The sequence below is a fragment of the Phreatobacter oligotrophus genome (genome assembly GCF_003046185.1).
Lineage (GTDB): Bacteria > Pseudomonadota > Alphaproteobacteria > Rhizobiales > Phreatobacteraceae > Phreatobacter > Phreatobacter oligotrophus.
Genome location: NZ_PZZL01000002.1, coordinates 1 through 56,349 on the forward strand (window position 1 = coordinate 1; position 56,349 = coordinate 56,349).

Annotated in this window: 53 protein-coding genes and 1 pseudogene (1 of these 54 only partly in view); 14 read left to right on the forward strand and 40 right to left on the reverse strand. The window is 70.8% G+C overall.

Annotation, left to right across the window (positions count from 1 at the left end; all coding sequences use genetic code 11):
- The first annotated feature begins 163 nt into the window (after window positions 1-163).
- Window positions 164-592 (forward strand): MerR family transcriptional regulator, encoded by a 429-nt coding sequence (locus C8P69_RS03940; RefSeq protein WP_108174584.1) that lies wholly within the window; start codon window positions 164-166, stop codon window positions 590-592.
- A gap of 286 nt (window positions 593-878) precedes the next feature.
- Here the strand turns inward: C8P69_RS03940 and C8P69_RS03945 are convergent.
- The 3 genes and pseudogenes from C8P69_RS03945 to C8P69_RS03955 all read right to left on the reverse strand — a co-directional run.
- A pseudogene (locus tag C8P69_RS03945) lies at window positions 879-1,016 on the reverse strand (IS3 family transposase); the annotation flags it as partial.
- A 739-nt stretch (window positions 1,017-1,755) separates the two neighbouring features.
- Entirely contained in the window at window positions 1,756-2,529 is a 774-nt protein-coding gene (locus C8P69_RS03950) for an NAD(P)/FAD-dependent oxidoreductase (protein ID WP_170118113.1), read from the reverse strand.
- 126 nt (window positions 2,530-2,655) lie between these two features.
- Complete coding sequence (locus C8P69_RS03955; RefSeq protein WP_108174586.1) at window positions 2,656-3,441, reverse strand: maleate cis-trans isomerase family protein; 786 nt, start codon at window positions 3,439-3,441, stop codon at window positions 2,656-2,658.
- Between the two features lie 144 nt (window positions 3,442-3,585).
- Between C8P69_RS03955 and C8P69_RS03960 the strand changes: the two genes are divergently transcribed.
- The 8 genes from C8P69_RS03960 (at window position 3,586) to C8P69_RS03995 (ending at window position 13,348) form a co-directional block, all read left to right on the forward strand.
- Window positions 3,586-3,915 (forward strand): hypothetical protein, encoded by a 330-nt coding sequence (locus C8P69_RS03960; protein WP_245901860.1) that lies wholly within the window; start codon window positions 3,586-3,588, stop codon window positions 3,913-3,915.
- 91 nt (window positions 3,916-4,006) lie between these two features.
- Window positions 4,007-5,446: an amidase gene (locus C8P69_RS03965; RefSeq protein ID WP_108174587.1), complete on the forward strand. Its 1,440-nt coding sequence runs from the start codon at window positions 4,007-4,009 to the stop codon at window positions 5,444-5,446.
- A 148-nt stretch (window positions 5,447-5,594) separates the two neighbouring features.
- Window positions 5,595-7,199, forward strand: coding sequence for an ABC transporter substrate-binding protein (locus tag C8P69_RS03970; protein ID WP_108174588.1), 1,605 nt, complete (start codon window positions 5,595-5,597; stop codon window positions 7,197-7,199).
- A 66-nt stretch (window positions 7,200-7,265) separates the two neighbouring features.
- Window positions 7,266-8,207 (forward strand): ABC transporter permease, encoded by a 942-nt coding sequence (locus C8P69_RS03975; RefSeq protein WP_108174589.1) that lies wholly within the window; start codon window positions 7,266-7,268, stop codon window positions 8,205-8,207.
- Between the two features lie 44 nt (window positions 8,208-8,251).
- Window positions 8,252-9,136, forward strand: coding sequence for an ABC transporter permease (locus C8P69_RS03980; RefSeq protein ID WP_245901861.1), 885 nt, complete (start codon window positions 8,252-8,254; stop codon window positions 9,134-9,136).
- A complete protein-coding gene (locus tag C8P69_RS03985) occupies window positions 9,133-10,749 on the forward strand; it encodes an ABC transporter ATP-binding protein (RefSeq protein WP_108174591.1) in 1,617 nt (538 codons plus the stop codon). The genes C8P69_RS03980 and C8P69_RS03985 overlap by 4 nt, the downstream gene beginning before the upstream one ends.
- An 81-nt stretch (window positions 10,750-10,830) precedes the next feature.
- Window positions 10,831-12,060, forward strand: coding sequence for an MFS transporter (locus C8P69_RS03990; RefSeq protein WP_108174592.1), 1,230 nt, complete (start codon window positions 10,831-10,833; stop codon window positions 12,058-12,060).
- A 70-nt stretch (window positions 12,061-12,130) separates the two neighbouring features.
- A complete protein-coding gene (locus tag C8P69_RS03995) occupies window positions 12,131-13,348 on the forward strand; it encodes an acyl-CoA dehydrogenase (RefSeq protein ID WP_108174593.1) in 1,218 nt (405 codons plus the stop codon).
- A gap of 288 nt (window positions 13,349-13,636) precedes the next feature.
- Here the strand turns inward: C8P69_RS03995 and C8P69_RS04000 are convergent, their stop codons facing one another.
- Window positions 13,637-13,999, reverse strand: a complete 363-nt coding sequence (locus C8P69_RS04000) for a c-type cytochrome (RefSeq protein ID WP_108174594.1) — start codon at window positions 13,997-13,999, stop codon at window positions 13,637-13,639.
- A gap of 67 nt (window positions 14,000-14,066) precedes the next feature.
- On the reverse strand, window positions 14,067-14,888 hold the full coding sequence (locus C8P69_RS04005) for an alpha/beta hydrolase (RefSeq protein ID WP_108174595.1): 822 nt from the start codon (window positions 14,886-14,888) through the stop codon (window positions 14,067-14,069).
- A gap of 146 nt (window positions 14,889-15,034) precedes the next feature.
- On the opposite strand from C8P69_RS04005, the gene pepN reads away from it, so the two are divergent.
- Together pepN and C8P69_RS04015 are read left to right on the forward strand one after the other, a co-directional pair.
- A complete protein-coding gene (gene pepN / locus C8P69_RS04010) occupies window positions 15,035-17,677 on the forward strand; it encodes an aminopeptidase N (protein WP_108174596.1) in 2,643 nt (880 codons plus the stop codon).
- 149 nt (window positions 17,678-17,826) lie between these two features.
- Window positions 17,827-20,130, forward strand: a complete 2,304-nt coding sequence (locus C8P69_RS04015) for an ATP-binding protein (protein ID WP_108174597.1) — start codon at window positions 17,827-17,829, stop codon at window positions 20,128-20,130.
- Between the two features lie 486 nt (window positions 20,131-20,616).
- Here C8P69_RS04015 and C8P69_RS04025 read toward each other — a convergent pair whose 3' ends face one another.
- From C8P69_RS04025 to C8P69_RS04110, 18 genes are all read right to left on the reverse strand, one after another.
- A complete protein-coding gene (locus tag C8P69_RS04025) occupies window positions 20,617-23,589 on the reverse strand; it encodes a bifunctional [glutamine synthetase] adenylyltransferase/[glutamine synthetase]-adenylyl-L-tyrosine phosphorylase (protein ID WP_108174599.1) in 2,973 nt (990 codons plus the stop codon).
- Window positions 23,561-24,961 (reverse strand): sensor histidine kinase, encoded by a 1,401-nt coding sequence (locus tag C8P69_RS04030; RefSeq protein ID WP_108175484.1) that lies wholly within the window; start codon window positions 24,959-24,961, stop codon window positions 23,561-23,563. The genes C8P69_RS04025 and C8P69_RS04030 overlap by 29 nt, the downstream gene beginning before the upstream one ends.
- A gap of 53 nt (window positions 24,962-25,014) precedes the next feature.
- Entirely contained in the window at window positions 25,015-25,689 is a 675-nt protein-coding gene (locus C8P69_RS04035; protein ID WP_108175486.1) for a winged helix-turn-helix domain-containing protein, read from the reverse strand.
- A 203-nt stretch (window positions 25,690-25,892) separates the two neighbouring features.
- On the reverse strand, window positions 25,893-27,431 hold the full coding sequence (locus tag C8P69_RS04040) for a Do family serine endopeptidase (protein WP_108174600.1): 1,539 nt from the start codon (window positions 27,429-27,431) through the stop codon (window positions 25,893-25,895).
- Between the two features lie 430 nt (window positions 27,432-27,861).
- Window positions 27,862-28,335 (reverse strand): cytochrome c-type biogenesis protein, encoded by a 474-nt coding sequence (locus C8P69_RS04045; RefSeq protein ID WP_108174601.1) that lies wholly within the window; start codon window positions 28,333-28,335, stop codon window positions 27,862-27,864.
- 5 nt (window positions 28,336-28,340) lie between these two features.
- Window positions 28,341-30,326: a heme lyase CcmF/NrfE family subunit gene (locus C8P69_RS04050; RefSeq protein WP_108174602.1), complete on the reverse strand. Its 1,986-nt coding sequence runs from the start codon at window positions 30,324-30,326 to the stop codon at window positions 28,341-28,343.
- On the reverse strand, window positions 30,326-30,799 hold the full coding sequence (ccmE, locus tag C8P69_RS04055) for a cytochrome c maturation protein CcmE (RefSeq protein ID WP_108175488.1): 474 nt from the start codon (window positions 30,797-30,799) through the stop codon (window positions 30,326-30,328). Before ccmE ends, C8P69_RS04050 begins: the two co-directional genes overlap by 1 nt.
- Window positions 30,800-30,834: 35 nt before the next feature.
- The gene (gene ccmI, locus C8P69_RS04060) at window positions 30,835-31,929 is read right to left on the reverse strand and encodes a c-type cytochrome biogenesis protein CcmI (RefSeq protein WP_108175490.1); all 1,095 of its coding nucleotides are present in this window, start codon (window positions 31,927-31,929) and stop codon (window positions 30,835-30,837) included.
- Window positions 31,930-32,100: 171 nt separating this feature from the next.
- Window positions 32,101-33,486, reverse strand: a complete 1,386-nt coding sequence (locus C8P69_RS04065) for a hypothetical protein (protein ID WP_170118114.1) — start codon at window positions 33,484-33,486, stop codon at window positions 32,101-32,103.
- Window positions 33,487-33,648: 162 nt separating this feature from the next.
- Window positions 33,649-34,095 (reverse strand): glycine zipper 2TM domain-containing protein, encoded by a 447-nt coding sequence (locus C8P69_RS04070; protein ID WP_108174604.1) that lies wholly within the window; start codon window positions 34,093-34,095, stop codon window positions 33,649-33,651.
- An 88-nt stretch (window positions 34,096-34,183) separates the two neighbouring features.
- Window positions 34,184-35,572, reverse strand: a complete 1,389-nt coding sequence (locus C8P69_RS04075) for a sensor histidine kinase (protein ID WP_108174605.1) — start codon at window positions 35,570-35,572, stop codon at window positions 34,184-34,186.
- 1 nt (window position 35,573) lies between these two features.
- Complete coding sequence (locus C8P69_RS04080; protein ID WP_108174606.1) at window positions 35,574-36,251, reverse strand: response regulator transcription factor; 678 nt, start codon at window positions 36,249-36,251, stop codon at window positions 35,574-35,576.
- A gap of 33 nt (window positions 36,252-36,284) precedes the next feature.
- Entirely contained in the window at window positions 36,285-36,665 is a 381-nt protein-coding gene (locus tag C8P69_RS04085; protein WP_146167282.1) for a PepSY domain-containing protein, read from the reverse strand.
- Window positions 36,666-36,676: 11 nt separating this feature from the next.
- Window positions 36,677-36,913 (reverse strand): hypothetical protein, encoded by a 237-nt coding sequence (locus C8P69_RS04090; RefSeq protein ID WP_108174608.1) that lies wholly within the window; start codon window positions 36,911-36,913, stop codon window positions 36,677-36,679.
- Window positions 36,914-36,937: 24 nt separating this feature from the next.
- Window positions 36,938-40,768, reverse strand: a complete 3,831-nt coding sequence (locus C8P69_RS04095) for a baseplate multidomain protein megatron (RefSeq protein ID WP_108174609.1) — start codon at window positions 40,766-40,768, stop codon at window positions 36,938-36,940.
- Entirely contained in the window at window positions 40,768-41,211 is a 444-nt protein-coding gene (locus tag C8P69_RS04100) for an NlpC/P60 family protein (protein ID WP_108174610.1), read from the reverse strand. The genes C8P69_RS04095 and C8P69_RS04100 overlap by 1 nt, the downstream gene beginning before the upstream one ends.
- Window positions 41,212-41,661: 450 nt before the next feature.
- Window positions 41,662-42,546, reverse strand: coding sequence for a DUF2163 domain-containing protein (locus C8P69_RS04105; RefSeq protein WP_108174611.1), 885 nt, complete (start codon window positions 42,544-42,546; stop codon window positions 41,662-41,664).
- A 3-nt stretch (window positions 42,547-42,549) separates the two neighbouring features.
- Window positions 42,550-43,176, reverse strand: a complete 627-nt coding sequence (locus C8P69_RS04110) for a DUF2460 domain-containing protein (RefSeq protein WP_108174612.1) — start codon at window positions 43,174-43,176, stop codon at window positions 42,550-42,552.
- 81 nt (window positions 43,177-43,257) lie between these two features.
- Between C8P69_RS04110 and C8P69_RS04115 the strand changes: the two genes are divergently transcribed.
- Window positions 43,258-43,500: an HP1242/YdcH family protein gene (locus C8P69_RS04115; protein WP_108175492.1), complete on the forward strand. Its 243-nt coding sequence runs from the start codon at window positions 43,258-43,260 to the stop codon at window positions 43,498-43,500.
- 13 nt (window positions 43,501-43,513) lie between these two features.
- Here the strand turns inward: C8P69_RS04115 and C8P69_RS04120 are convergent, their stop codons facing one another.
- The 8 genes from C8P69_RS04120 to C8P69_RS04155 form a co-directional block, all read right to left on the reverse strand.
- The gene (locus C8P69_RS04120; RefSeq protein WP_108174613.1) at window positions 43,514-44,110 is read right to left on the reverse strand and encodes a phage tail tape measure protein; all 597 of its coding nucleotides are present in this window, start codon (window positions 44,108-44,110) and stop codon (window positions 43,514-43,516) included.
- Between the two features lie 200 nt (window positions 44,111-44,310).
- Window positions 44,311-44,472 carry a phage tail assembly chaperone gene (locus C8P69_RS04125; RefSeq protein ID WP_108174614.1) on the reverse strand — a complete coding sequence of 54 codons (162 nt, stop codon included), beginning with the start codon at window positions 44,470-44,472 and terminating at the stop codon, window positions 44,311-44,313.
- The gene (locus tag C8P69_RS04130; RefSeq protein ID WP_108174615.1) at window positions 44,472-44,843 is read right to left on the reverse strand and encodes a gene transfer agent family protein; all 372 of its coding nucleotides are present in this window, start codon (window positions 44,841-44,843) and stop codon (window positions 44,472-44,474) included. The genes C8P69_RS04125 and C8P69_RS04130 overlap by 1 nt, the downstream gene beginning before the upstream one ends.
- An 11-nt stretch (window positions 44,844-44,854) precedes the next feature.
- On the reverse strand, window positions 44,855-45,262 hold the full coding sequence (locus tag C8P69_RS04135; RefSeq protein ID WP_108174616.1) for a phage major tail protein, TP901-1 family: 408 nt from the start codon (window positions 45,260-45,262) through the stop codon (window positions 44,855-44,857).
- A gap of 220 nt (window positions 45,263-45,482) precedes the next feature.
- Complete coding sequence (locus C8P69_RS04140; protein ID WP_108174617.1) at window positions 45,483-45,893, reverse strand: DUF3168 domain-containing protein; 411 nt, start codon at window positions 45,891-45,893, stop codon at window positions 45,483-45,485.
- The gene (locus C8P69_RS04145) at window positions 45,890-46,165 is read right to left on the reverse strand and encodes a hypothetical protein (protein ID WP_108174618.1); all 276 of its coding nucleotides are present in this window, start codon (window positions 46,163-46,165) and stop codon (window positions 45,890-45,892) included. Before C8P69_RS04145 ends, C8P69_RS04140 begins: the two co-directional genes overlap by 4 nt.
- Window positions 46,162-46,494 carry a head-tail adaptor protein gene (locus C8P69_RS04150; RefSeq protein WP_108174619.1) on the reverse strand — a complete coding sequence of 111 codons (333 nt, stop codon included), beginning with the start codon at window positions 46,492-46,494 and terminating at the stop codon, window positions 46,162-46,164. The genes C8P69_RS04145 and C8P69_RS04150 overlap by 4 nt, the downstream gene beginning before the upstream one ends.
- A complete protein-coding gene (locus C8P69_RS04155; RefSeq protein WP_108174620.1) occupies window positions 46,491-47,063 on the reverse strand; it encodes a head-tail connector protein in 573 nt (190 codons plus the stop codon). The genes C8P69_RS04150 and C8P69_RS04155 overlap by 4 nt, the downstream gene beginning before the upstream one ends.
- 159 nt (window positions 47,064-47,222) lie before the next feature.
- On the opposite strand from C8P69_RS04155, the gene C8P69_RS04160 reads away from it, so the two are divergent.
- Window positions 47,223-47,966 (forward strand): S1 family peptidase, encoded by a 744-nt coding sequence (locus C8P69_RS04160; RefSeq protein ID WP_146167283.1) that lies wholly within the window; start codon window positions 47,223-47,225, stop codon window positions 47,964-47,966.
- The gene (locus C8P69_RS04165; RefSeq protein ID WP_108174622.1) at window positions 47,966-48,820 is read left to right on the forward strand and encodes a trypsin-like serine protease; all 855 of its coding nucleotides are present in this window, start codon (window positions 47,966-47,968) and stop codon (window positions 48,818-48,820) included. Before C8P69_RS04160 ends, C8P69_RS04165 begins: the two co-directional genes overlap by 1 nt.
- Before the next feature lie 438 nt (window positions 48,821-49,258).
- Here C8P69_RS04165 and C8P69_RS04170 read toward each other — a convergent pair whose 3' ends face one another.
- The 9 genes from C8P69_RS04170 to C8P69_RS04210 all read right to left on the reverse strand — a co-directional run.
- Complete coding sequence (locus tag C8P69_RS04170; protein WP_108174623.1) at window positions 49,259-49,591, reverse strand: DUF6968 family protein; 333 nt, start codon at window positions 49,589-49,591, stop codon at window positions 49,259-49,261.
- Window positions 49,592-49,666: 75 nt separating this feature from the next.
- Window positions 49,667-50,923 (reverse strand): phage major capsid protein, encoded by a 1,257-nt coding sequence (locus tag C8P69_RS04175; RefSeq protein ID WP_108174624.1) that lies wholly within the window; start codon window positions 50,921-50,923, stop codon window positions 49,667-49,669.
- 414 nt (window positions 50,924-51,337) lie between these two features.
- A complete protein-coding gene (locus C8P69_RS04180; RefSeq protein WP_108174625.1) occupies window positions 51,338-51,805 on the reverse strand; it encodes an HK97 family phage prohead protease in 468 nt (155 codons plus the stop codon).
- On the reverse strand, window positions 51,802-51,999 hold the full coding sequence (locus C8P69_RS04185) for a hypothetical protein (RefSeq protein WP_108174626.1): 198 nt from the start codon (window positions 51,997-51,999) through the stop codon (window positions 51,802-51,804). Before C8P69_RS04185 ends, C8P69_RS04180 begins: the two co-directional genes overlap by 4 nt.
- A 39-nt stretch (window positions 52,000-52,038) precedes the next feature.
- Window positions 52,039-52,572, reverse strand: a complete 534-nt coding sequence (locus C8P69_RS04190; RefSeq protein WP_108174627.1) for a retropepsin-like aspartic protease family protein — start codon at window positions 52,570-52,572, stop codon at window positions 52,039-52,041.
- 118 nt (window positions 52,573-52,690) lie between these two features.
- A complete protein-coding gene (locus C8P69_RS04195) occupies window positions 52,691-52,912 on the reverse strand; it encodes a hypothetical protein (RefSeq protein ID WP_108174628.1) in 222 nt (73 codons plus the stop codon).
- Between the two features lie 301 nt (window positions 52,913-53,213).
- A complete protein-coding gene (locus tag C8P69_RS04200; RefSeq protein ID WP_108174629.1) occupies window positions 53,214-54,365 on the reverse strand; it encodes a phage portal protein in 1,152 nt (383 codons plus the stop codon).
- Window positions 54,366-54,849: 484 nt separating this feature from the next.
- Window positions 54,850-56,076, reverse strand: a complete 1,227-nt coding sequence (locus C8P69_RS04205) for a DNA-packaging protein (RefSeq protein ID WP_420541382.1) — start codon at window positions 56,074-56,076, stop codon at window positions 54,850-54,852.
- 19 nt (window positions 56,077-56,095) lie between these two features.
- Window positions 56,096-56,349, reverse strand: the 3' portion of a protein-coding gene (locus tag C8P69_RS04210) for a hypothetical protein (RefSeq protein ID WP_108174631.1). The gene runs 235 nt beyond the window's last position; 254 of the gene's 489 nt are visible here — the last part of the coding sequence; its start codon lies beyond the right edge, outside the window; its stop codon occupies window positions 56,096-56,098.

Sequence of the window (56,349 nt, forward strand, 5' to 3'; positions counted from 1 at the left end):
AGCGGTTTCGATCTTGGTAGCGCATGACACGCAGTCCATTCCGCCGATGCGGTAACGGGCTCTAACTGCTGATGGCGACATCCATTTTGGCTTTCGTGGGTTAATCTTCTTGCGATCCTGGCCAACACCCTACATCCTCTAGTGACTAGAGGAGCAAGCTGAAATGAAAAAGGCATTGCCGATTGGCCAGGCAGCCGCGCAATCAGGCGTGCAGGTGCCGACGATCCGCTACTACGAACAGATCGGGCTGCTGCCCTCGCCCTTGCGGTCGGAAGGCAACCGGCGCCTCTACAGCGAGGCGGAGATTCGGCGCCTCGCCTTCATCCGTCACGCTAGAGAGCTGGGCTTCGGGGTCGACGCGATCCGGGCGCTGCTCGCGCTTCAGGACAATCCCCAGCGGTCTTGCACGGAGGCAGATGTCATAGCCCGGGCCAGGCTTGCTGACGTCGAACATCGGATCGCGTCGCTCACGGCTTTGCGCAAGGTGCTGCGGCGGATGATTACGGCGTGCGCCGGTGGATCTGTATCCGAATGCATGGTCGTCGAGATGTTGGCGGAGAATAGTCAGCTTCGCAATCCCAAAAAGGGCTAGCCACGGCAGATCAGCGCGAGCCAACTCTTCACGACCGAGGAGGGACACCACGGCACTGCCGATCCCAGACGCCGATGGACTTCGCCGCCACGTTCCACCCGCGGCGGGATCAGACGCTATGCCTCGCAAATGGCTCCGCGTCTGTCGATACCGTTCAACCCGCCGACAGGGTCCAACCAACCGCCGGAACGAACTCACGGCTGACTAGAAACTGGGGGCAACGTTAGGCAGATGAAGGAGTGGAGAATGAACCGTCCCGGTTTTGCTGGAGGCTGGTTGTCTTAAGTTATGCGGCCATCGCTGTCTCTGCCAACCAGGCGTAGTAGCGTTCCTCGGCCTCGGCCGGCGGGATGTTAAGGATGGGCTCAAAAAGGCGGCGCTTGTTGAACCAGTCGACCCAGGTCAGCGTCGCGAACCCGACGGAGGGCTCAATGCCAGCCTAGGCCAGGCTCTCGGTTCACGGCTTTGAGGCTTCGGCGTCTTGCGCGAGAGGTCCGCGCATCCAGCATGCCGTCTTGGCGGCGGTCGCCGAGCGCACATGAGCGCCAAGTCTTCGGGAACGAGACCCTCGACGGCATGGACCGTTGCAGCACCGTACCGGCCAAGCCCCAGATCCATGGTGCGGCTGAAGGCAATGGCACCGGCGTGAACGTCGGCCAACCTCCGGGCAAGCAGAATGGCCTCGTGTGGAGTTGCGGTTGCCTCTTCAAGGACCGGCATCAATGTGCCGTCCTTGCCCACCCCAAATGTGACGACCACGTGATAACTGATGCCACTCATACGCGACCCCTCGGTACAAGAACAAAGAGTGAACATAGCGCCTGGCGGTTGCGGTTAAGTCAACCCAATAGAACGAAGACAGATTTCCATGCTGACACGCAGCGGCATAGCTCGGTGCGGAGAACACCTGTCAGCAGGTGAATGCGCGGGGCGGATTAGGTCTACGCACATACTCCACCCGCCCCTTCTGTTTTGTTCTCGACAGATCGGAGGAGATTACATTGACAGAGAACTTCCGTCGGAAAAACAATATACGGACCAATCACTTCTGGAAACGGACTCGGATATAATCGCCAGAAAGCCAGTCGGGACTCCGCTGCAATCAGTAATGAGACTCCGTTGCTGGCGAATCGTGATGATCGGAAGTTCGTCTTCTCAGCCAGTTAGAGCGGATGTGGGACTCCGATCAGAGAACGCCTACTAAGCAGCTGGAAGCGGGCGAGCAGCATGGCCGCGACCTCCTGCGGGGTGCGCTCCAGATGCTGGCGCGACCAGGCGGGCGTGGCATGGATCACATAGGTGGTCGACCCGGCGGCCCGCCCGGGCTTAGAGGAATCGGCCGCAATCCAGGCGATGGCCTCGTCGGTCGGCCGCAGCGAGACGCCGATCGGATCGTCGATGGCGCCAAAGGCGATCATCAGCGCCCAGCAGGGGGCGTAGCGGGCCCGCGCCGTGCCGGACCAGTCGATTCCCGCCGAGGCGAGGATCGGGGCAGCCTGCGGGGCCGGCGTCGCGACGATGACGCCGTCGAAGCCCTCGGGCGGCGTCTCATAGCCCTCGGCGGAGGCGATCCGCCAGCGCGCGCCGTCGCGGTCGAGGCGGGTGACGGTCTGGCTCGGGATGATCGACAGGCCGCGGGCGAAGGCCCGGCCGACGGCGCTCATGCCAGGCGTGCCGACATAGCCGACCTCGCCCCAGGCGGCGGCGCCGCCATCGCCCACCAGGGCCTCGACCTCGCGGACGAAGCCGTCGCCGCGGGCGGTGAAGAACTGCGCGCCATGATCGAACTGTAGGCCTTCGGCACGGCGCGTCGCCATCCGGCCGCCGACGCCGCGGCTCTTGTCAAAGATGCTGACGTCGCACCCTGCCCCCGCCAGGCGCCGGGCGGCCGCAAGGCCCGCCATGCCACCACCGATCACTGCCCACCGTCGCGTCATGCGCATGCCCTGTCATCGCTGCTCATCAGGGTCTACGCGCCAGAAGCGCTGGGCGATCAAATGCGGGCGGCAATTTTGTGCTGATGGCCCGCTACATCCCCCGCGCACGAGGCCGGCAGAGCCGTGTCAGCCGGCCAGCAGCGCGCCATAGCCCTCGCGCTTTGCCGTGACGCCGGCGAGGCGCAAGGCATTCCACAGGCTCGCCTGATTGGCCGTCACGACCGGCCGCCCGAGCCGCGCTTCCAGCTCGGCGATGATGCCGACGCAGCGGAAGCCGGTGCCTGCGAGAAGGATGCCATCGGCATGGGCCGGGCATTGTTCGAGCACCTGCGCCATCAGCCCTTCGGTCTCCTGCGCCGTCGCCATGCCTGCGGGATAGAGCCCGTCGGGCGGCAGCGCGTCCCAGGGCGCAGGCGGCCGGTAGCGCCAGATGGCCGATGCGGGCGTGCCATATCCGTCGAGATAGCGGCCGGCGGCGGTGAGCACGCTGTCCGACATCCAGGCGGGCATGACCAGGAACGGCCGGGTCACACCGAGATGGGCGAGCGCCGCGCGCACGTCGGCGCCGTTGGTGGTCGGGCGAACCTTCGGGCCCAGCGCTGCGCCAAGCGCCGTGATCGTCGCCTCGTCCCAGCCCGGACCGCCGACGAGGCTGCTGGAGGAATGGCCGAGCACCGCCACGTCGACGCCGATGGCCACGAAATCACGGCAGCCGCGGACGAGATCTTCACACAGCGTGACCCCTGTCCTGTCGGTGGTCCAGGGCGCCCAGGGCGACCCGGCGGTGACGCGGGCGGCATGGATCGACACGCCCGCCGGGGCCATGGCCCACCATTCGGCCTCGGGCACCACCTCGCGGCCGACAATGAACATGCCGATGCGCGCGAGTTCTCCCCAATTGTCCTTGGCCATGCGAGCGCCTCCCCTCCCCCGGTTGGATCGCGGAGAGGGCGCGAGGTCAAGCAGGGCCTTGCCAATCATTCCATTATGATGGAATCATCATCTCTCTTGAGAGAGAATGGCATGCGATTGAGACGGCAGCGGCGGATCGGACCATTGGCGGCAGCGACTGCCCGGGTTCGCCTGCCCTCGGCCGGTCACAATGGCGGCCCGCCGCTCGAGGAGGAGACGCATACCCCGCCCTGGGGCAAGGGCGAGATCCAGCGCTTTCTCCACTGGAAGCGCGCCCATGCCGAGGTCTGGAAGAAGGTCTCGCCCGACGTGATGCGCTTCCGGATGGAGAAGGCCGACCGGCTCGGCCTCACCTATGAGGAATACACGCTGGAGATCCTCGAGCGGGGCATCCACCTGCAGGTCGAGGACGTGGAGCGGATCGCCGCCATCAAGGCCGCGCGCAAGGGCCGGCGGCGCCGACGCCACGCCTGACCGCCCTCTCCCCTCCACGCATGAAGGCTGCGCGGATGCGCCCCTTGACCATGGGGTGGTGCGCCGTGCCAGCCTCCTGTCAGGAGCCCCCATGACCGTACACGCCACCGCCATCTCCGATCTCGATGCCTTCGCGCTGGGAGAGGCCTTCCGAAAAAGGCGCCTGTCACCGGTGGAGGTGGCGAAAGACGCCCTCGACCGGGCCGAGGCGAGCCAATCCACCGTCAACGCCTTCGCGCTGATCGACCGCGAGCGGACGCTCGGCTGGGCGCGCGAATCGGAGGCGCGCTGGGCGAAGGGCGAGCCGCTCGGCCCCTTCGACGGTGTCGGGGTGACGATCAAGGACAACATGGCGGTCGAAGGCTGGCCGTCGATGAAGGGGTCGAAGGTCGCGCCCGCGGCCCCGGTGACCTTCGACGCGCCGGTCACTGCGCGCTGCAAGGAAGCCGGTCTCGTCATTCTCGGCACGACCACCATGCCGGAATTCGGCTGGATCGGCCTGTCGACCTCTCCCCTCACCGGCCACACCCGCAATCCCTGGAACCTCGACCGCACCGCCGGCGGCTCGACCTCGGGCGGCGCCGTCGCCGCGGCGCTCGGCATCGGGCGCTTTCATCTGGGCTCGGACGGGCTGGGCTCGATCCGCATCCCCGCCGCCTTCTGCGGCGTCTCGGGCATCAAGGCGACCTATGGACGGGTGCCGGCCTATCCGATCTCGGTCATGGGCGAGCTCGCCCATCTCGGCCCCATCGCCCGCGATGTCAGGGAGGTGGCAGCTCTTCTCACCATCCTCTCCGGCCCCGATGCGCGCGATCCCATGGCCTGGAACACGCCGGCGCCCGACTACGGCGTCGGCATCAATGACGGGGTGCGGGGCCTGCGGATCGCCTATTCGCCGCGCCTTGGCTTCGTGAAGAAGCTCGACCCCCAGGTGGAGCGGGCGGTCGCGGCTGCGGCGGCGACCTTCGCCGCCATGGGCGCCATCGTCGAGGAGGTCGACCCGCCGCTGGAAGACCCGGCCCCCATCGCCTGGGACATCTGGAATGCCGGCGCGGCGCTCGCCCTGTCGGCCTTCACGCCGGAGCAGCGCCGCCAGATGGATCCCGGCCTCGTCGCCTGCGCCGAGACCGGTTCTCGCTTCCCCGCCTCCGCCCTGATCGACGCCCTGCTCTATCGCAGGACCAAGGCGGTGATCGCCATGGCCGGCTTCTTCGAGCGCTACGACCTGATGATCACCCCGACCATGCCGACGGGCGCCATTCCGCTCGGGGCCGACCTGCCGCCGCCGGGTTTTGCCGGTCAGTCGGAATGGGGACCCCTCTGGACGGACTGGTGCCCCTACACGCCGCCGTTCAACGTCACGCAGCAGCCCGCCGGAACGGTGCCCTGCGGACTCGATGGCGACGGCCTGCCGATCGGCCTGCAGATCGTCGGCTGGAAGCGCCAGGAGGCGACCGTGCTCAGGGCCATGCGGGCCTTCGAATCCGAGCGCCCGCCGGCGCGCGTCCCGATGCCGCACCGTCCAGCCTAAGCATCAGACGACTGCACGGTTTTTGCGCGACTGTTGCCTGCGCAACGGGATTGACACCCTCTTACCAACCATCGTCTCATCCGGTCTCAGTGCGGTCAGGGATCGGCTTGCACAAGGTCCAGCCGTGTCGTTCCAGGGGAGAGTGGTCATGAAATCCGTCAAGTTGTCCCGCCGCAGCGTCGTGGCAGGTGCCGCGGCTGCCGGCGCGCTGGCAGGGGCCTCGGGCGCTTCGGCGCAGGGCGCCGCCAATGTCCTGCGCGTCGTCATGCATTCCGACCTGCGCATCATCGATCCGATCTGGACGACCGCCTACATCGTCCGCAACCACGGCTACATGATCTACGACACGCTCTTCGCGCTCGACTCGAAGGGCCAGGTCCAGCCGCAGATGGTGGACCGCTACACGGTCAGCGACGACAAGCTCACCTACACCTTCGTGCTGCGCGACGGCCTGATGTGGCACGACAACCAGCCCGTCACCACCGCCGACATCATCCCGTCGATCCGCCGCTGGGCCGCCCGCGACCCGCTCGGCCAGACGGTCATGGGCTTCATCGCCTCGATGGACGCCAAAGACCCCAAGACCTTCGAGATCAAGCTGAAGGAGCCGACGGGCCTGCTCATCTTCGCCCTCGGCAAGCCGTCCTCGAACGTGCCCTTCATGATGCCGAAGCGCGTCGCCGAGACCGACCCGCAGACGCAGATCACCGAGTTCGTGGGCTCCGGCCCCTTCATGTTCGTGCGTGACGAGTGGAAGCCGGGCGACCGGGCGGTCTACGCCAAGTTCCAGGGCTATCGTCCGCGTTCCGAGCCGGCTTCCGGCCTCGCCGGCGGCAAGGTCGCCAAGGTCGACCGCGTCGAGTGGCGCGTCATCACCGACCAGCAGCAGGCGATCAACGCGCTGCAGGCCGGCGAGATCGACCTGATCGAGGCGCCGAGCCATGACCTGCTGCCGCTGCTGAAGTCGGACCGCAACGTCAAGCTGCACAACTGGAACGTGCTCGGCAATCAGTACACCCTGCGCTTCAACCACACGACCGCGCCGTTCAACAACCCGAAGATCCGCCAGGCGGCGCTCTATGCGCTGAACCAGGAGGACTTCCTGAAGGCGACCATCGGCGATCCCGAGTACTACAAGGTCTGCAAGGCCATGTTCGTCTGCGGCTCGCCGCTCGAGACGCTGGCCGGCATGGAAGACAAGCTCGAGAGCAACTTCGCCAAGGCGCGCCAGCTCCTCCAGGAGGCCGGCTATGCCCGCGAGCCGGTGGTGCTGCTGCACTCGACCGACCTGCAGGTGCTCACCAACCTCGCCCCGGTCGCCAAGGCGCTGTTCGAGCGCGCCGGCTTCGTCGTCGACATGCAGTCGATGGACTGGCAGACGGTCGTCGCCCGCCGCGTGAAGCGCGATCCGCCGACGCAGGGCGGCTGGTCGGCCATGCTCACCTCGTGGGTCGCCGCCGACATCCTCAACCCGGTCATGGCCGGCTTCTTCAACGCCTCGGGCGACCGTGCCGCCTTCGGCTGGCCGAACGACCCGGAGATCGAGGCACTGCGCGCCCGGTTCGCCCGCGCCGGCTCGGAAGCCGAGCAGAAGCAGATCGCCGAGGCGGTGCAGCGCCGCGTCGCCGAAGCTCCGACCCATGTCCACCTGGGTCAGTGGTACCAGCCGGGCGCCCACCGGTCGAACATCTCGGGCTGGCTGGAAGCGCCGGCCCCGGTGTTCTGGAACATCGAGAAGGGCCGCGGCGCTTGAGCATGTGACGACCGGCGGCCGGGTACTCCGGCCGCCGTCTCCTCATTGCCACAGGCCTTTTCGATCATGATTTCCTATATCCTCCGACGCCTCGCAGCGACCGTGCCCGTGTTGTTCACCGTCGCCGTGATGGTGTTCCTGATGCTGCGGCTCACCCCGGGCGACCCGGCCGCGATCATCGCCGGCGACAACGCCACGACCCAGCAGATCCTCGACATCCGCACCAAGCTCGGCCTCGAGCAGCCCATCCTGCAGCAGTTCTTCATCTGGCTCGGCAGCATCCTGCGCGGCGACCTCGGCGAGAGCTTCTTCTTCCGCAAGACCGTCTTCGAGCTCATTTCCGAGCGCATCGAGCCGACCCTGTCGCTCGCCTTCCTCACCATCGTTCTGGCGGTCGTCATCGCCATTCCGCTCGGCGTGCTCGCGGCCTACCGGCAGGGCACCTGGATCGACCGCATCGTCATGGGTTTCTCGGTGATCGGCTTCTCAGTGCCGGTCTTCGTCATCGGCTACCTGCTCATCTACATCTTCGCCATCAAGCTCGGCTGGTTCCCGGTCCAGGGCTACCAGCGCATCAGCGGCGGCGTCTTCCCGTGGTTCCGCAGCCTGGTGCTGCCGGCCTTCACCCTGTCGGTGATCTACATCGCGCTGATCGCCCGCATGACCCGCACCAGCGTGCTGGAGGTGCTGTCGGAGGACTACATCCGCACCGCCCGCGCCAAGGGCCAGACGGAAGTGAAGGTGCTGTTCCAGCACGCGCTGAAGAATGCCGCCGTGCCCATCGTCACCGTGGTCGGCATCGGCGTCGCCCTGCTCATCGGCGGCGTGGTGGTGACGGAGAGCGTCTATTCGATCCCCGGCCTCGGCCGCCTCACCGTCGATGCGGTGCTGGCCCGCGACTTCCCGGTGATCCAGGCGATCATCCTGGCCTTCTCCTTCGTCTACGTCCTGATCAACCTGATCGTCGACCTGTCCTACACGATCTTCGATCCGAGGATCCGCTATTGACCGCCCCAGCCTCTTCTTCGCCCGTGGCGGAAACCGCAGTCCCGTTGCCCGCCAAGCCGACCGTCTGGCGCAAGCTGCTGCGCAGCCCCAATGTCATCGTCGGCATCGCCATCGTGCTGGTGATGGTCTTCATCGGCCTCATCGCGCCGCTCATCGCCACGTCCGATCCGACGGCCATCAATCCCGGCGCGCGCAACCGCGTGCCCATGGCCACCAGCACCATGCGGATGGATGACGGCACGCGCGCCACCGTCACCCACTACATGGGCACGGACACGCTCGGCCGGGACGTCTTCTCCCGCGTCGTCTATGGCGCCCGCGTCTCCATCTTCATCGGCATTTCCGTCGCCATCCTCTCGGTCAGCATCGGCCTGGTGATCGGCATGGCAGCCGGCTACTTCCGCTGGCTCGACAGCATCATCATGCGGATCATGGACGGGCTCATGGCGATCCCCGCCATCCTGCTCGCCATCGCCGTCGTGTCGCTGTCACGCGCGGGGCTCGCCTCCGTCATCATCGCCATCGTGGTGCCAGAGGTCCCACGCGTCGTGCGCCTCGTCCGATCCGTGGTGCTGTCGGTGCGCGAGGAGCCCTATGTGGAGGCCGCCGTCACCGCCGGCACGCCGACGCTGAAGCTCATCATCCGCCACATCCTGCCGAACACGGTGGCGCCGCTCATCGTCCAGGGCACCTTCATCTGCGCTTCGGCGATCCTGGTGGAGGCGATCCTGTCCTTCCTCGGCATCGGCATCCCGCCGGATGTGCCGACCTGGGGGAACATCATGGCGGAGGGCCGCCAGCTCTTCCGCATCTTCCCCCACAACATCCTCTATCCGGGCATCTTCCTCGCCCTCACGGTGCTCGCCGTGAACATGCTCGGCGACGGGCTGCGCGACACGCTCGATCCGAAAATGGAGAAGCGCGGATGACCGGACCGATCCTCGAGATCCGCAACCTGACGGTTCAGCTGCCGAAGGGCGCCGACCGCAAGTTCGCCGTTGAGAATGTCTCGCTCACCGTCAATCCCGGCGAGATCGTCTGCGTCGTCGGCGAATCCGGCTCGGGCAAGTCGGTGTCCTCCCACGCCGTGATGGGGCTCCTGCCGAAGGGCCAGCTCACCGTTGCCGCCGGCGAGATCCTGCTGGAGGGCGAGAACGTCCTGAAGGCCAGCGCCAACCGGCTGCGCGACCTGCGCGGCACGCGCATGTCGATGATCTTCCAGGAGCCGATGACGGCGCTGAACCCGGTCGTCACCTGCGGCGAGCAGATCGACGAGGTGCTGCGCATCCACACCGACCTCGGCGCCACCGAGCGCAAGGAGAAGGTGATCGCGGTGATGGAATCGGTGCGCCTGCCCGATCCCATCAAGATGTACGACGCCTATCCGCACCAGCTCTCGGGCGGCCAGCGCCAGCGCATCATGATCGCCCAGGCGCTGGTGCTCGATCCGGCCCTGCTGATCGCCGACGAGCCGACCACGGCCCTCGACGTGACCACGCAGGCGCAGATCCTCAGGCTCGTCGCCGAGATGCAGGAGCGCCGCGGCACCGGCGTGCTGTTCATCACCCATGATTTCGGCGTCGTCGCCGAGATCGCCCACCGGGTGGTCGTCATGCAGAAGGGCCATGTGGTCGAGACCGGCACGGCCACGGAGGTCCTGACCAACCCGCAGCATCCCTACACCCAGATGCTCATCAACGCGGTGCCGACCCTCACCCCGCCGCAGCGCGACGACCGCACGGGCGACGTGGCGCTGGAAACGGTGAAGCTCTGCAAGGTCTATGGCGGCGGCGGTTTCTTCCAGAAGAAGCGCGAGGTGCGTGCCGCCTCCGATGTCGAGATCCGCGTCCGCCGCGGCGAGACGCTCGGCATCGTCGGCGAGAGCGGCTCGGGCAAGTCGACCGTTGCCCGCTGCATCGCGCGGCTGATCGAGCCGACCTCGGGCGGCATCGTCGTCGGCAACATGGACATCGCCAAGCTGCCGGAGCGGCAGCTGAGGCCGCATCGCAAGCACTGCCAGATCGTCTTCCAGGACCCCTATCGGTCGCTCAATCCCCGCCGCTCTGTCGGGGCCTCGATCATCGAGGGGCCGATGAATTTCGGCGTCTCCGAGGCCGATGCGATCGCCAAGGCGCGCGACCTGATGAAGCTCGTCGGCCTGTCGCCGGATGCACTCGACCGCTATCCGCACCAGTTCTCGGGCGGCCAGCGCCAGCGCATCTGCATTGCGCGGGCGCTCGCCATGGAGCCGGAAATCCTCATCGCCGACGAGGCGGTCTCCGCCCTCGACGTGTCGGTGCAGGCGCAGGTGCTGGACCTCCTCGACGACGTCCGCAAGCGCTTCGACCTCGCCGTCCTCTTCATCACCCATGACCTGCGCGTCGCCGCCCAGATCTGCGACCGGATCGCGGTGATGCAGAACGGCGTGGTGGTGGAGCACGGGCGCACGGCGGAGGTCTTCGCCAATCCGCAGCACGCCTATACGCGCTCGCTGTTCGAGGCGGCGCCGGGCCGGAACTTCCAGTTCGCGCGCGTCGCCTGAGGCCGCGCAGAAAACGGGTGCAGGGATCGGGTGTCGGTGCGGGCTCCGCGCCGGCAGGGTCGGCGGGACAGGAGCCCCGCCATGACCCCCCAACGCCCCGCCGCCTTCTCCCGCCTCTTCGCCACGGCCGCCCTGGTCCAGGCGGCTGACCAGATCGCTCTCGCCGCCCTGCCCGTCACCGCCGTGCTGTTGCTCGGCGCCGGCCCCGCCATGGTGGGCCTGCTCGTCGCGGCGCAGACGGCGGCCTGGCTCCTCGTCTCGCTGCCGGCCGGCGTGCTGGTCGACCGCCTGCCGGCGCCGCGCGTCATCCGTGTCGCCCTGGTGCTTGCCCTTGCCGGCATGATCGCCGCCATCGCGGCGGCGCAGATGGCCTCGCCAGCGCTGCTGGCTGCGGCCGTCTTCATCGCCTCGGCGGGCACCGTGACCTTCGTGCTGGTGCAGGTGGGCCTCGTGCCGCGCATGGTGCCCGCGGCGGGCCTGCCGGCCGCCAATGCGCGGATCGAGCTTGCCCGCGCGCTGGCGACGGCCGCCGCGCCCATGCTGGTCGGCGTCCTTGCCACCCGGCTCTCGCCCGCCGCCGCCTATCCGCTCGCCGCGGTGCTGACCCTCGGCGCCCTCGTGCTCGGCATGGGGCTCCGGCCCGCAGCGGCCGCACCGGCCGCTCGCCCGCCGGTGCTCACCGCCATCGCCGAGGGCACCCGCTTCGTCATCCGCCATCCGCTGCTGCGGGCCATCGCGCTCTGCGCGGTGTTCTGGAACTTCGCCTTCATCGCCCTGCTCGCGGTCTTCGTGCCCTTCGCGCTCGCCAGGCTCTCCACCGATGCGGCCGGCGCGGGCCTTGCCCAGGGCTTTGCCGGCCTCGGCATGATCGCTGGCGCGCTCGCCGCCCCGGCCCTGCTCGCAAAGCTGCAGCCGCGGGTGCTGCTGGTCTTCGGCCCTTGCGTCTCGGCGCTGGCGGCTTTGGCCATCCTCACGGCTCCGAGCCTTGGCGGCATCGGGCTTGCGGGCTTCGCCTTCGCGCTGATCGGCTTCGGCCCGATCCTGTGGCTGGTCATGCAGCTGACCGTACGCCAGATCGTCACGCCGCCGGAGCTGATGGGCCGCGTCACGGCGACGATCCAAGTGGCGATCTACGGCGTCCGGCCCCTCGGCGCGCTGGCCGGCGGGGCCATGGCGCAGGGTTTCGGCCTCGATGCCGCGCTCATTCTCGTGGCCATCGCCTTTGGCGCCTCGGCGCTCGCCTGCCTTGCCTCGCCGCTGGCAAGGCTCGCCGCCCTGCCCGCCCCCGCCACCGCGGCAGGAGGCCTATGACCATCCACCGCTTGGCGATGCGGGGTTCCTGCCCTAAGACAACGGCATCATTCGTTCGAGGATCATTGCCATGGCTGTCGCCGCGATCACCCCCGCTTCCGGCTCCTATGTGAAGGACAGCGAGGAGTTCAACTGGGAAGACCCGCTGAACCTCGATGGCATGCTCACCGAGGAAGAGCGCATGGTGCAGGAAACCGCCCGCACCTATTGCCAGGAAAAGCTGCTGCCGCGCGTGACCTCGGCCTTCCTCGAGGAGCGCTTCGACCGCGAGATTATGAACGAGATGGGCGAGCTCGGCCTGCTCGGCGCGACCATCCCGTCCGAATATGGCGGCGCCGATCTCGGCTATGTCGCCTACGGCCTCATCGCCCGCGAGGTGGAGCGCGTCGACTCGGGCTATCGCTCGGCCTGCTCGGTGCAGTCCTCGCTCGTCATGTATCCGATCTACGCCTATGGCTCCGAGGCGCAGCGCAAGAAGTACCTGCCGAAGCTCGCCTCGGGCGAGTGGGTCGGCTGCTTCGGCCTGACCGAGCCCGATGCCGGCTCTGATCCTGCGGGCATGAAGACGCGCGCGACCAAGGTCGACGGCGGCTACATCCTCAAGGGCTCGAAGATGTGGATCACCAACTCGCCGATCTCCGATCTGGCGGTGGTCTGGGCCAAGACCGACGAGGCCATCCGCGGCTTCATCGTCGAGCGCGGCATGAAGGGCTTCTCGACCCCGAAGATCGAGGGCAAGGTCTCGCTCCGCGCCTCCATCACTGGCGAGATCGTCCTCGACGACGTTTTCGTGCCGGCGGAGAACATGCTGCCGAACGCCAAGGGCCTGTCCGGTCCGTTCGGCTGCCTCAACCGCGCCCGCTACGGCATCGCCTGGGGCGCCATGGGCGCCGCCGAGGATTGCTGGCACCGCGCCCGCCAGTACACGCTGGACCGCAAGCAGTTCGGCAAGCCGCTGGCGGCCACGCAGCTCGTGCAGAAGAAGCTCGCGGACATGCAGACCGAGATCACCCTTGGTCTGCACGGCGCGCTGCGCCTCGGCCGGCTGATGGAGGACCACAACTTCGCGCCGCAGGCCATCTCGCTGATGAAGCGCAACAATTGCGGCAAGGCGCTCGACATCGCCCGCCTCGCCCGCGACATGCACGGCGGCAACGGCATCTCGGCCGAGTACCATGTCATCCGCCACATGGTGAACCTCGAGACGGTCAACACCTACGAGGGCGCGCACGACGTGCACGCGCTGATCCTCGGCCGTGCCCAGACCGGCATCCAGGCGTTCTTCTGATCGCAGGGTTCAGGGATGAATGCGGAAGGCCCGGCCATTGCGCCGGGCCTTCTGCTTTTGGGCACCGACAGGGCTTCACGCAGGACCGCGGCGGCTCCACGGGGGGGATGAAGGGCGCAGCACCCACCTCTCCCCGGCGGGGAGAGGTCGACGAGCGCAGCGAGGCGGGTGAGGGGGAGACTTCTCAAGACCCAGGAGCCCCCTCTCCCGGCCTCCGGCCGACCTCTCCCCGCCGGGGAGAGGTGGAGCAGCGCCTCATCCGGCGGGAATGGGAGAAGGTAGGCCTTCTCAGCGCCGCTGCGGGCGGGCGTTGGGCTCCACCTGGATGGACGAGAGATAGGCGACGATCGCCGCGGCGCGCTCGGCCGAGAAGGTAAATTCCGGCATGGCCGGATGGCCGGAGGTGAAGCCCTCGGCCAGCGCCTCCTCCAGCACGTCCACCGGATAGCGCTTCGACAGCTCGCGGAAGAGCGGCGCATTGGGATAGGGGCTCGCGCCGTCGCGGCCTACCGCGTGGCAGAGCGAGCAGTTCTGCTTCACCAGCGCCTCACCGCGCTGGACCAGCACCCGTTGGCTCTGGGCGGCGGCAGCCGTGGCGCCGAGCGCGAGGCCGGCGGCAAGGGCCAGGATGGTCACGAGGCGGGGGCGCATGGCGGTCTCCGGGCGGTGGAACGAAAGGAATCGTCCCACGCCCGGCCTTGCGCCGCGTTGCGGTCGATCAACCCGCGAGCGCCACCAGTTCCGCCGTCAGCGCCGAGGCCGGATCGGCGAAGGGCGCGATGACGGTGAAATGGTTGGCGCCCGGCACGACGATCTCCTTCGCCACGACGCCGAGCGCGCTCCAGCAGGAGACCAGCGTGCGGGTCTGGCGGTGATATTCGGAGGATTCATCGCCCCCCACCACCGCCGTGACTTTCAGCCCCGGCCGCGGCGACCATGTGATGGGCGAGAGGCGCGAGACGTCTCCGGGTTCCATGCCCATGGCCTTGTTGACGAAGGTCGCCCGGAGCGGGGCGAGATGGAACAGCCCGGAGATCGGCATGGCCGCGGCGATGATCTCCGGCGCCTCGCCGATCCAGGGCCAGTTCGCGCTGGCAAGGCAGGCGGCGAGATGCCCGCCCGCCGAGTGGCCGAAGGGCAGGACGCGGCGGCCCGTGACCCGGTGAAGCGCGCGGGTGCAGGCAATCACCTGGTCGACGATCTCGCCGAGCTTCACCTGCGGGCAGAGGTCGTAGCTCATCACCGCGACATCGAGGCCGTGGGCATTGGCGCCGGCCGCCATGTGGCTGAAGGAGGTCTTGTCGAGCGCCTGCCAGTAGCCGCCATGGATGAAGAGCAGGATGGGGGCGCCCGCACGCGGGCTGGCGGCGGGAAAGAGGTCGTAGCGGTGGCGCTCGCCGGTGCCATAGGCCTGGTCCAGCTGCGCATCCGGCCGCCCCGCGCGATAGGCCGCCGCATCGCGAACCCAGGCGGCCATGATGGCGGGATGGTCCGGCACCATGGCGCGGTTGTTGTATTCGGCGTCGAGGTCGAGGGGCATGGCGGGCCTTTCCGGTCAGCGCGCATGCTGCCCCAGGCGGTCCGGCGATGCCAGCGCCGCTGCCGCCGGTCCGCCATTCCGCCGGGCGCCGTCATGGACTAGGGTCGCGCGGGGCCACGATGGGGCCCATCGGCAGGATTCGATCGATGCGCAGTGACCAGGCGACGCCCGTGAAACTCTCGGACTACCGGGTGCCGGATCATGTGGTCACGCAGGTGCATCTCGACGTGGTGCTGCATCCGACCGCGACGCGGATCCGCGCCACGAGCGAGGTAGCGCCGCACCGCCAGGGCCGCGCTGGCGCGCCCCTCGTCTTCGATGGCGACGGACTGATGCTGGCCTCCATTGCCATCGACGGCGTGGCGCTGGCGACGGACGCCTATGCGGCGACGCCCGACCGCCTGACCATCCACCAGCCGCCGCGCGGGCCCTTCCGCCTGACGGTGGAGACGGTGATCGACCCGCAGGCCAACACCCAGCTGATGGGTCTTTACCGCTCCTCCGGCACCTGGTGCACTCAGTGCGAGGCCGAGGGCTTTCGCCGCATCACCTATTTTCCCGACCGGCCTGACGTGCTCGCCGTCTACACGACGCGGATCGAGGCCGAGAAGAAGGCCGCGCCCGTCCTGCTCGGCAACGGCAACCTCGTGGAGGCGGGCGACCTTCCCGACGGTCGGCACTACGCGGTGTGGCACGACCCGCATCCCAAGCCGAGCTATCTCTTCGCCCTGGTCGGCGGCGATCTCGCGGTGGTCACCGACAGCTTCACCACCCGATCGGGGCGCGAGGTCGCGCTCGGCATCTATGTCGAGCACGGCAAGGAGGACCGCTGCGCCTATGCCATGGACGCGCTCAAGCGCTCCATGCGCTGGGACGAGGAGGCCTTCGGCTGCGAGTACGACCTCGACGTCTTCAACATCGTCGCCGTGTCCGACTTCAACATGGGCGCGATGGAGAACAAGGGCCTCAACATCTTCAACGACAAATATGTGCTGGCGCTGCCCGACACCGCCACCGACCAGGACTATGCGGCGATCGAGGCGATCATCGCCCACGAATATTTCCACAACTGGACCGGCAACCGGATCACCTGCCGCGACTGGTTCCAGCTCTGCCTCAAGGAGGGCCTGACCGTCTTCCGCGACCAGGAATTCTCCTCCGACATGCGCTCGCGGGCGGTGAAGCGCATCGCCGACGTACGGCTGCTGAAGAGCCACCAGTTCGCCGAGGATGCGGGCCCCCTCGCCCATCCGGTCCGGCCGGAAATCTATCACGAGATCAACAACTTCTACACGGCGACTGTCTATGAGAAGGGCGCCGAGGTCATCCGCGCGCTGAAAGTCCTGATCGGCGAGACGGCCTTCCGCGCAGGCATGGACCTGTACCTCGCCCGCCACGACGGGGACGCGGCGACGGTCGAGGATTTCATCGCCTGCTTCGCCGAGGCGGGCGGCCGCGACCTCTCCCAGTTCTTCCTCTGGTATCGCCAGTCCGGCACGCCCGAGGTCAGCGTCGCGACGCGCCACGACGCCGTCGCCGGCACCTTCACCGTCACGCTGTCCCAGCGCCACCGGCCGACGCCCGGCCAGACCGACAAGCAGCCCATGGTGATCCCGCTCGCCTTCGGCCTCGTCGGCGAGGACGGCCGCGACCGGCCGCTGCTCGACGAGGACGGCCGGCAGGTCGCCGCCGTCATCACGCTGGACGAGCCGCAGAAGACCGTCACCTTTTCCGGCCACCCGACGCGGCCCGTTCTGTCCATCAATCGCGGCTTCTCCGCGCCGGTGGCCCTGAAGACCGACCTCACGGCGGCAGATCTCGCTTTCCTCGCCGGCCATGACGGCGACGCCTACAATCGCTGGCAGGCGATCCAGTCCCTGGCGACCGAGCATCTGGTCGGCGCCAGCCGCGGCAACACCCGCCCGGGCGGTGCCGATGCCATCGCTGCGGCCCTCGCCCATGTCATCGACGGCGCGGCGGCCGATCCGGCCTTCGCGGCCCAGGCGCTCACGCTGCCGTCCGAAGCCGACATTGCCCGCGAGATGGGGGCGGAGGTCGATCCGGCCGCCGTCTTCGCCGCGCGCAAGACGCTGAAGCTGCATCTCTCGGCATCCCTCGGCGACCGCCTCGCGGCCCTGCGCGAGCGCTTTGCGACGCCCGGCCCCTACAGCCCCGACGCGGCCTCGGCCGGCCGCCGCGCCCTGGTCAATGTCGCGCTCGACCTCTGGGCGGCCTCGGGCGACGATGCCCGCCTCGCCGTGGTCGAGGCGCGCTTCGCCGGCGCCGACAACATGACTGACCGGTTCGCCGCCCTCGCCGTCCTCGCCCAGCATCCGGGGGCGCGGCGCGAGGCGGCGCTCGCCGCCTTCCGCGAGCGCTACCGCACGGACGCGCTCATCCTCGACAAGTGGCTCGCCCTGCAGGCGGCCATCCCGGAGGATGGCACGCTCGCCCGTGTCGAGGCGCTGCTCGCCGATCCCGCCTTCGCCATGGGCAATCCGAACCGCCTCAGGGCCCTCGTCGGCGGCTTCGCCACCGGCAATGCCACGCAGTTCAACCGGCCGGACGGCGCGGGATATGCCTTCCTGGCCCGGGTGGTGACCGACACCGATCCGCGCAACCCGCAGGTGGCGGCGCGCCTGCTCCAGGCCTTCCGCAGCTGGCGGGCGCTGGAGGGGGGGCGGCGGTCGCTGGCAAGGGCTGCGCTGGAGCGCGTGGCGGGCGTCGCGGGCCTGTCGCCGGACGTGCGCGACATCGTCGACCGGATGCTGAGCGAGCCCGGCAAATAGTCCTACGGCGTTAACTAAAAATTTCCGAATTCGCGATTCGGCGACTCTAGACAGGAGTCGTCCAAATCGATTCTTATGACCGCGATTCGGGGGGGCTGGGGCTCGGACTCCGGACCGGATTTTCCAGGATTCGACGGGGGACACCGGCGATGGAGCGCAATGCTGCGCCCAGCGCGGACGCGCTGATTCATGCCTTGCGGCCGGAGGGCTTCGCCCGCTCGATCAACGCTTCGATCGAGACGCGGCTCGCCCCCTACGAGCCGCTGCTGCGGCGTCTCGTGCCGACCCTCATCGTCGCCTTCATCGTCGTCATGGGCGCTGGCGCGGTCCAGCAGATCCTCAACAACCGTACCGACATCCTCAACGCGCTGGAGGCCGATCTCGAGGTCGCCGCGGCAGCCGTCGAAATCGACCTCGCCCATCGCAGCGCCGCGGCCGGCGCCGCCCAGGCCGCCGCCGTTCAGGCCGCCCTCGACATCACCGCCGCGCGCATCGGCGTGCAGGCCGGCCGCGCCATGCTCGCGACCGACGCCGACGGCCTCGTCGTCGCGGCGACCCCGCCGTCCCTGCGCCAGCGCTGGCTCGGCCGCCCGGCGGGCGATGCCTTCCGCTCCGCCCTGCCGATGGCCGGGGCCGGCAGCCACGGCACGCTCACCGACGGCAGCGGCGCCATCATCGTGGCGCGCGCCCTGCCGACTGCCCCCGGCCGGCTCTATGTCGTCCAGACCACGGATGCCGCCCTGGCACAGTGGGGCCGCTCGTCCCTCTTGCTCGGCACGCTCTTCGCGACGACCGGCCTGCTGCTGCTGGTCATCGGCTTCGCCTTCCACGTCCAGACGGTGCGCGCCGCCACCGCCGACATGATCAACCACAATGCCCGCGCCACCATCGACGCGGCGCTGGAGAGCGGCGGCTGCGGCCTGTGGGACTGGGAGATCGGCACCAGCCAGATGTACTGGTCGACCTCGATGTTCGAGATCCTCGGCATCCGCGACCGCGAGGGCCTGGTCACCTTCGACGAACTCCTCCCCCTCCTCCACCCCGAGGACGGCTATCTCGGCGGCATCGCCGAACTCACCGATCTCGATCCGCGCAATGCCGTCGACTTCCAGTTCCGAATGCGCCATGCCGATGGCCGCTGGATCTGGCTGAGGGCGCGCGGCCGCGGCCTCATGCTTGCCGGCGTCAGCCATCCGCGCTTCGTCGGCATCGTTGTCGACATCACCGAGCAGCTCGACATCGCCGCCCGCAACGCCGCCGCCGACCACCGCATCCGCGAGGCGATCGAGACCATCTCCGAGGCCTTCGTGGTCTGCGACGACGAGGACCGCATCGTCGTGTGCAATTCCAAGTTCCGCGAGCTGAACGGCCTCAGCGAGGACGAGGCGCGGCCCGGCGCGCGCTACCACGAGATCCTCGCCGCGGCCGGCGGCGGCGCCAAGATCAAGGAGGGGCGCATCCTCTCCGAGCGCGCGCCCGGCTCGCGCGACATCGAGATGGAGCTCGCCGATGGCCGCTGGCTGCAGATCTCGGAGCGGCGCACCCATTGCGGCGGCTTCGTCTCGGTCGGCACCGACATCACCGCGCTGAAGCGCCACGAGACCCAGCTGACCGCCAGCGAGCAGCGCCTGCGCGCCAGCGTCGCCCAGCTGCAGAAGAGCCAGTACGTGCTGGAGATGCAGACCCAGCAGCTCGCCGAGCTGGCGGAGAAATATTCCGACCAGAAGACCCAGGCCGAAGAGGCCAGCCGCGCCAAGTCGGAATTCCTCGCCAATATGAGCCACGAGCTGCGCACGCCGCTCAACGCCATCATCGGCTTCTCGGAAGTGCTGAAGGAGGGCCATTTCGGGCCGCTCGGCGCGCCGAAATACGGCGAATACGCCAAGGACATCCACGCCAGCGGCCACTACCTCCTGTCGCTCATCGACGACATCCTCGACATGGCGCGGATCGAGGCCGGGCGGATGCGGCTTGAGACGGTCGAGACGCGGCTCGACGAGACGCTGGAGGAGACCATGCGCGTCGTCTCCAAGATGGCGGCCGACAAGGAGATCCTCATCGAGGCGGAGGTGCCGACCGGCATGGACCTCGTCGCCGACCGCCGCGCGGTGAAGCAGATCACCCTGAACCTCCTCTCCAACGCCGTGAAGTTCACCCCGCGCGGCGGCATGATCTCGGTGCGGGCGCGGCGGGCGCGCGGCTACATCACCCTGGCCATCGAGGACACCGGCATCGGCATTCCGCGCCATGCCATCGCCAAGCTCGGCAAGCCCTTCGAGCAGGTGCAGAGCCAGTTCTCGCGCAACCACCAGGGCTCGGGCCTTGGCCTCGCCATCGCCAAGTCGCTGGCGGAGATGCATGGCGGCTCGCTGCGCATCCGCTCGACTGTCGGCCAGGGCACGACGGTGGTGGTGCGGCTGCCGGTGGATGGGCCGGTGTCGGTCGAGGCGTGAGGTCTATCCGCTGCAGGCAGGACAGTGCGTCCTTCGAGGCTCGCTGACGCTCGCACCTCAGGATGAGGAACGGGGTGCCCGGCAGCGAGCGCGGCACTGATCCGTCGCAAGCCCCCATCCCGCGCACAACCGTCCTCATCCTGAGGTGCGAGGGCCTTGGCCCGAGCCTCGAAGGACGCACTTTGGCAATGCCCAGCTGGGTCGCGGACACCCTGTCCGTCATGCCCGGCCTTGTGCCGGGCATCCACGAATTCTCATCGGACAGTGGTCAAGTCGTGGATGCCCGCCACAGGGGCGGGCATGACGCGAGGAGGGTGACTCGACCGCAATCACACAGATCTGCGGGGCGCGCACCCACCTCTCCCCGGTGGGGAGAGGTCGGCCGAAGGCCGGGAGAGGGGGCAGTTTGAGGGCATGAAGACTCCCCCTCACCCCCTCGCTGACGCTCGTCGACCTCTCCCCGCCGGGGAGAGGTGAAGCACGCCCTCAAATCTCCCCGACGATCGCCTCGAAAGCCTTGCGGACCTGCTTCTGCACCTCGGCCAGATGGGCATCGAGGGTGGCGAAGTCCGGCAGTTCGCCCGCCCGCGCCAGCAGCCGCTTCAGCCCCGGCGAGGCCTTGTTCTTGTCGAAGCCCTCGACGAGGCAGAGCCGGAGGATCTGCGTCAGGCGCTGGTAGAGCCGGCAGGCATTGCGGAGCACGTCACCCTCGGCCGGTTTCACCAGGCCTGCCGCCGTGGCGCGGTCGAGCACCCGCATCGTGTTGGGATCGAGGATCTCGGGATGGCGCGCGCCGTGGACGAGCTGCAGCGCCTGCGCCACGAACTCGATGTCGATCAGCCCGCCGCGCACATATTTCAGGTCCCAGCGGTCGTCCTCGCCCTTGTCCTCGGCAATGGCGCGGCGCATGTCGACGATGTCGGCGAGGGTCGCCTTGGCCGGCCGCTTGGCCGTGAGCACCTTGCGGATGGTCTCCGTCACCTCCGGCTCGAAGCCCGGCGATGCCGCGATGACGCGGGCGCGGGTCAGCGCCATGTGCTCCCAGGTCCAGGCTTCCTTCGCCTGGTAGGCACGGAAGCCCGCCAGATGGGTGGCGACAGGGCCGGAGCGGCCTGACGGACGCAGCCGCAGGTCGACGTCGTAGAGCACGCCCTCGGAGGTCGGCGCCGACAGCGCGCTGACGAGGCGCTGGGTGAGACGGGAGAAATAGTGGCTCCCCGATAGCGGCCGCGGCCCGTCGGACGCCGTCTCGTTGGGGTCGTGGTCATAGAGGAGGATGAGGTCGAGGTCGGAGCCCGCCGTCATCTCCCGGCCACCGAGCTTGCCCATAGCGACGACCGCGGTCCGCATCCCCGGCACCGTGCCGTGGGCGCTCGCGATCCAGCCGGTGACGGCGTCGTAAAGCGCCTTGATGAGCTGTTCGGCGAGCCGTGCGAAGGCCTGGCCGGCGGCTTCCGCCGAGACGGTGCCGGCGAGCACGCGGACGCTGGTCAGGAACAGCTGCTCCTGGCCGAAGATGCGGGCGCGGTCGAGCACGTCCTCGGCATCGGCGGCATCGCCGAGCGTGGCGGCGAGGCGCGCGGCCAGCGCCGCATCGGAGGGCAGTTCGCCGAAGAAGGCTGGCTCCAGCAGCGCGTCGAGCACATGGGCGCGGCGGCCCAGCAGGTCGGCGAGGCGAGGCGCCGAGCCGAGGATCTGCGAGATGAGCTCCAGCAGGCCCGGATGGGTCCGCAGGATCGCCAGCAGTTCGATCGGCTGGGAATGGCGGCTGAGCAGCCGGTCGAAGGCGCGCAGGCCGAGATCGGCATCGCCCGAGCGCGAGAGGGCATCGATCAGGGCGGGGGCGAGTTCGGCCACGCGCTCGCGGGCCTCGCGGGCGCGCAGGCCGCCCGACTTGGCGTTCTGCCAGCCCAGCACGGTGGCAATGGCGGCGGGCGGATCGGTGAAGCCGAGGTCCTTGAGGCTGGCAAGCGTCGTCGCCTTGGGCGGCTCGGAGGCAAGGTCCAGCGTTCCCTTCACCTCGGCGAGCGGCGGCAGGGTCTCGAAGAGCTTGGCATAGGCCGCCTCGACCGGGCGGAGTTCGGCGGTCAGCGCCTCGGCGAAGGCGGCGTGGTCGCGATAGCCGAGGAACTGGGCGATGCGGGTGACGCCCTCGGTGCTCTCAGGCAGCGAATGGGTCTGCTCGTCCGCGACCATCTGCAGGCGATGTTCGACGCGCCGCAGATAGCGATAGGCCTGTTCGAGGGCGAGGCGCGTCTCCGGCGCCACCCAGCCCGCCTCGCGCAGGCGCTCCAGCCCGGTGATTGTGTCGCGCACGCGCAGGCTCGCGTTGCGGCCTCCCGCGATGAGCTGCTGGGTCTGGACGAAGAACTCGATCTCGCGGATGCCGCCGCGGCCGAGCTTGATGTTGTGCCCCTCGACCGCAACCGCGTCATGGCCGCGGAAGGCGTGGATCTGTCGCTTCATGGCATGGACGTCGGCCACCGCCGTGTAGTCGAGATATTTGCGCCAGATGAAGGGCTGCATCTCCTGCAGGAAGGCCTCGCCGGCCGCGATGTCGCCGGCGCAGGGCCGCGCCTTGATGAAGGCGGAGCGTTCCCAGGTCTGGCCGATCGTCTCGTAATAATGCAGCGCCGCGGGCACCGAGATGGCGACCGCCGTCGCGCCGGGATCGGGTCTCAGGCGCAGGTCGGTGCGGAAGACATAGCCGTCGGCGGTGCGCTCCTGGAGGATCTTCACCAGACGCTGGGTCAGGCGCACATAGGCGGGCTGGGCGTCCTTGCCCGGCGCCATCGGCGCCTTGTCGGGGTCGAAGAAGACGATGAGGTCGATATCGCTGGAATAGTTGAGCTCGAAGGCGCCGTGCTTGCCCATGGCGAGCACGATGTAGCCGGAGGCGGCCTCGGGGCGCTTCAGATCTGGCGGGGCAAGGGTCCCTGCTTCGGCGAAGTCGCTCATGAGATGCACCACGGCCTCGGCGACGGCGAGGTCGGCGGTCTCGGTGAGCGCCCGCGTCACCGTCTCCAGCGGCCAGACATCGCCGATGTCGGCCAAGGCCACCAGCAGCGCCACCTCCGAGCGGAAGCGGCGCAGCGCCCGTCCCACCCCCTCGTCGCTGCGCGCCTTGCGGCAGGCGGCGACCGCCTCGGCCTTCAGCCGGGCGAAGCAGGCATCCGGGTCCTCGGCCAGCAGCGCCAGCAGATGGGCGGGGTGGTGGGTGGCGATCCCCGCCAGGAAGGGTGAGTGGACGAGGATACCCGCGACCAGGGCGCGGACCTTCGGCGCCTTCAGGAGGCTGGCCAAGCCCTCACGCACGGCCGCGTCCTCAACGCCGTCGAGGAAGGCGGCGATGCGCTTCGCAGCGCTCTCGCCCTTCGGCAGGACGGGCGCCGCCTTCAGCCGCGCGGCAAGGCCGGGCGGCGTCGAATCATCAGGTCTTAATCGCGGCACGCGGGTCATCGGCCGACCTTGGCAGACGCAGCGTGACCTTCAAACCCGGCTGATTGTCACCGAGGGCGATGGAGCCGCCATGGAGGCGCGCCACCGCCGCCGCCAGCGACAGTCCGAGGCCCGATCCGGGGCGCGAACGGCTGGTCTCCAGCCGCACGAAACGGTCGAGCACCCGGCCGCGATCGGCATCGGCGATGCCGGGGCCGCGGTCGGCGACGGTAAGCACGGCCTCCGTCCCCTCCGCCGCGACGGTGACCGTGACCTCGCCCGCCTGGCCCTCGACGCGGCCATATTTCACGGCGTTGTCGACGAGATTGGCGATGACCTGGCTGAGCAGTTCGCGGCTGCCGGTGACCGGCATGGGCCCGGCGGCGACTGTAAGCGTGACGCCCGCCTCATCGGCGACGGGCTCGTAGAGTTCGCCGACGCCGCGGGCGATCTCGCCGAGGTCCACCGGCCCCATGCCCTCGCGCTGGTTGCCGGCTTCGGCGCGGGCGATCATCAGCAGGGCGTTGAAGGTGCGGATGAGCCCGTCGGATTCCTCGATGATGCCGGTGAGAGCCGTGCGATAAGCCTCGTCGGAGGCCTCGCCGCGCAGGGCCTCCTCCGCCTTGTTGCGCAGGCGGGTCAGCGGCGTCTTGAGGTCGTGGGCGATGTTGTCGGAGACCTCTTTCATGCCGGCCATCAGCGCCTCGATGCGGCCGAGCATGTCATTGACCGAGCCGGCAAGGCGGTCGAGCTCGTCCCGCGAGCCGCCGGTCGGCAGGCGCCCGGTGAGGTCGCCATCCATGATGCGGCGGGACATGTCGGTCATGGCGTCGACGCGCTTCAGGACACGCCGCGTGACGAAATAGGCGCCGAGCAGGCCAAGCACCAGCGCGACGAGCAGCGACATGCGAAAGCCGCGGCCAAAGATGTCGCGCATCCGGTCGCGGTCCTCGAGGTCGCGGCCGACGAGAAGGCGGAAATTGCCGGGAAGTCCGAAGACCTGGGCGATGGCGCGGTGCGGCCGGTCGGTGGCGCTCTCGCCGGCGCGGCGATAGTCGGTCTCGATCCAGCCCGGACGGCCGAGGGTGCCCGATGGCAGGTCGCCGATATTCCCGGCAATGGGCACGCCGGAGAAGGTGGCGACGAGATAGAGCGAGGCGCCGGGCCGGTTGCCGCGCTCCTCCACCACGTCGACGAGCCGGCGGATGCCGCCGATGGCATATTGCTCGGCAAGGCCCCTCACCTCGGCGGTAATCGTCTCGGTGAGCTGGTCGGTGAGCTGGCGCTGGGTGGCAAAGCCCAGCCAGCCGATGACGAAGCCGGCGAAGAGGACGAAGATGAAAAGATAGGCCGCGATGATCTTGAAGGCGGTCGTCGACAGCAGCGACCGCATGCCGGACAGGCGCCGCCGGATGGGTCCGGCGGGCCGCGGAGGGGCCGCCGCCGTCACGGGCGCACCGTATATCCGGCGCCGCGGATGGTGTGGATCAGCGGCCGCTCGAAGCCCTTGTCGATCTTGGACCTCAGCCGCGAGACATGGACGTCGATGACGTTGGTCTGCGGATCGAAGTGATAGTCCCACACGTGCTCCAGCAGCATGGTGCGGGTCACCACCTGCCCGGCATTCTTCATCAGGTATTCGAGCAGGCGGAACTCGCGCGGCTGGAGGATGATGTCCTCGCCGCCGCGGCTGACGCGATGCGACAGGCGGTCGAGCTCGAGATCGGCGACGCGATAGACGGTCTCCGGCGCGCCGGCGGAGGAGCGGCGGCGGGCGAGCACCTCGACGCGGGCGAGCAGCTCGGAGAAGGAATAGGGCTTCGGCAGGTAGTCGTCGCCGCCGGCGCGCAGGCCCTTCACGCGGTCATCGACCTGGCCGAGCGCGGAGAGGATGAGCACGGGCGTCTCGCGGCCCGCGGCGCGCAGCTCGCCGATGACGGAGAGGCCGTCCTTCTTCGGCAGCATGCGATCGACGATGAGCACGTCGTAGGGGCCGTCCAGCGCCATGGCGAGGCCATCCTCGCCATCGGCGGCGTGGTCGGCCACATGCCCGGCCTCGCGGAAGGCTTTGGTGAGATAGGACGCGGCTTCGCGGTCGTCCTCGATGATCAGGATGCGCATGGTCGGCATGTTACACGGCCCCTCGGGCGCTTTGCGAGACGGCGATGCGGCTCACGGCCACGCAAAAACGGGGCGGCCGGCATGGTGACCGACCGCCCCGCGCGAGAGGATCCCGGCAGCGGGGGGCGACTGGGGTTGCCACCGGGATCCCTCGTGAGTGGCGGCCGGCGCCGAAAAGGTTCGACGCCGGCGGGAGAAAATCGTCAGCCCGGATCAAGCGGGATGGCGACGAAGCGCTGGCCCTCGCCAGAGCGCAGGCGGATCAGCGCGGAGCGGCGTCCGTCGGCGCGGGCGGCGCCGAGGGCCTCCCGCACGTCGCGGAGCGAGGACACCGAGCGGCCCGCGACGTCGAGGATGACGTCGCCCGGACGGATGCCGCGCTGGGCGGCGGGACCGCTGGGATCGACCTCCGTCACGACCAGGCCCTGGCCGCGCCCGGCCGGCTCGACCGAGAGGCCGAGGCGCGGGCCGGTCGGATTGGCCTCGGGGGCGGCATCCGAGCGGCGATCGCGGCGGCCGTCCTGGAGGGCGGCCATCTGGCCCTCGCCCGGCAGGCGGCCGAGGGTGAGGCCGACATTGCGCTCGGCGCCGTCACGGATGACGCCGAGGCGCACCGTGGTGCCGGGACGGGCCGCGCCGATGCGGCGGGTGAGTTCCCGGGCGTCCTTCACCGGCTGGCCGTCGACCGAGACGATGACGTCGGAGGGCTTCAGGTCGCTGGCGGCGGCCGGGCTGCCCGGCTGGATGCCGGCGACGAGCGCACCTTCCGGCTTGGTCAGCCGCAGGCTCTCGGCGATCTCGGGCGTGAGGCCCTGAATCTGCACGCCGATCCAGCCGCGCTGGACCGAACCGCCGTCGCGCAGCGCCGCGACGACGTTCTGCGTCGTCTCGGAGGGAATGGCGAAGGCGATGCCGACATTGCCGCCCGAGGGCGAGAAGATCGCGGTGTTCACGCCGATCACCTCGCCATTGACGTTGAAGGTCGGGCCGCCGGAATTGCCGCGGTTCACCGCCGCGTCGATCTGGATGAAATCGTCATAGGGACCGGAGCCGATGTCGCGGCCGCGGGCCGAGACGATGCCGGCGGTCACCGTGCCGCCGAGGCCGAAGGGATTGCCGACGGCCAGCACCCAGTCGCCGATGCGCGGGGCATTGCGGGCGAAGGCGACGAAGGGGAAGTCACGGCCCTCGGCCTTGAGCAGGGCGAGGTCGGTACGCTCGTCGGTGCCGACGACGCGAGCCTTCACGGTGCGGCCGTCATCGAGGACCACGTCGGCCTCGGTCGCGCCGCGGACCACATGGTTGTTGGTGACGATGAAGCCATCGGCCGAGATGAAGAAGCCGGAGCCCTGCGACATGGCGCGCGGGCCGCCGCGCTGCGGGCCCTGGCCGCCGCGGGGGCCGCCGAAGCGCGGGTCGTTGCGGAACTGCTCGCCGAAGCGGCGCATGAAGCGCTCCATGTCGCCGTTCTCGTCCTCGCCCATGCCCGGCAGCTCGCGATAGTTCATCGCCTGCGGGGCGGCCTGGGTGACGCGGACGGAGACGACGGCGGGCTTCACCCGCTCGACGACATCGGCGAAGGACATGGGCGCGGTCTGGACGCCCTGGGCGGTGGCGCTCGCGACGAAGGGCGCGCGGGCGGGCTGCCAGGCGACGATGCCGGCGCCGACGGCGGCGATGGCGACGGTGCCGAGCAGGGCGGCACGGATGCGGGCGCCGGGGGTCTTGGTGGGGGATGTCATGCGACAGTCTCCGTGGGGGGAAGCCGGGACACGGGATTGCGTCCGTGTATGGCAGCACCATGGAGCAGGGCAGATTACGCGACCCTGTCGGGCGCATTACATCTTCGTAAGGTGGGGTGGGGGTGGGCGGAAGGGCACCGCCGTCGTTCGGCCGCTAAACTCCGCAGGCCGGCAGGTCAGGCTCCTCGAGCGCGCCGTTTCCTTGCCGTCATCCCCGGCCGAGCGCAGCGAGGGGAAGGGGATCCAGGGGCCGCAGGGCTGAAGGCCGAAGTCGTGACAAGAGGCCCACTAGGTCTCGCGTTCGGCTCCTGGACCCCCTTCCCTCGGCCTCAAAGCATCGAGCGAACGCAAGATGCGTTCGCATCTCGCTTTGGGCCTCGCCGGGGGTGACGGAGGTGCAACGGAAAGGCCTGCCGCGAAAGACAGGACCTCAACCCTCAGCCTTCAACGCCGCGGCGAGCCGCGCCTTTTCCTCATCGGAGAGCGGCGTGACGCCCGCGGCCGGCGCCACCCGGCGTCGACGCGCGGCGAGCAGCAGATAGAGCCCGCCGCCGGCGAGGAAGATCAGCGGCGCGCCCCAGAGCACCAGCGTGTGCCAGGCGAAGCGCGGGCGGAGCAGCACGAACTCGCCGTAGCGGGCGACGAGGAAGTCCATCACCTGGGCATCGCTGTCGCCGGCCTTCAGCCGCTCGCGGACGAGGACGCGCAGGTCGCGGGCGAGCTGGGCGTCGCTGTCGTCGATCGACTGGTTCTGGCAGACGAGGCAGCGCAGGTCCTGGCTGAGATTGCGGGCGCGCTGCTCCAGCGCCGGATCGGCGAGCCGCTCGCTCGGCAGCACGGCATGGGCCGGCGCGGTGGCGGCCAGCGCCAGCACCAGCGCGGCAAGGGGCGCGAAGCGCCGCATCGGCCTCACTCCGCCGCCTGCACGGCCGCCGCACGGCGGGCCGAGGGTTTGGGCGCACCGACGCGCAGGCGCCGGTCGGAGAGTGACAGCATGCCGCCGAGCATCATCACCAGCGTGCCGATCCAGATGAGCAGCACCATCGGCTTGTAGAAGAAGCGCATGGCGATGGAGCCATCGGCGGTGGCGTCGCCCGGCGAGACATAGAGCTGGGAGACGCCGCGGGTCTTCAGCGCGGCCTCGGTCGTCGGCATGTTGCGGGCGGTGTAGAGGCGCTTCGCCGGTTCCATCGTGCCGACCGGAACGCCGCCCTCGCGCACCTGCAGGCGGGCGACCAGGTCGCGGTAGTTCGGGCCTTGGATCGGCACGAGGGCCTGGAGCGTCAGGTCGTAGCCGGCGACCTGGACGCTGTCGCCCGGCCGCATCTGCACGATGGTCTCCTGCTTGTAGGCGGTCTCGCCGACGATCCCGAGCAGCATGACGCCGACGCCGGCATGGGCCACCGCCGTGCCCCAGGCGGCGCGCGGCAGGCCGCGGGCGCGGGCAAAGCTGACGGACGCGGGAGCGCGGAAGAGCTGGATGCGCTCGGCGATGTCCACCATGGCGCCGACGACGATGAAGGCGGCGAGGCCGACGAAGAGCGGCGCGAGCACCGGCCCGCCGGTGGTCACGGCATAGGTCACAACGATGGCGGCGATGCCGACGACGAGGGCGAGCGTCAGGCGCTGCGCCACCGCGAGCAGGTCACCGCGCTTCCAGGCGAGCAGCGGCCCGAAGGTCATGGCGATGACCAGCGGCACCATGAGCGGCCCGAAGGTCCAGTTGAAGAAGGGCGGGCCGACCGAGATCTTGGCCCCGGTCAGCGTCTCCAGCGCCAGCGGATAGAGCGTGCCGACGAGGACCGCCGCGCAGGAGGCGGTGAGGAAGAGGTTGTTGAAGACCAGCGCACCCTCGCGCGAGACGGGGGCGAAGAGCCCGCCCTGCTTGAGGAGCGGCGCGCGCCAGGCATAGAGCGCCAGCGAGCCGCCGATGAAGGCGACGAGGATGGCGAGGATGAAGACGCCGCGCTCGGGATCCACCGCGAAGGCGTGGACCGAGGTCAGTACGCCGGAGCGGACGAGGAACGTGCCGAGCAGCGAGAGCGAGAAGGTGAGGATGGCGAGCAGCACCGTCCAGACCTTCAGCGCCTCGCGCTTTTCCATGACGATGGCGGAGTGGAGCAGCGCCGTGCCGGCGAGCCAGGGCATGAGCGAGGCATTCTCGACCGGGTCCCAGAACCACCAGCCGCCCCAGCCGAGCTCGTAATAGGCCCAGTAGGAGCCCATGGAGATGCCGGCGGTGAGGAAGATCCAGGCGACCAGCGTCCAGGGCCTGACCCAGCGGGCCCAGGCGGCGTCGATCTTGCCGTCGATCAGCGCAGCGACGGCGAAGGCGAAGGACATCGAGAAGCCGACATAGCCGAGATAGAGCAGCGGCGGATGGATCGCGAGGCCGACATCCTGCAGGAGCGGGTTGAGGTCACGGCCCTCGAAGGGGGCGGGCGCGAGCCGGGCGAAGGGGTTGGAGGTCTTCAGGATGAAGACGAGGAAGGCGACCGTCACCCAGCCCTGCACGGCCAGCACATTGGCCTTCAGCGACAGCGGCAGGTTGCGGCCGAACAGCGCGACGAGGGCGGAGAACAGGGTGAGGATGACCACCCAGAGGAGCATCGAGCCCTCGTGGTTCCCCCAGACGCCGGAGATCTTGTAGATCAGCGGCTTGGTCGAATGGCTGTTGAGATAGACGTTCTCGACCGAGAAATCCGAGACGAGATAGGCGTGGGTCAGGACGGCGAAGGACAGCGTCACGAAGGCGAACTGGCCGAGCGCCACGGAGGGGGCGGTGGCCATGAGCGTCGCGTCACCCTTGCGGCTCCCCCAGATGGGGACGATCGACTGGATCAGCGCCAGGGCAAGGGCCAGGACGAGGGCATAGTGACCGATCTCGGGGGACATCAGCGCTGCCTCGCAGGGGCGTTGGGGTTGGGCGCGGGGTCGCCCGGCTTCCAGTGGCCCTGCCGCTTCAGGCTGTCGGCCACTTCCTTCGGCATGTAGTTCTCGTCGTGCCGCGCCAGCACGCTGTCGGCGCGGAAGGACCGGTCGGGCCCGAGCACGCCCTCGGTCACGACGCCCTGCCCCTCGCGGAACAGGTCGGGGAGGATGCCGCGATAGGTGACGGGGATGGTGGTGCGCCCATCGGTCACGGCGAAGGCCACCTCCATGTTCTCGCCGCGGCGGACCGAGCCGCCCTCGACGAGGCCGCCGAGCCGCATGCGCGTGCCGGGCTGGAGGTTCTTCTCCACCACGTCGGTGGGCGACTGGAACAGGGTGATGGAGCCCGACAGCGAATAGAGCACGAGGCCGGCGGCGAGGCCGAGCACGCCAAGGGCGAGGCTGATCAGGACCAGCCGGCGTTGCTTGCGCGTCATGCCGCGGGAGGCGGGCGCGGGCGTGCCGATCGTCGTCATGATCCACCGATCCCCAGTTCGTTCACCAGACTGTCGAGGCGGGCGATCTTCTCAGGTTCCGCGGCGAAGAGACGCCGGGCGCTGGCCGCGGCCTCGCGGGCCTTGTCGCCCTCTCCGAGAACCACATAGGAGCGAACCAGCCGCAGCCAAGAGTCGAAATCCGAGCCATCGGCGGCGAGGCGCTGGGCGAGGCCGTCGACCATGGCGCGAATCTGCGCGGCACCGGGCGTCGCGGCAGGCGCCGGGGCGGCGACAGCTGCCGGGGGCGTGCCGCCGAGGCGGGCGATCTCCGAGCGCAGCAGTCCGAGCCAGGGCGCATCGGCCGGCGCCTCGCCGATCATCCGCGTCCACTGGGCCTTGGCCTCCTCGGGCTTGCCATCCTGTTCGGCGGCGAGGCCAAGGAAATAGCCAGCCTTGGGATGGCCGGGCCCGAGGGCGAGCGCCCGCTCGAAGCCGGCCTTGGCCTCGGCGCTGACGACGCCGCCGGCGGCGATGGTCTGCGCCTCCGCCAGATCGGCCTGCCGGTCGGCGGTCACGCCGAGCAGGCGCATGGCATTGGAATAGGCACGCACCGCATCGGGGAGGCGACCCATGCGCAGATAGACGGGGGCGACCACCTCCCAGCCGCGGCCATCCTCGGGATTGGCGGCGAGATGGGCCTCGATGCGGCCGATGAGGGTGGCGAGATCACCCTGCTGCGGGGCGGCGCGCTGGCGCTCGGCGAGCGGCTGGGCGGGATAGCCGGGCTGGCCGCGCAGGCCATAGGTCAGCGCCGCGACGGCGGGGACGACGATGATGGCGGCGACGGCGGCGATCCGGCGGCGGCGCGACGTGCCCTCGCCGGACGTGCCCGCGGCGCCGGCCCGTTCAGCGGCGGCGATGAGACGGCGGGAGACCTCGATGCGGGCCGCTTCCGCCTCGGCCGGACCGATCAGGCCGGCGGCGGCATCGCGGTCGACCTCGGCGAGCTGATCCTTGTAGACGGCGACATCACGGGCATCGGCGCCGCCCGCGGTGCGTCGCGACAGGGGAATGAGAACGGCGAAGACCGCGGCGCAGGTCATGGCCGCGATCGCGAGCCAGATGCCGATAGAACCGTCCATGGACTGCGACGACGTCCCGTGTATGGGGTTCAGCGGGGGGCCAAACCGTGACGCCACCCTACTTGGAATGATCCCAATTAGACCAGCACCCCATCCGGCCACAACGTCCGGGTTGTCGCGCTCAGCGGGATTTGATGTGGCGCAAGGGCGTGCGGACCCTCAGCGGGCGGCCTTGCCGGAGGCGATGGCAACGTCGGCGGCCTTCTGCAGCAGCTGGGCGTAGCTCTGGCCGAAAATGCGGGCCGAGAACCGCACGGCCGCCTCGATCTGGCTGATCTTCAGCTCGCGATCGGTGTCGGGGGCAGCGCGGATGCTGTCCATCAGCTGCGTCAGGGTCGGGTCGAGATAGCCCTGGATCTCCGAGAAGACGCGGGAGGTGATCTCGTTCAGCGCGATCTCGGAGGCATGGTTGCGGCAGCAGATCAGCAGGTCGAGGCGGGCCTCGATCTCCTGCACGGTCTCCTCGCTGAGCGGGGCCATCGCATGGTCCGACTTCTGGCGCGGGCGCAGGACGCGACGCACCTCGCCCGGCAGGTTCTCGATCTGCGCCGACAGAAGGCCGGACAGGTCGGCGCGCAGCTTGCCGAGCCGCTTCTGCCAGACGCCGTCCCCGACGAGGCTCATGTCCGTGCGCAGCGAGCGGATCGAATCGTGGAATTCCTTGATGCCGGCCTGGGCTCGTTCGCCATTGCCCTCCTTCAGCGCCCGCGAGATGCGCTGCGTCGCCCGCTCGATATCGGCGATCACCAGGTCCACCGCCGCCTTGTAGGGGGTCGCGGCGATCTTCACGGGGTCGTCGCTCTCGGCGACCAGCACGGCGAGCCTTGCGAGCTGCGCCCGCTGCACCAGCCGGTTCTGCAGCAGGGCGAGGCAGTAGGGCAGCGCCTGGGGCCGATGGGTGGCGATGGGCTCGAGCATGGCCCGGGCATTGGCAAGGCCTTCGTCGGCGAGGTTCTTGATGCCGTTCGGCGCCTTGGAGACCGACCCCGCGATGACCTGCTGCTCGGCGAGGATGGCGAGGATGTCGACGAGGTCCTCCTTCACCCGGTCATCGCCGAGGCGGACGGTGAGGCGCTTCCTCTCCTGCTCGCTGCTCGCGGCGAGGTCGAGGGCCGCCTTCGCGGCGGCGGCGAGCGTCGGCAGGGCCTGGGCGATGGCCGAGGCGACGGGCGCCTCGTCGCCACCATCCTCGGCAGCGCGCGCCACCCGCTCCAGCTCGGCCATGGCGTCCGGCTGCAGGTCGCGCTTGAAATAGGTCCAGATCGACGACAGCGAGCCACGCATGATGCGGCCGCGGCACTTGGTTTCCAGCCGCTCGTCGATGAGGAAGGGCTCGAGCGGCCGGAACAGGAAGCGCGGCGTGGCGTCGGGCCGCTCGGCGGGCGCGGCCGGTGCAGCGGGCTTGGCCGCGGGGGCTGCGGCGCCGAGGGCGGCGAGGATGAGATCGCCTCCGGGCACGTCATCGCCGCGGGCGCGGGCCCGGGCGATCTCGGCGGAGAGCAGCTGCTTGGCGGCCTCGGGAAGCGCAGACAGATAGTCCCGCAAGCGCTCCATCGCGGACGGAGCGGCTGGACTGTCGGCTATTGATTTGACCGCGGCGGCGTCAGTCATGGGCCTGCCACGTTAACGCCGGGGCGTTAAAAAGTGGTGGCGACCACGAGCCCGCCGGACACCCGGCGGACCCGCTGCGACGGCCTGCCGCGGGCCTCAGCCCACCGGCGTCCAGCTGCCGTCCGGATTGCGGCAGGCGGTGCCGACGGCGGTCTGCGGACGGCCGCCGATATAGATCGTGTGGGTATATTCGCGGCAGTAGGTGGCGCCGCGGTAATAGGTCCGGCCCGGCTCGACATAGCCATAGGCCTTTTCCGAGCGCCATTCGGAGCGGCGGCCCTCGACCCAGACGACCTGCTCGGCCTCGTAGGCGCGGCGGCGGTCCTGGGCGTCGAGGTCGCGGCCGATGGCATTGCCGATCAGGCCGCCGATGGCCGCACCGGCAAGGCCGGCGGCGAGCCGCTCACCGGGGCCACCGCCGAACTGCGAGCCGATGAGGGCGCCGGCCACGGCGCCGACGGCGGTGCCGCCCTGCTCGCGGGTCTCGCATCCGGCGACCGTGAGGCCGATCAGGACGGTGGCGGCGACGAGGCGAAGCTTCATGGAGAGTGTCCGTTGCTGCAAGGCGGCGGAGGCCGCCGGAAAACGCGCGACACTGTCCAGCGGATTTGGGCGAATTGGGGGCGTACCCTCACACCGCCGGCAGGCGGAGCACGGCCCTGAGGCCGCCGGTCGGCGCGGCATCGAGGGTGAGCCCGCCGCCATAGAGCCCGGCGAGCTCGGAGACGATGGACAGGCCGAGGCCGGAGCCGGGCTTGGTCTCATCGAGCCGCTTGCCGCGCCGGCCGACCGTGGCGCGCTGCTCGGCGGTGAGGCCCGGCCCGTCATCGTCGACGACGATGGTGAAGAAGGCGCGGTCGGCCGCGGTCGGGCTCTCCTCGCGGGCGGCGGTCACCACGACGCGGGAGGCGGCCCATTTGCAGGCATTGTCGACGAGGTTGCCGACCATTTCCTCGAGGTCGTTGCGTTCGCCGCGGAAGGTCACGTCGGCGGGGATCTCGGCATCCACCGCGAGGTCGCGATCCCGATGGATCTTCTGCATGGTGCGGGCGAGGCCCCCCACCACCTCCTCGACGGGGACGAGGGTGGTGGCGACGCGGGCGCGGGCGGCGGCGCGGGCGCGATCGAGATGGTGGTTCACCTGCTCGCGCATGATCTGCGCCTGCTCGACCACCTTGGCGGCAAGCGGATCGGCGCGGCCCGCCGCCTCGTTCTGGATGACCGAGAGCGGCGTCTTCAGCGCATGGGCGAGATTGCCGACATGGGTGCGGGAGCGCTCGACGATCTCGCGGTTGGTGTCGATCAGCGCGTTGACCTCGCGGGCGAGCGGCGCGATCTCGACGGGGAAGGCGCCGGCGAGGTGGTCCTGCTCGCCCTTGCGGATGGCGGTGAGGCCGCCGACCAGCGTCTGCAGCGGCTGCAGGCCGACGCGCACCTGCAGGAGGGCTGCGCCCGCCATGCCCACCGCCAGCAGCAGCAGGGTGCCGACCAGCGTCAGGGTGAATTCGCGCACCGCCACCGCGATGTCCTCGGCGGGACCGGCCACCAGCACGGTGAAATCGCCGTCCTCGCCGAGCTCGATGGTGCGTTCGACGGCGCGCAGGCGCACATTGTTCGGCCCGTCGAGATAGCCCTCGCGCGAGCGGGTCGGCCCGTCCGCCACCGCCTCGGGGCCGAGGGCCGGCAGGCGGCCGTCGAAGAGCGAGCGCGAGGCGCGCACCTCGTTGCGGCCGGCATCGGTGCGGATGATCTGCCAGTACCAGCCAGATTGCGGCAGCTCGAACAGCGGCTCGCCGAGATTGGCGCCGACGACGATCTGCGAATCATCCACCGCGCCGGCAAGGTCGGCGATGAGCAGCTTCACATAGACGCCGAGGCGGCGGTCGAAGCCGCGCTCGACGGAGGCGCGGTTGACGGTGGCGAGGACGAAGCCCGTCAGCGTCAGCAGGACGAGCGCGAAGGCGAGCGCCAGGAGGATGAGGCGCCGCGCCAGCGACGGCGCGCGGGGCGCTGTCGCCATGTCAGCCGCCCGCGGCGGCCGGCGGCGGCTGGAGGATGTAGCCGAGGCCGCGGACGGTCTGGATCACCTCGACGCCGAGCTTCTTGCGCAGGCGGCCGATGAAGACCTCGATCGTGTTGGAATCGCGGTCGAAATCCTGGTCGTAGATGTGCTCGACCAGCTCCGTGCGGGAGACCACCTTGCCCTGCTGGTGCATCAGGTAGGCGAGCAGCCGGTACTCGTGGGAGGTCAGCTTCACCGGGTTGCCGTCGACGGTGACGCGCCCCGCCCGGGCGTCGAGGCGGACCGGGCCGCAGGTGAATTCGTTGGTGGCCTGGCCGGCGGCGCGGCGCAGCAGGGCGCGCAGGCGGGCGAGGACCTCCTCCATGTGGAAGGGCTTCGGCACATAGTCGTCGGCGCCGGCATCGAAGCCCTGCACCTTGTCGGACCAGCGGTCGCGGGCTGTAAGGATGAGCACAGGCATGGTGCGGCCTGAACGGCGCCACTGCTCGAGCACGGAGATGCCGTCCATCTTCGGCAGGCCGATATCGAGGACGATGGCGTCATAGGGTTCGCTGTCGCCGAGATAATAGCCCTCCTCGCCGTCGAAGGCGCGGTCGACGACATAGCCGGCGTCGGTCAGGGCGGTGGTGATCTGGCGGTTGAGGTCGGGATCGTCCTCGACGACGAGCAGGCGCAAGGCTGAAGTCTCCTGAAAGGCTCGGGCGCGGCGTCAGCGGACCTGGACGATCTGGCCGCTCTTCGCATCGATGCGCACGCGGACGACCTTGCCATGGCGCGCCATCACTGTCAGCAGGTAGACCATTCCGGCATCGGCGCGGCAGAGGCGCGCCTGCAGCACCTCGCCGCGATGCTCGGGGCGCAGCGCCCGCTGGGCCTGGGCGAGCGGGATGGCCTGGCCGGAGGAGACCGCCACCCGGCGCTCGGCCGGCGTCAGGCACTGGTCGTCGGCGAGCGCCGGCGCCGCCCAGAGGGCGAGCGAGGCGACGGCGAGAGCAGTGCGGCGGACCAGCGTCATCGGGAAACGGACCGGGTCGAGGGTGAGCCCCGACCCTAGCCCGCCGGTCTGAACCCCCGATGAATGGGCGTTCATCCATTCTGCAATCAGGGCGCGAGTTTGCGCGTCGCAACGACGCGAAAGACGATCGACCCGACGAAGCCGAGGGCGGTGGCCGCCTGGAGCAGCGCCTCGGCCAGCGCGCCCTGGTCGATCAGTTCGGTGTGCACGCCGGCGATGGAGCCGACGAAGCAGCCCATGCCGACGAGGCTCGACCAGACGGTGCGGCTGGCGAGGATCGGCGCGAGGCGGAAACCGGTGAGGTCGGTATCGAGGTCGGACATGGCAATCTCCCTGTAGTGGATGGGTCAGAGCGGCAGCACCGCCTCCAGCGCCCGTCCCTCGCCGGCGACGGCGGAGAGCTGGGCGATGGAGAGGCGGATGGCGGTGAGGGCCGAGCCGAAATCGGCGAGTTCGGCGGCGCTGGCATAGAGAAAGGCCGGTTCGTTGGTCTCGACCGTGCGGCGCGCGGCGCCGGCCGCATCGCGGATGACGAGGCGATAGCGCTCGCTCGCCTCGCCAAGACCGATCTCCGCGAGGTCCCAGCCGTCGCCGCCGAGGCGGGTGCGGCGGATCCAGCTGATGGCGATGCCGCTGGCGGTGCGGCGCGCCCGCGGCTGGACCGGCGCGAAGGGCCTGAGCGCGGTCAGGTCGGCGGTGGCCGTCACCTCTGCCACGGCCGGATCGGCCGCGAGCAGCGTCGAGGACCCGACGCGGTAGCGGAACTCCCGCCCGACGAGGTCGAGGTCGGTGACGAGCGGCGTGAGCGGGCCCGACAGCAGAACGGCCTCCGCTCCCGCCGCGACGGCGCCGGCGAGATGCTCGGTGCCGCGCTGGCCGCGCAGCAGGCAGCCGAGCCGGACGGTGCGCTCGGCCACCAGCTCGGCATCGCGGAACTGCAGCACCTCCCAGCCCTCGCCGGGATGGTGGAGCGCCAGGGCATTGGCCCCTCCGAGCACCGCCGTCTCGGGCTGGCCGGACAGCGCGCCGGTGACGAGTTCGACGGTGACGGAGGCGCGGCGATTCCAGATCCACGGCCGGCCCGCGGGCAGCGCCGTACTGGTCCGGCCCATCAGCGAGGGCCGCGACAGGCTCGCCACGGCCTCGTCGCCGAGCCCGTCGCCGCCCCGCCAGATCGTATAGGGCCCGCGCCAGGGGTCGGCGGCGACCGCCATGTGCAGCAGCGGCGGATCGCCCGTTTCGGCGAGCGGCGGCAGGGCAAGGACGGCGACGGCGGGCGGGCCTTCCGCCTTGGCGATGGCATAGCTGCGGTCCAGAGGCGGCGGGCGCCGGGCGCGCACAGGCGCGGCATGGCCGATGGCCTCGGCGCGCCGCATCAGCCCGCCTTCCAGTGTCGAAAGCCGCATCGGCCGGGTCTCCCCGCCCGCGACGACGCCGATGACATCGCCCGGCTCCAGCGCGAGGCGCGAGGGCGGCAGGGCGAAGGCGGCGCGGTCCCGCGCCACCCAGAGCCGGTGGAGCAGCGCCTCGGCGCGCAGCGTCATGTCGCCGCCCTCCCCCGCCGCCGAGAGCGACAGGCCCGAGACGCGGCGACCGCCGCCGGCAAGGCGACGGCTGGTCACGGCGGAGGCGCGGTAGTCGGCCGCGGTCTCGGCGAAGGCGATGGAGAGCTCGGCCGGCAGGTCCTCGGTCTCGCTGCGGGTGAGCGAGACCGGCGGCGTATCGCCGTCCTCCACGAGGTCGGCGGTTGAGAGCACCGCCACCGGCGGCCTGGGCCGGCCGTCGAGCACGAGACCGGCGGCGGTGTCGCGGATCTCGACGCTGAAGGCGCGGGCAAGGCCCTCCACCGCATCACGCGCCGTCATGGGGCGGTCGATGGAGAAGCCGTCGAGCACGCCTTCCACCGGCGTCGCCTCGCTGACCGCGACGCCGTACTCGCCCAGCACTGCGGCGATGAGATCGCCGACGGGGGCTGCGCCAAGCCGGCCGGTGAGCCAATGGCCGGTCTCCCAGTTGGGACCATCGGCCCAGGCGTCGGTGGCGCGAGGGAAGGCCGGCCAGGGGCGGGCATCCCAGGCCCAGAGCGCGATGCGCGCCGGGTCGACCATCGGCCCGCCATAGAGCGGCGAGATGGGGATCGCCGCCTCCCCGGCATCGAAGGCGGGATCGAGCCGGCCGAGCACGGCTTCGAGCGCGCGGCGCTGGATCAGGTCATCGCGGTCGCCGTTGGAGAAGGGTGGCAGGCCGCTTTCGCTGGATTTCGGATCGGGGAAGACCGAGGGGCGGTTCGCGCCGCGGTCCACCGCCGGGAAACCCAGTTCGGTCAGCCAGATCGGCTTCGACTTCGGCACCCAGGCGGTCGCCGCCCCTTCCACCCCGCCGGTGCGCGGCCGGTGCTCGTTCGACCACCAGGAGAGCAGGTCCTTCTGGCGATGAACCCAGGGCTTGCCGAGACCGTCGGTGATGGGCGTGCGTGTGCCGGCGCTGCGGTCCGCATCGGAGGCGTAGTACCAGTCGAAGCCCTCGCCAGCGGCAAGGCCCGCCCCCAGCGCCTCGCGGTCGTAAGGAGAGCCCGGCGTGTCGTCGCGGCGGTCGTCGAGCGGGGCGTACCAGTCGATGCCGACCGCACCGATCGCCTCGCTCGCCCAAAGCGGATCGAGCGGGAAGTCGAGATCGGCGCCGCGGGCCTGTCCGCCATATTCGGTCCAGTCGGCGGCATAGGTCACGGTCGCATCTGGCAGCAGCACCTTCACCTCGGCCGCGAGATCGACAAGCCCGGCAACGAAGGGATGGCCGGTCGCGCCCCTCACCCGCGTCAGTCCGGGCATTTCCGAGCCGATGGCGAAGGCCTCGACGCCGCCGGCCGCCTTGGCGAGGGCAGCGAGATGGAGGACGAACCGGCGGTAGCGCCATTCGGCCGGGCCGGCATAGGCGACGGCCTCGCCGGTGACAGCGAAATGGCTCGCCGCGGCGGTGCCGAGGAAGGCCGCGATCTCGCTCGCCGAAGCCATGCTCCCGTCCGGCGAACCGGGCCGGCCCGGCGCAGGCGTCACGGTGATGCGGCCGCGCCAGGGATGGGGCGGCTGGGACGCCGCGCCGGTCCAGGGATCGGCCAGCGCGTTGCCAGGCGGGACATCCATCATGACGAAGGGGATCAGCGTCACCTTCAGCCCGCGCGCCTTCAGGTCGCGGATGGCGCGGATGACGGTGGCGTCGGAGGGCGAGCCGCCAAAGGCGGAGCGGCCGTCCACCTCGCTGACGAGGCGGGCCGTGGCCCGGCCCTCGCCCGCCACGCTCCAGTCCAAACCGGTCACCGCCTTGTCGCGGCGCTCCACGCAGGGGCGGATGGTGCAGGTGCCGGCGCGCAGGTCGTCGCCGAACCAGGCCACCACCAGCGAGACCGATCGAAGGTTCGGGCAGAGCGCCTGCGCGTCATTCATCGCGAGGGAAAAATCCGCACCATCGCGCGTCGTGTGGCGCGTCTCGGGTGCGGACCGGCCATAGCCGAAATCGCGGGCATGGATGCCCGGCTCGTAGCCGAATTCGGTGGCGCCGGGGATGACCACCAGCGAGCGCACCATGGTCTCCAGCCGGCCGACCGGCCGCACCACCTCGAAGGTGAGCTGCGGGATACGGCTGCCGAAGGCGTCGAGCGGCAATTGCTCGAAGACCACATAGGCGAGGCCGCGATAGGCCGGCGCTTGCCCTGCGCCCTCTTTGGCGACGATGAGCGGATCGGCCGGCTGGTCCTCGGTGCCGCGATGGAGGCGGATCGTCAGGCCCTTTTGGTCCAGCTCCTTGCCGTCCGCCCAGATGCGGCCGATGGCGGCGATGGGCCCCTCGCAGAGCCCCACGGCGAAATCGGCGGTGTAGCTGTAGGTCCGCTGGCGCGGCGCGCCCTTGCCGCCGCCGGAGGCGTGCTCGGTCAGCTTCGTCGCCCAGATGACCTGCCCGGCGACGCGCATCCGGCCATAGACGCGCGGGATCGGCGCACCTTCCGTGGAGGAGAGGACATCGAGATCCTTCAGCCGCGGGCCGTCTGGCGGACGGGCGCCGAACAGCGCGCGGTCGATGACGGCCCCCGCGAGGGCGCCGACCAGCCGGCCGGCCATGGCGCCGGCAGCGCCGAAGCTCTCGCCGATGGCGGCACCGGCGAAGGAGAGGACGAGCGCGGCCATCAGTCGGGCTCCGGGGCGAGATCGGGAAAGGCGAAGGCGAAGGCGATGCGGCGTTGCCACCAGGGGGCGAAGGCGACCTCGGCGACGGCCGCGCCGTCATGGGCGTGGATCAGCGTGGCCGGCCCGGAAAGGATGGCGCAGTGCTTGGCCGGCAGGTGCTCGCGCCAGCGGAAGAGCAGGACATCGCCGGGTTTGGCGCCGGCCAGCGGGATGGCCAGGAGGTGCCGGCCGGCGGCAAGCGCCAGGGTTTCGCGGCCCTGGGCCTCCGCCCAGTCGGGCGTGTAGGGCGGCGGGGGTTCCGGCTCGGGGCCGATCAGCTCGCGCCAGACGCCGCGGATGAGGCCGAGGCAGTCGCAGCCGATGCCGCGGAGCGAGGCCTGATGGCGATAGGGCGTGCCGATCCAGCCGCGCGCCGCGGCGACGATGGCGGTGCGTGTGGGCATGGGAGTGCCGGGAGTTTGAGGGGGAACGGGCGGCCGGGCGTGGTGGAGCGGCTTCAAAAGGGCGGGAAGAGCCCCCTCACCCTTCCCTCTCCCCGCCGGGGAGAGGGGCAACAGCGTCGCGGGCCGTTCGGTCACCGTTGTGCTTGGCACGACGATCTCGGACATGGCGCGACGTCGAAGTCCCCTCCCCTCGCCAGAGGGGAGGGTGAGGGTGGGGCATTGATCGAAGGACACCGCCCTGAAAGCCCCACCCCGGCCCTCCCCTCTCGCGAGGGGAGGGAGAAGAGCCCCCTCACCCTTCCCTCTCCCCGCCGGGGAGAGGGGGACTTCGACGTCGCGTCATAGTCGGTGGCCTGCGTGCCAAGCACGACGAAAGCCAGAGGGCCACGACGCTGTTGCCCCCTCTCCCCGGCGGGGAGAGGGAAGGGAGAGGGGGCCGGACCGCTCCGCCTACCCCACCACCGACCCGTCATGGCCGCCCTCGCCCGGCACCGGCACGGAGAGGATCCGGTCGATGCCGGGCATGTGCGGGAAGCCGCGGAAGTTCAGCGCATTGGCGAAGCGGTCGCGGCAGGTCGCAAAGCTCTTGTCGCAGCCGATGGTCACCGTGACGGCATCGCCGGGGGCCGGCTGCTCCGGCGGCGACTGCCAGAGCGACAGGCGCACGCCCCCGCTCACGACACTCGCCGCGGCGATCTCGACGCTCCAGCCGGCCGCCGCGCCGGAGGTCACCGCGAGCCGGCCTCCGGCGAGGCGGTCGATATCGAGGGTGAGCCCCGACAAGACGAGGCTTGCCTCACCCGTCGCCACCACCACCGCCTCCCCTCGCCTGTCCGGTCCGGTGAGATCCACCCCACAGCGCGCATCGCCGAGATCGGCCGAACAGCGCGGCGTGTAGAGCCGGCCGCGCTCCACATCGAGGGCGCTGGCGCGGGAGCGGAGTTCGGCGCGGAAGGCCTTGCCCTCGCGGGTGACCGAGCCGAGCGTCAGCGTCGACAGATGGACCGTGAGATCCGGGCGCTCCCAATCCACGCAATGAACCTCGACCGTGGCGCCGTAATAGCGCCCGGCGCGCAGGTCCGCCTCCGCGATGGCGTCATCGACCAATGCGCCGGCAACCTCCGCCGCCGAGGGGGCGAAGCCGAGCTTCTCGGCCGCGGCGGAAGCATCGAAGCCGCTCGCCGCGTGGCAGGTGACGCCGTCCACCACGAGATCCGCGTCATGGTCGGTGAAGCCGAGCACGACGCCATCCGTGCGGCGGAGGATCCACGCGGTGGCGAGGGTGGTGCAGCCGGTCTCGAGCCGGGCCTGCAGGCCGGGGGGCAGGGTGCGCATGGGTCAGGGCCTGATCTCGACGAGGGGGATCGAGGGGATGTCGCCGGCGGCGAAGGAGGTGAGGTTGACGTCGAGCCGGTCGGTGTCGAAGCGCACCGGCACGTCGAAGAGGAAGCCGGCGGTGATCGCCGTGCCCGGCGGCGGCGCGGTGTCGAAGGTGACGAGGCCGGTCGTCGCGTCGCAGGCGAAGGCGGTGGTCTCGACGCCCGCCACCGCCACCCGCACCGAGCCGGCCACGGGCTTCACGACAGGCCTGACATAGGCGCTCTCGCCCGTGCCATAGGATTTCACCAGCGCGAAGACGCGCCTCTCGCCGTCGCCCGTGCCGATCGGCTGATCGGTGGGCGACGGCGCCGCGCCGGCAGGAGCGGAGGCGTGATCGAGCCGGTCGCGGAAGCGGAAGCCGTGGAGGCGGCCGCGGCGCTCCTCGAAGAAGGCGACGACGGCCTGGAGCGCGGCGAGGCTGCGCACGCCGTAGCCGGCATCCCAGCGGCGGCGGGAATGGGCCCAGCGGGCATTGCGCTCCTCGCGGCCGGAGCCGAGCAGGACGATGTCGGTGCGCCGCTCCGGCCCGCCCGTGGCGCCGAGCGCCACGTCGAGCGGGAAGGTCACCTCGTGGAAGGCGGGCATGGGCTCCTCGCTTGATCTCGCACAAGGCCCGCCGGCGGCGTCCGGGCCATGATCGCGGCGATCCCACTGGAGGAGGCCCTCGTGAGCCACACGCCGCATGAACTGTCCGCCGAATTCCCCGACAAGGTGGCGGCCATCTCGCGCCTGAAGCAGACGGATGCGCATTTCGCGCGGCTCGCCGACCGCTATCACGAGGTGAACCGCGAAATTCACCGCATCGACAGCCAGCTGGCGCCGGCTGCCGACGAGGTCACCGAGACGCTGAAGAAGGAGCGCCTCGCGCTCATCGACCAGATCGCCGCGCTGCTGTCGAAAGCAGCGTGAGCGGTAGGGACCGTCAGAGCTGGCGGCGGCCGCGCGCCACCGCGCGGGCCAGCATGGCGGTCACCTCCGCCTCCGACCGGCGGAACGAGCCGGCATCGGTGGCGGTGACATTGACGACGACGGAGGGGCGGCCCGCCGCCCCGCCCCCGCCGGCGGCAACGCCGAGGCGGCCATCAGCAGTGCGGGCGAGCGGCATCACTGCCTCGGCGCCGCGCTCGCCCATGAGGCCGGTGCGTCCGCCGGCCAGCGGGAAATAGGTCGGCGCCGCGACGACGCCGCCGCGCGCCATGGGTGTCAGGCCCGAGAGCAGCCCGGCCTCGGCCGTGATGCCGTCCCCAAGTCCGCGGAACCCCAGCATCAGGTCCTGGAAGCCGGAGAAGAGCCCATCGGTGATGGGGCGGATTGCCGCGCGCAGGGCCATGGCCGAGAGCTGCTGGCCGAGCGACTGGACGACCGTGCCGAGATCCTGGCCCTTCACCACCGCATTGGCGAAGGCGCGCGACATGGAGGCGCCGAAGCCGCGGGCGAGCTTGTCGGCCTCGCCGAGCTCGCGGCGGAACGCGGAGGTGTCGGCGGTGATCTCGACGGAGAGGGTGTCGACGGCGGTCATCGGGGGCTCCTCGGTTGCGTTGGTGGCTTGCCCCTCACCCTTCCCTCTCCCTGCGAGCGGGGAGAGGGGGCAACAGCGTCACGTTCCCCTGGCAGCGGCGGGGCCTGGCACGGCGGGATGAGGGACTCCAGGACGTCGTGGTCCCCTCTCCCCGCTCGCAGGGAGAGGGAAGGGTGAGGGGCAGATGGAGGTCCCGCCGCTTATCCATCCGGAAACGCCGCCATCAGTTGCTCCAGCCCCGCCCGGTCGAGCGGCGCGGCGACGCGGCCGAAGCGGCCTTCGAGCGCGGCGGCGAGTTCGCGCGGCGTCGCCTCCCAGAACACCCTGGGCGGCCAGAGGAGGACGCCACAGGCGAGCCGCATCACCTCGTCCCAGGGGAAGGGCTCGGGGCTTCGCCGAAAGGGTGCCCGGCGCCCTCCTCCGCCCCGCCGCCGAAGGTGACGGCGAGGAGTTGGGAGGCGATGCGGGCATAACCTGCCGCCCCGCCCTCCACATCCAGCGCCGCAACCTCGCGGTCGGTGATCGCCTCGCCGGCCCCGCGCAGGCCGGCGCCGAGGATGGCGGCGAGATCGCCGGCCGCGAGGCGTCCGGCCGAAAAGCGCTCGGCGAGATCGACGAGGTCGGAGGCCTCGAAATGCGCCTCGAGTTCGGCAAGGGCGCCGAGGGTGAGGACGAGGCGGCGGCGCGTGCCGCCGAGCTCGGCCTCGATTTCGCCGCGACGGGCATTGGCCATGGGAGTCTCCGTCAGGCTGCGGTGAAGGTGAGCGCCCCGGCGCTTTCCAGCGCCATGTCGTAGGTCACCTCGCCATTGTGGTTGCCGGCAAATTCCAGCGCGGTGATCTGGAAGGGCCCCGCGACCGTGCCGAAATCCGGCACGACGATCTGGAAGTCGCGCACCGCGCCGTCGAAGAAGACCTGGCGCATGAGGGCATCCGAGGCCTCGTCGCGGAACAGGCCGGAGCCGGAAACCGAGGCGCGCTTGACGCCGGTGCCGCCGAGCAGCTCGCGCCAGCGGCCGGCGCTCTCGGCATGGGTGACATCGACGGTCTCGGCATTGAAGCGCAGCTGGCGCGAGCGCAGGCCCGCGACGGTGATGAAGCCTGCGCCATCGGCGATCTTGACGAGCAGGTCCTTGCCTTTCTGGGCGGCCATGGGGATCTCCGGTGGTGGTTTTGGGGACGGACGGGGTGAACGGGTCGCCCCCTCACCCTTCCCTCTCCCCGCCGGGGAGAGGGGGACTTCGACGTCGCGCCATGTCCGGGCAGCGGGTGCCAGGGACAGCCGTTCTCGATGAAGCGGGACGCTGTTGCCCCCTCTCCCCGGCGGGGAGAGGGAAGGGTGAGGGGGCCGAGGAACGACCAGCCGAGCCCCCTCACCCCGGCTCGGTCACGGCCCGGAACCGCACGACGCCGTGCCAGGTGCGCCCGTCCGGCTCGCGGCGGATGTCGGCGGTGGCGAAGCGCAGGTTGACGAGCCTGAGCCCCTCCGGCGTCAGCGGCACCGCCTCCAGCGCGGCAACCAGCTCGCCGGCGACCAGATGCGCCTCGCTCTGCCCGCCCTGGCGCGACCAGACATGCAGCGTGATGGCATGTTCGTGGCCCACCCCATCGCCGGTGGACCAGTCGGTGGTGCGTGCCTCGCCCAGCGTCACATAGGGAAAGGTGGCGGCCCGCGGCGGTTCGTCCCAGACCTTCGGCCCGCCGAGGACGGCGACGAGCGGGGCATGGGCGAGGAGCCCGTCATGCAGCGCGCGCCGCAGCGCAAGCGAGGCGGGCGCGCTCATGCGAGGCCTCCGCGGATGCGGTCGGCGGCGGGGCCGAGCCGCGGCGTCGCGGGACGACCCAGCGCGCCATATTCCCGGGCGAAGGCGTCCGCCGCCGGATCGACCAGCGCCAGCCCGCCATCGGCCCGGGGGACGAGGCGCAGCGGCGGGCCCTCATTGGCGGCGGAGAGCTGGAAGCGGTCGGCGAGCCGCACGAGAAACGGCGTGGTCCAGCGCGGCAGGCGGCCGATTCCGGACAGGCCGCCATAGGCGACGGTGACGATGGGCTTCACGGCAGGACCTCCTCGGCGAGCAGGGTCAGGTAGGACCGCGCCGGCGTGTCCTCGCGGATGGCGCGGATGTCGAAGAGCCGCGCGCCCTTGCGCAGGCGGTGGGCGGCGGTGAGGCCGGCGAAGCGGCGGAGGGTGATGCGGTGGGTCAGCCGCTGGACGAGGCGCTCCTCGGCGAGGATCTCGGTGCCGCCGAGCGGCTCGATGAGGCCCCAGACGAGGCCGACCGTCTCGAAGGCGCGGGTGACGCCGCCGACGCCATCGGGCACCTCGTAGGGCGCCTCGACATAGAGCCGGTGGCGCAGGATGCCGGGATCGAGGCCCGTCTTCATGCGATCCTCCTCATGATGAAGGGCGCCACCAGGTCCTCGACCATGCGCGGGATGACCGCGACCTCATGGCCGACGGCGATGAGCGCGCGGTTCTCGAACCAGTGGGCGGTGAGCAGGCGCAGCGCCTGCAGCAGCGAGGGCGGCACGTCCTCGGCCGTGCCGAAGCCGGCGGTGACGTCGAGGGCGATGCCGGCGAGCGGGATGGCAGGCTGCGGCATGCTCCCCGCCCGCCAGGCGAGGCGCGGCGGGGCGGCGGTGCCGTCGAGCAGGAAGCGGTCCACGGCCAAGGCGACCGGGCCGCCCTCCCCCGCGACCGTCACCGCATCCAGCGAGAGGATCGGCCCGATGGGGAGCGTCAGCCGGCCGGTCGGCGGGAAGGCGTCGCGCAGGATGCGCCAGCCCTGGCGGAGGAACAGCCGGCCGGTCATGGCCTCGAGATGGGCGCGCGCCGCCGCGGCGGTCGAGAGGACGAGCGCGTCCTCCTCCACCCCGTCGAGACGCAGGAAGGCCTTGAGGTCGGCGAGGCCAAGCGGCTCGCCGGCCGGCGGTGCGGTCTGGATCAGGCTCATCGGGGCCTCGCATGAGGTTTGAGTGGCGGCACGCCGCCCGGCGGTTCACGACGCCGTGTCGCGGCGGGTGCGGGGCTCGGGTTGACAGGGCGGGCGGTGGCGGGGCCTTCTCGCCCTCACCCCGTTCGCTCACCCGTTCCCTGGGATTCAGAGGTTCACGTGCAGGCTTCCGCCCGGGCGCTCGCGGCGCTCGTTTGTCTCTCCCCCGCCCCGGCTTTCGCCGTCATCGGCGGGTCACCCGTCGGCGCCGGCGATCCGGCAGCCGCGGAAACGGTGATGATCACCGGCAACCAGGGCTTCTGCACCGGCGCCGTCATCGGCGATCGGCTGGTGCTGACCGCCGCCCATTGCGTCGACGGTGCCGGCCGCATCGCCGTGCTGGTCTTCGGCGCAGGGCGCCAGCCGCTGATCAACGAGGTCGTCGAGAGCCGCGTCCACCCGCAATACCGGCGGGCGGACTGGCAGGCGCGGCGCACGGCGGTGGACCTCGCGGTGGTCCGCACCGCGCAGCCCATCGGCCAGGGCCGCCGCGCCGCAGGCCTTGCCGGCGGCGGCCTGCCGACGCCCGGAACATCCATCCGCCTCGTCGGTTTCGGCCCGGCAGCGGAAGGCGACGGGCGCAGCGCCGGCACGCTGAGGGCAGCCGCCCTCACCGTCACCGGCCGTCCCTCGACCTATCAGGTGCGGCTCACCGGCCCCGGCCCTCAGGCGCTCGGCGCCTGCACCGGCGATTCCGGTGGTCCGGTCTATGCATCCGAAGCGGGGCGCCCGGTCGTATCGGGCATTGTCAGCTGGACGACGGGACGGGGCACTGCGCGTTGCGGCGCACTCACCGGCACCGTCCCCGTCGCCCCGCACCGTCGCTGGATCGAGGAAGCCGCTCGCGGCCTTGGAGGTTCCTGATGCCTGTCGTGTCCCCCGCACGATCTCTCGTTCTCGGCGCCATGGCTGCGGCCTTTGCGGCCGCGACGCCGGCCAATGCCATCATCGGCGGGCAGGCGGTGCCGCCGGGCGACGCCCTGGCCCGTTCCTCCGTGCTCATTGTCACCGGTGACGCCAATGGCTGCACCGGCACGCTGATCGGCCGACGCACCGTGCTGACCGCCGCCCATTGCGTGGCCGGCGCGCGGCTCGCCGTCGTCGCCTTCATCCGCCAGGGGCGCATCGTGGCGCTGACCCCCGTCGTGGCGGCCGCCGGCCATCCCGGCGTCAATGCCCAGGGCGGCCGCACCGCGCCCATCGACGTCGCCGTGCTGACCATGCGCGACCTTCCCCCAGCCGGCTTCGGCCCGGCGCCGATCGGCACGCGCGATCCCGCCCCCGGCAGCCGGGTCACCATTGCCGGCTTCGGCCGGCAGCAGCTCGACAACATGCGCAGCGCCGGCGAGCTGCGCCGCGTGGTGCTGCCCGTCCTCCAGCGCTCGCCCTCGGGCTACACCGCGCTCGGCGACCTGCAGCGGCTCTCGCGCGGCTTCGGCCCCTCGGCCTGCCAGGGCGATTCCGGTGGCCCCGCCATGGCCGGCGGCAGCGTGGTCGGCGTCGTCAGCCTCGTCTCCGGCCCGCCGGAGACGCGCGGCTGCGGCTCGCTGACGGTGGCCATGCCGGTGGTCGGCATCGCCGGCTGGATCCGCGGCGCCATGGCCAACGGCGAGGCGGTGGCCCCGCCGAACCCGGTGGTCGCGACCCTGCCGCCGCCCCGCGCGCCGGAGCGCCAGGGCCTGCCGCCCTGGGCGCGGCTGGATCGCGGCGGGAATTGAGGCAGGCTAGGCGGCTGACCGAGACGCCGGGGTGTGGAACGACATGCCCCACCCTCACCCTCCCCTCTGGCGAGGGGAGGGAGACTTTGGCCTCTCACAGCATCCTCAGCCGTTGAACCACGCCCGGCCGGCGCAATGGCTGCGGCTGGGCTTGGCTCAACGATTCCGAAGGATGCGGTCGGTCGTGGTCCCCTCCCCTCGCCAGAGGGGAGGGTCAGGGTGGGGCTTGGGCCAAAGCGCCGACGGTCGCCGAACGAAGCACACCCTTACCGTCATGGCCGGGCTTGTCCCGGCCATCCACGACTTGAACACCGCCCTTCGAGAATTCGTGGATGCCCGGCACAAGGCCGGGCATGACGCGGTGAGGGGCGCGGCAAAGCCTCATTCGCCGTGCCCCGGCAAAGCCCTTCCCGCGGCATGGCCCGCCGGGGCCGACCGTCAATCGTCCGGATCGTCCGCGGGCAGGCCGAAGCTCATCCGAAGCCGTCTCGACATCCGGAAACCATAGCCTTTCCGCCCGGCCATCGAGAGACGCCCTTCGGCGTGAGCCTCGCTGCCATGAAGATCCGCGCCGACCTTCTGCATGGCGAGATCGACGGCGTGTAACGCATCGATGCCATAGATCGTCTGCGTCACTGGACCCGCGGGCCAGCCGATCTCGTAGCGACAGCCCCAGCCCAGATGATCCTCCACCGGCCCATGCAGCGCCACCGGCACGGGCACCTCGCCCGCCTCCGTGCGCAGCGTCAGAACCCGCGTGCCGATCACCATGGCGACCTCCGGCGGATGGGCCGGGCCAAACCCTAGACCCGCCCGCCGGAGCCGATCAGTCCGGCCGATGCCGGATCACCCCGCCGCCACCTTCATCAGCTTGATGGCGTCGAAATCCGCCACCCCGCCGCCGACGCGCTTGGTCGTGTAGAACAGCACGTAGGGCTTGGCGGAATAGGGATCGCGCAGGATGCGCAGGCCCACCCGGTCGACCACCAGATAGCCGCGGCGGAAGTCGCCGAAGGCGATGGGCGTCGCGCCCGCCGCGATGTCCGGCATGTCCTCCGCCTCGGTGACGGGGAAGGTGAAGAGGCTCGCCTGCCCGCCCGCCTGGGCCGGCGGGGCCCAGACATAGGCGCCCGCCCCGTCCTTCATCTTGCGCAGCGCGCCTTGCGTCTTGCGGTTCATGACGAAGCGGCCGTTCTGGCGGTAGCCGGCTTTCAGCGCATAGACGAGGTCGAAGAGCACGTCGGCCGGGTCATCCTCGGGGAAGCCCGCCGCCGCGCCGCTGGCGACGGTGCCGATCTTGCCCCATTCCCAGGCGCTGTTGGCGACCAGCGTCTGGGTGAGGAAGCCGGTCGGCTTGTTGACGCCGTCGCCATGGACGAAGGCGGCGCCCTCCTGCTCGGCGAAGACGGTCTCGACCTCGCCGGCGATCCAGCTCTCGAGGTCCACCGCCGCATCGTCGATCAGCGACTGGGTCGCCGCCGGCATGGCGTAGAGCTCCATGGCGGGGAAGACCTGCTCGGCGAGGAGCGGCGCGTCGGTCTGGCTGCGGGCCGCGGTCTCGCCGACCCAGCCGGTGGCCGGGCCCGCCTTGGCGAAGGGGCGCTTGTAGATGGCGCCCGAGACCTGCCGGACGCCGGCAATGGCGCGGATCGGCGAGAGCGCCGAGAGCCGCTGCGTCACCGTCGTCTCGATCTCCGGCGGGGCGAGATAGCCGCCGTCCGGGCCGGAGCCGACGGAGAGCGAGCGGGTCTCGAGCGCGCGCAAGGCCCCGGTCTCGCCGGAGCGGATATAGGCCTCGAAGGCGGCCTTGTGCTCGCTGGCGCCGGCGCGGGCGTCACGACGTTCGGGGCTGAGCGCCGGCCGGCGGGCCTCCAGCACCAGGCGGTCGAGGCGGGCGAGCCGCTCGTCGAGCGCCCGGTCGAGGCGGGCGAGCTTCTCCTCGGTGACGACATCGGCGGCGCGCCGCTCGATCTCGGCGAGGCGGGTGTCATTGGCCTCCTTGAAGGTCTCGAACAGGCGCATGACCTCGTGGTGGGTCACCTGCGCCTCGTGGGGCAGCAAGGTCTTGGTCTCGGGCGACACATCGGCGTGGATCTCGGGCATGGGGTCCTCGGGGTTTGAGGGGGTGGAAACGCAAAAAGCCCCGCGCGATGGCGGGGCCCCAGACGGTTCGGGTGCGACGGCGGCGCCGCTCACCTCTCCCCGGCGGGGAGAGGTCGCCGAGCGATAGCGAGGCGGGTGAGGGGGAGAGCGCGGAGGAGCTCAGGCCCCCTCTCCCGGCCTGCGGCCGACCTCTCCCCGCCGGGGAGAGGTGGTGGTGGCGGCCTCACCGAAAGCGCTCCTGACCCTCAACCGTCATGCCCGGCCTTGTGCCGGGCATCCACGACTTCTCGTTTGACGGTACTGTTCAAGTCGTGGATGGCCGGGACAAGCCCGGCCATGACGCGGAGAGGGCTGCGCTTGACCTCTCCCCGCCGGAGAGAAGTGGGCGGTGGCGGCGGACCATAGGATGAGGGATCACGCCGCGACCCGCGTCACCCGCGCCCCGGCGAGGGCCGGGAAGGTGACGAGCGAGACCTCCCAGAGATCGACCTCCAGGAGCCGGCGGGGTCCGTCGCGGCGGCGGCGCTCGGCGCGCACCGCCTTGAAGCCGATGGAGAGCCCGTCCACCGCGCCGGCGGCGAGGAGGTCGAGCGCCTCGCGGCCCCGCGCCGTCGCGGTGACGAGGCGGTCGGTGACGCGAAGCCCCACCGGGTCCTCGGCGATACTCAGCCAGGTTCCGATGGGCTCGGCCGGATCGTGCTGCCAGAGCATCCGGACGCCCCCGGTGCCGCGGCGCAGCAGCGAGGCCGCGAAGGCGCCGCGCTCCACCACGTCGTTCTGGGCGTCGGGAATGCCGAAGAGCGAGGCATAGCCGGTGAAGATCCCGGTGGCCGGATCGAGCCGCGTCGGCGCGGCGGCGAAGCGGTGGAGCGCGGCGCTCATGGGCGCCTCCGCGGCAGGCGGACGACGGGCGCGCGAGCAAGGTCGAGGGCGCTGATCCGCCCTCCCCCGCCCCGCACCGGCGGCGGCCGGCTCTCCTCCAGCCGCGCAAGCGTCTCGACGAAGCGGCGGATCGGGTCGGTTTCGGGCACGGGGGTGCGCTCCGGCCGGAGCCGGTGGATGAGGCGGTCGATCATGGCAGGTCCCGCGGGCTGTGCCCTCCCGCGGGAGGGCGCTCACTGCTCGAGGAGCAGGGTGTTCTGGGCGAATTCGAAACGGCGGAGCCGCGACAGGTAGCTCATGCCGAGCAGGTTGGTGGACAGCGCCCCGGCGGGCAGCACCACCGCGTCGACGGAGGCGACGGAGAGGCCCTCCACCTCGAGGCGCGGAATGGTGACGCGCTTGCCGAGAACGCGGCCGTTGGCGGTCTGCATCGGCGCGTCCATGGTCATGCCCGGCCGGACGAGGCCGAGGTCGAGGCCCGTGCTCCAGGTCAGCGCGACGATGGTGGCGCCGGTGTCGACCATCACGTCGAAGGTGCGGCCGTCGAGGCGGGCGCGGGCGCGGTAATGGCCGTCGCGATCGGCATAGAGGCGCTTGGACGGATAGCCGCCATTGCCGCCGGCCGGCGTGGCGGCGGGCGTGACCGCGGCCGCCTGCTGCTGCGCGCGATGGCCGGAGGCGCCGAGCAGCGTCTCGAAGGCGTCGGGGCGCAGCACGGCGAGGCCGGCGATCGGCAGCATGAAGAGGAGGAAGGCTTTCGGCAGCATGGCGGCAGGCTCCGTGCGCGGCCATGCTGGCGGACGCGTCCTTGGCGAGGCGTTAAGGCGGCGGCGCCGCCTGTGGGCAGGGTGAAGGGGCGGTCAACGGCATTTGAGACAAATGGGGTCATTCGTCCTCGCGGGGGCTGCGGGCGCGGCCGGCGCGCTCGTTGAAGCGGGCGAGCTCGCGCACGAAGGCGTCGAAGCGGCGGTTGGCGGCGGCGAGCTCCTTCAGGGTCCAGACCAGCAGGCCGGTGGTGACCGCGGCCCACATGAACAGCGCCAGGGCGGCAATGTCGGCGCGCTCGATGAAGGCGCGGACGACGGGTTCGGCGCCCTGGGGGAGCATGGTGGTCCTTTCGGGGTGGGGGGGAGATGGCTGCTGGCCCCTCACCCTTCCCTCTCCCCGCGAGCGGGGAGAGGGGGACTTCGACGGCGAGCCTCATCGGTGACGCAGGTGCCAGGCAGGACCGTTGCCGAGAGGCCAAGACGCTGCCCCCACCTCTCCCCGGCGGGTAGAGGTCGACGAGCGCAGCGAGGCGGGAGAGGGGGAGCCTTTCGGGGACCATCGCCCCCTCTCCCGGCCTTCGGCCGACCTCTCCCCGCCGGGGAGAGGTGGATCCAGCGCCCCTGACAGCCGACGACGCTCCTCACACCCCCGGCTTCTGCCGCGGATAGCCAAGGGCCTCGCGCTTCTCGCCCTCCGACAGGACCCCCGCCGCGCCGATGCGCCGCCACAGGCTCTCGCGCTCGGCATGGAGCGCGCCGATGGCGTCCTCGTCGGGCGTCGCCTGAAGCGTTCCCTCCGGCACCAGCCAACCGGCGAGCGCGCCGACGATGCGGCGAGCGAGCGGCAGGGCGGTGTCGCGGTGGAAGGCGCGGTTGGCCTCCTGGTAGTTGGCATAAGTTGCATCGCCGGGAATGCCGAGCACGAGCGGCGGCACGCCGAAGGCGAGCGCGATCTCGCGGGCCGCGCCGTGCTTGGCCGCGATGAAATCCATGTCCTTCGGCGAGAGCGACAGCGCCTTCCAGTCGAGCCCGCCCTCGAGCAGCAGCGGCCGGCCGGCATTGCGCGCGCCGGAAAAGCCCTCCGCCAGCTCGGCCTTCAGCCGCTCGTACTGCTCCTCGGTGAGCGTGCCGTCGCCGCCCGAATAGACCAGAGCACCGGAGGGCCGCGCGGCATTGTCGAGCAGCGCCTTGGTCCAGGCGGTGGCGGCATTGTGGATGTCGATGGCGGCGGCTGCAGCTACCAGCGGGGCGAGGCCGAAATGGTCGTCGAAGGGGTGCGGCAGGGTGAGGTGGAGGATCGGCGGAACCGCGCCCTCCTGCACGAAGCGCAGCGACCGGCCGTCGAGCTCGTAGTCGTAGGCCGCAGGCCGCCCGTCGGCGCCGGGCACGAGGCGCATCCGGTCCGGGCGCAGGACGTGAAGCTCGCGCACCCGGCCCTCGACGCTCACCGCCTCCGCATAGGCATTGCCGGTGAGGAGGAGATGGGTCGCCAGCATCTCGGCGAGGGCAACGCGGTCCTGGGTCTCGTTCGGCCGCTCGATGAGCAGCGCGGCCGGGTGGGCGGAGGCATCCGTGCCGCCTTGCGTGAACTGGAAGGGGATCTCGGCCGCGGCGCGGGCGACGCGGGCGACGGCGCGGGCGGCGACCGGGTTCTTCGCCAGCGCCTCGCCATGGAAGCGCTTGGGCTCGGGCGCGGACCAGGCGGGCCGGCCGAGCGGCGACAGCGCGACGAGCGCGGCCGTGCGCGACCGCTTCGCCTCGGGGGCGCCGAGGAGACGGGAGAGGAAGGACATGGGGGGCTCCGCGAGGGGCGGGAGGAACACGGTGATGGGACAGTGGAGCGGGCGGAAGGCCCCACCCGCACCCTCCCCTCTGGCGAGGGGAGGGAGACCACGGCGGCGCGGGCGGTCGACGCCGTCGCGCCAGGCCCAACCCGCGGCCGGCATGGGAGTCGTCAGCGCGCGTGCTGCATCAGCGAGGCTATCGCGGTACGGCGGTGCCCGATCTCCCTCCCCTCGCCAGAGGGGAGGGTCGGGGTGGGGCATACCGAAAAAGGCGCAAACGGTTGGGCAGAAGCCGGGAGGTCTGTGCTCCCTGGCCCCTCACCCTTCCCTCTCCCCGCCGGGGAGAGGGGGCAACGGCGTCGCGCCGACGCATCGACCCGCTCCGCCTGGCACGCCGGGCGAGAACGGACGCGACGTCGAATTCCCCCTCTCTCCGCCTGCGGGGAGAGGGAAGGGTGAGGGGCGGAACAGCGCCCCGGTCCGAAACCGTCCCCTAAAGCCCCCTCACCCGCGCTTCGGCCCGTGGCCTGAGCGCCAGATGCGTCACCGCCCAGACCAGCGCATCGAGCCGGTCGGGGCTGCGGCCGTTGGACAGGCCATCGGGGCCGAAATCGGCCAGCTCGTCCTCCAGTGCCGGGAACCGCCCGGCATGCCGGACGCGCCCCTGCGCATAGAGGGCGGCGACCGGCTCGGCGCGCAGGTGCTTCGACCGCGCCGCCCGCACCGGCGTCACCGGCACGTCGGGCGCCACCTCGCCGATCACCGCCGCCACCATGTCGCCGCCCTGGTTGACCTCGACCACCAGGGCGTCGGCCTCGAGCCGGCGGAACAGCACCGCCGCCCTGCCCGCCCATTCGTGGGGCTTGAGCCCTTCGGCGCTCGCATCCGCCAGCACGAAGACCGTGCCCTCCGCGTCGATGCCGCAGGCGACGATGCCGCAGGCATCCGCGCCCTTGCGGTGCGAGGCGGGCGGGTCGACCGCCACCGCGATGCGCTTCAGGGCGGGCGCCACGGCCACGCGCTGGGCCTCGATGGCCTCGCGGGAGAACAGCGCGCCCTCGCGGTCGTCGATCAGCTCGCCGTCGAGTTCCTGCCGGCCGAGCCGCGTGCCGCCATAGCGCGCCATCAGCGCCTTGACGACGCCGGGGGCGAGATTGGCGGCATTGGCGGCCATGGCCGAGCGGGTGACGACCGTGTCGGGGTCGGCCAGCAGGCGGCGCATCAGCGGCGTCGCCCGCGGCGTAGTGGTGACGAGGGCGCGCGGTAGCGTGCCGAGGCGGAGCGCGAAGCTCAGCATGTCCCAGGTGGCCTCGGCCTGCACCCATTTGCCGGCCTCGTCGGCCCAGGCGGCATCGAATTGCGGGCCGCGCAGCGCCTCCGGATCCTCCGAGGAGAAACCGTGAGCGACAGCCCCGTTCGGCCAGACGAGCCGGCGACGGGAGGGCTCGAAGCGCGGCCGCTCGGCCGGAAAGCCGCAGGCGCGCAGCCCCGAGACACCCTCCACCATCACCTCGCGGACCTGGTCGATGGTCTCGCCGACCAGGGCGATGCGACCGCAGCGCGGCCCGAAATCATCGCGGCCATGGACGATGCCGTGGACCCATTCGGCCCCGGCGCGGGTCTTGCCGGCGCCGCGACCGCCGATGAAGGCCCAGATGCGCCAGCGGCCGCGCGGCGGCATCTGCTCGGGCCGGGCGAAGAGCGGCCAGGTGGCCCGCATCCGAATGATCTCCAGCGGGTCAACGCTGGCCACCCTCTCCGGGCTGGCGCGGAGCAAGTTGCGCCGCAAGCGCCTCAGCCCAGGCTTCGGCGTCCACAGGCGCGGCGACGGGCGGGGCATCGGCATCTCCGGCAGGATCGCGGGCGGCGGCCAGCGCCTTGCGGTCGAGGGCAGCGAGGCGGTCGAGGGCGGTAGCGAGCGCGCCGAGGCGGCGGGCGGCGGTCGATGACGTGCCACCCAGCGTAGCCTCCAGCGTGTCGATCTCGCGCTCGG

Coding starts and splice junctions, on each gene's coding strand:
- C8P69_RS04050 (WP_108174602.1), bottom strand. CDS start 30,326: ATGTCCCCCGAGATCGGTCACTATGCCCTCGTCCTGGCCCTTGCCCTG.
- C8P69_RS03970 (WP_108174588.1), top strand. CDS start 5,595: ATGAAATCCGTCAAGTTGTCCCGCCGCAGCGTCGTGGCAGGTGCCGCG.
- C8P69_RS04015 (WP_108174597.1), top strand. CDS start 17,827: ATGGAGCGCAATGCTGCGCCCAGCGCGGACGCGCTGATTCATGCCTTG.
- C8P69_RS04170 (WP_108174623.1), bottom strand. CDS start 49,591: ATGGTGATCGGCACGCGGGTTCTGACGCTGCGCACGGAGGCGGGCGAG.
- C8P69_RS04105 (WP_108174611.1), bottom strand. CDS start 42,546: ATGCGCACCCTGCCCCCCGGCCTGCAGGCCCGGCTCGAGACCGGCTGC.
- C8P69_RS04100 (WP_108174610.1), bottom strand. CDS start 41,211: ATGCCCACACGCACCGCCATCGTCGCCGCGGCGCGCGGCTGGATCGGC.
- ccmE (WP_108175488.1), bottom strand. CDS start 30,799: ATGACGCGCAAGCAACGCCGGCTGGTCCTGATCAGCCTCGCCCTTGGC.
- C8P69_RS04000 (WP_108174594.1), bottom strand. CDS start 13,999: ATGCGCCCCCGCCTCGTGACCATCCTGGCCCTTGCCGCCGGCCTCGCG.
- C8P69_RS03995 (WP_108174593.1), top strand. CDS start 12,131: ATGGCTGTCGCCGCGATCACCCCCGCTTCCGGCTCCTATGTGAAGGAC.
- C8P69_RS04005 (WP_108174595.1), bottom strand. CDS start 14,888: ATGCCCCTCGACCTCGACGCCGAATACAACAACCGCGCCATGGTGCCG.
- C8P69_RS04190 (WP_108174627.1), bottom strand. CDS start 52,572: ATGCTGCCGAAAGCCTTCCTCCTCTTCATGCTGCCGATCGCCGGCCTC.
- C8P69_RS04110 (WP_108174612.1), bottom strand. CDS start 43,176: ATGCCCGCCTTCCACGAGGTGACCTTCCCGCTCGACGTGGCGCTCGGC.
- C8P69_RS04075 (WP_108174605.1), bottom strand. CDS start 35,572: ATGGCGACAGCGCCCCGCGCGCCGTCGCTGGCGCGGCGCCTCATCCTC.
- C8P69_RS04150 (WP_108174619.1), bottom strand. CDS start 46,494: ATGAAGACGGGCCTCGATCCCGGCATCCTGCGCCACCGGCTCTATGTC.
- C8P69_RS03985 (WP_108174591.1), top strand. CDS start 9,133: ATGACCGGACCGATCCTCGAGATCCGCAACCTGACGGTTCAGCTGCCG.
- C8P69_RS04025 (WP_108174599.1), bottom strand. CDS start 23,589: ATGACCCGCGTGCCGCGATTAAGACCTGATGATTCGACGCCGCCCGGC.
- C8P69_RS04135 (WP_108174616.1), bottom strand. CDS start 45,262: ATGGCCGCCCAGAAAGGCAAGGACCTGCTCGTCAAGATCGCCGATGGC.
- C8P69_RS04185 (WP_108174626.1), bottom strand. CDS start 51,999: ATGATCGACCGCCTCATCCACCGGCTCCGGCCGGAGCGCACCCCCGTG.
- C8P69_RS04130 (WP_108174615.1), bottom strand. CDS start 44,843: ATGGCCAATGCCCGTCGCGGCGAAATCGAGGCCGAGCTCGGCGGCACG.
- C8P69_RS04035 (WP_108175486.1), bottom strand. CDS start 25,689: ATGCGCATCCTGATCATCGAGGACGACCGCGAAGCCGCGTCCTATCTC.
- C8P69_RS04030 (WP_108175484.1), bottom strand. CDS start 24,961: ATGCGGTCGCTGCTGTCGACGACCGCCTTCAAGATCATCGCGGCCTAT.
- C8P69_RS03990 (WP_108174592.1), top strand. CDS start 10,831: ATGACCCCCCAACGCCCCGCCGCCTTCTCCCGCCTCTTCGCCACGGCC.
- C8P69_RS04200 (WP_108174629.1), bottom strand. CDS start 54,365: ATGTCCTTCCTCTCCCGTCTCCTCGGCGCCCCCGAGGCGAAGCGGTCG.
- C8P69_RS04040 (WP_108174600.1), bottom strand. CDS start 27,431: ATGACATCCCCCACCAAGACCCCCGGCGCCCGCATCCGTGCCGCCCTG.
- C8P69_RS04180 (WP_108174625.1), bottom strand. CDS start 51,805: ATGAGCGCCGCGCTCCACCGCTTCGCCGCCGCGCCGACGCGGCTCGAT.
- C8P69_RS04095 (WP_108174609.1), bottom strand. CDS start 40,768: ATGGCCGCGCTCGTCCTCTCCTTCGCCGGTGCCGCCATCGGCGAGAGC.
- C8P69_RS04155 (WP_108174620.1), bottom strand. CDS start 47,063: ATGAGCCTGATCCAGACCGCACCGCCGGCCGGCGAGCCGCTTGGCCTC.
- C8P69_RS04205 (WP_420541382.1), bottom strand. CDS start 56,076: ATGCGGGCCACCTGGCCGCTCTTCGCCCGGCCCGAGCAGATGCCGCCG.
- C8P69_RS03950 (WP_170118113.1), bottom strand. CDS start 2,529: ATGACGCGACGGTGGGCAGTGATCGGTGGTGGCATGGCGGGCCTTGCG.
- C8P69_RS04120 (WP_108174613.1), bottom strand. CDS start 44,110: ATGACCGCCGTCGACACCCTCTCCGTCGAGATCACCGCCGACACCTCC.
- pepN (WP_108174596.1), top strand. CDS start 15,035: ATGCGCAGTGACCAGGCGACGCCCGTGAAACTCTCGGACTACCGGGTG.
- C8P69_RS04175 (WP_108174624.1), bottom strand. CDS start 50,923: ATGCCCGAGATCCACGCCGATGTGTCGCCCGAGACCAAGACCTTGCTG.
- C8P69_RS04085 (WP_146167282.1), bottom strand. CDS start 36,665: ATGAACGCCCATTCATCGGGGGTTCAGACCGGCGGGCTAGGGTCGGGG.
- C8P69_RS04090 (WP_108174608.1), bottom strand. CDS start 36,913: ATGTCCGACCTCGATACCGACCTCACCGGTTTCCGCCTCGCGCCGATC.
- C8P69_RS03975 (WP_108174589.1), top strand. CDS start 7,266: ATGATTTCCTATATCCTCCGACGCCTCGCAGCGACCGTGCCCGTGTTG.
- C8P69_RS04125 (WP_108174614.1), bottom strand. CDS start 44,472: ATGCGGCTCGCCTGTGGCGTCCTCCTCTGGCCGCCCAGGGTGTTCTGG.
- C8P69_RS04140 (WP_108174617.1), bottom strand. CDS start 45,893: ATGAGCGCGCCCGCCTCGCTTGCGCTGCGGCGCGCGCTGCATGACGGG.
- C8P69_RS03940 (WP_108174584.1), top strand. CDS start 164: ATGAAAAAGGCATTGCCGATTGGCCAGGCAGCCGCGCAATCAGGCGTG.
- C8P69_RS03955 (WP_108174586.1), bottom strand. CDS start 3,441: ATGGCCAAGGACAATTGGGGAGAACTCGCGCGCATCGGCATGTTCATT.
- C8P69_RS03965 (WP_108174587.1), top strand. CDS start 4,007: ATGACCGTACACGCCACCGCCATCTCCGATCTCGATGCCTTCGCGCTG.
- C8P69_RS04195 (WP_108174628.1), bottom strand. CDS start 52,912: ATGCTCCCCCAGGGCGCCGAACCCGTCGTCCGCGCCTTCATCGAGCGC.
- C8P69_RS04045 (WP_108174601.1), bottom strand. CDS start 28,335: ATGCGGCGCTTCGCGCCCCTTGCCGCGCTGGTGCTGGCGCTGGCCGCC.
- C8P69_RS04070 (WP_108174604.1), bottom strand. CDS start 34,095: ATGAAGCTTCGCCTCGTCGCCGCCACCGTCCTGATCGGCCTCACGGTC.
- C8P69_RS04165 (WP_108174622.1), top strand. CDS start 47,966: ATGCCTGTCGTGTCCCCCGCACGATCTCTCGTTCTCGGCGCCATGGCT.